General features: G+C 71.2%; 40 protein-coding genes (1 of these 40 cut by a window edge). 26 read left to right on the forward strand and 14 right to left on the reverse strand.

Features of this window, described 5'->3' with window-relative positions; all coding sequences use genetic code 11:
* From ACSDR0_RS01885 to ACSDR0_RS01895, 3 genes are all read left to right on the forward strand, one after another.
* A protein-coding gene (locus ACSDR0_RS01885) for a DUF6879 family protein (RefSeq protein WP_435286934.1) crosses the window boundary here: on the forward strand, positions 1-224 show its 3' portion. 421 nt of this gene lie to the left of the window's left edge; the window shows 224 of its 645 coding nt (coding positions 422-645); its start codon lies beyond the left edge, outside the window; its stop codon occupies positions 222-224.
* Positions 225-403: 179 nt separating this feature from the next.
* A complete protein-coding gene (locus ACSDR0_RS01890) occupies positions 404-2641 on the forward strand; it encodes an ATP-binding protein (protein ID WP_435286935.1) in 2238 nt (745 codons plus the stop codon).
* Positions 2642-2824: 183 nt separating this feature from the next.
* Positions 2825-5335, forward strand: coding sequence for a DUF4132 domain-containing protein (locus ACSDR0_RS01895; RefSeq protein ID WP_435286936.1), 2511 nt, complete (start codon positions 2825-2827; stop codon positions 5333-5335).
* A 91-nt stretch (positions 5336-5426) separates the two neighbouring features.
* On the opposite strand, the gene ACSDR0_RS01900 is transcribed toward ACSDR0_RS01895, so the two are convergent.
* From ACSDR0_RS01900 to ACSDR0_RS01910, 3 genes are all read right to left on the reverse strand, one after another.
* Complete coding sequence (locus tag ACSDR0_RS01900; RefSeq protein WP_435286937.1) at positions 5427-6581, reverse strand: ARPP-2 domain-containing protein; 1155 nt, start codon at positions 6579-6581, stop codon at positions 5427-5429.
* Positions 6578-7951 carry a hypothetical protein gene (locus ACSDR0_RS01905; protein WP_435286938.1) on the reverse strand — a complete coding sequence of 458 codons (1374 nt, stop codon included), beginning with the start codon at positions 7949-7951 and terminating at the stop codon, positions 6578-6580. The genes ACSDR0_RS01900 and ACSDR0_RS01905 overlap by 4 nt, the downstream gene beginning before the upstream one ends.
* 274 nt (positions 7952-8225) lie before the next feature.
* Positions 8226-8945 (reverse strand): hypothetical protein, encoded by a 720-nt coding sequence (locus ACSDR0_RS01910; protein WP_435286939.1) that lies wholly within the window; start codon positions 8943-8945, stop codon positions 8226-8228.
* Between the two features lie 358 nt (positions 8946-9303).
* Here ACSDR0_RS01910 and ACSDR0_RS01915 point away from each other — a divergent pair, with 358 nt between their 5' ends.
* Positions 9304-9657: a hypothetical protein gene (locus ACSDR0_RS01915; protein WP_435286940.1), complete on the forward strand. Its 354-nt coding sequence runs from the start codon at positions 9304-9306 to the stop codon at positions 9655-9657.
* Positions 9658-9733: 76 nt separating this feature from the next.
* Here the strand turns inward: ACSDR0_RS01915 and ACSDR0_RS01920 are convergent, their stop codons facing one another.
* Complete coding sequence (locus tag ACSDR0_RS01920; protein WP_435286941.1) at positions 9734-10435, reverse strand: DUF998 domain-containing protein; 702 nt, start codon at positions 10433-10435, stop codon at positions 9734-9736.
* Positions 10436-10557: 122 nt separating this feature from the next.
* Here ACSDR0_RS01920 and ACSDR0_RS01925 point away from each other — a divergent pair, with 122 nt between their 5' ends.
* From ACSDR0_RS01925 to ACSDR0_RS01945, 5 genes are all read left to right on the forward strand, one after another.
* On the forward strand, positions 10558-11217 hold the full coding sequence (locus ACSDR0_RS01925; protein WP_435286942.1) for a TetR/AcrR family transcriptional regulator C-terminal domain-containing protein: 660 nt from the start codon (positions 10558-10560) through the stop codon (positions 11215-11217).
* 233 nt (positions 11218-11450) lie between these two features.
* On the forward strand, positions 11451-12353 hold the full coding sequence (locus ACSDR0_RS01930; protein WP_435286943.1) for a hypothetical protein: 903 nt from the start codon (positions 11451-11453) through the stop codon (positions 12351-12353).
* Positions 12350-13048, forward strand: a complete 699-nt coding sequence (locus tag ACSDR0_RS01935; protein ID WP_435286944.1) for a hypothetical protein — start codon at positions 12350-12352, stop codon at positions 13046-13048. Before ACSDR0_RS01930 ends, ACSDR0_RS01935 begins: the two co-directional genes overlap by 4 nt.
* Positions 13049-13252: 204 nt before the next feature.
* Positions 13253-13906, forward strand: a complete 654-nt coding sequence (locus tag ACSDR0_RS01940) for an HD domain-containing protein (protein ID WP_435286945.1) — start codon at positions 13253-13255, stop codon at positions 13904-13906.
* Positions 13894-14904 (forward strand): GlxA family transcriptional regulator, encoded by a 1011-nt coding sequence (locus ACSDR0_RS01945; RefSeq protein ID WP_435286946.1) that lies wholly within the window; start codon positions 13894-13896, stop codon positions 14902-14904. The genes ACSDR0_RS01940 and ACSDR0_RS01945 overlap by 13 nt, the downstream gene beginning before the upstream one ends.
* Before the next feature lie 317 nt (positions 14905-15221).
* Here ACSDR0_RS01945 and ACSDR0_RS01950 read toward each other — a convergent pair whose 3' ends face one another.
* From ACSDR0_RS01950 to ACSDR0_RS01960, 3 genes are all read right to left on the reverse strand, one after another.
* Positions 15222-15407, reverse strand: a complete 186-nt coding sequence (locus ACSDR0_RS01950; protein WP_435286947.1) for a hypothetical protein — start codon at positions 15405-15407, stop codon at positions 15222-15224.
* Entirely contained in the window at positions 15404-16369 is a 966-nt protein-coding gene (locus ACSDR0_RS01955; RefSeq protein WP_435286948.1) for a class I SAM-dependent methyltransferase, read from the reverse strand. Before ACSDR0_RS01955 ends, ACSDR0_RS01950 begins: the two co-directional genes overlap by 4 nt.
* Positions 16370-16457: 88 nt before the next feature.
* A complete protein-coding gene (locus ACSDR0_RS01960) occupies positions 16458-17714 on the reverse strand; it encodes a cytochrome P450 (protein WP_435286949.1) in 1257 nt (418 codons plus the stop codon).
* Between the two features lie 311 nt (positions 17715-18025).
* Between ACSDR0_RS01960 and ACSDR0_RS01965 the strand changes: the two genes are divergently transcribed.
* The 10 genes from ACSDR0_RS01965 (at position 18026) to ACSDR0_RS02010 (ending at position 27640) form a co-directional block, all read left to right on the forward strand.
* The gene (locus tag ACSDR0_RS01965) at positions 18026-18409 is read left to right on the forward strand and encodes a hypothetical protein (RefSeq protein ID WP_435286950.1); all 384 of its coding nucleotides are present in this window, start codon (positions 18026-18028) and stop codon (positions 18407-18409) included.
* A 90-nt stretch (positions 18410-18499) separates the two neighbouring features.
* On the forward strand, positions 18500-19453 hold the full coding sequence (locus tag ACSDR0_RS01970) for an ABC transporter ATP-binding protein (RefSeq protein WP_435286951.1): 954 nt from the start codon (positions 18500-18502) through the stop codon (positions 19451-19453).
* A complete protein-coding gene (locus ACSDR0_RS01975; protein ID WP_435286952.1) occupies positions 19450-20289 on the forward strand; it encodes an ABC transporter permease in 840 nt (279 codons plus the stop codon). The genes ACSDR0_RS01970 and ACSDR0_RS01975 overlap by 4 nt, the downstream gene beginning before the upstream one ends.
* A gap of 111 nt (positions 20290-20400) precedes the next feature.
* Positions 20401-21654, forward strand: coding sequence for a cytochrome P450 (locus ACSDR0_RS01980; RefSeq protein WP_435286953.1), 1254 nt, complete (start codon positions 20401-20403; stop codon positions 21652-21654).
* Positions 21644-22846: a flavin monoamine oxidase family protein gene (locus ACSDR0_RS01985; RefSeq protein ID WP_435286954.1), complete on the forward strand. Its 1203-nt coding sequence runs from the start codon at positions 21644-21646 to the stop codon at positions 22844-22846. Before ACSDR0_RS01980 ends, ACSDR0_RS01985 begins: the two co-directional genes overlap by 11 nt.
* The gene (locus ACSDR0_RS01990; RefSeq protein WP_435286955.1) at positions 22846-23760 is read left to right on the forward strand and encodes a Rieske 2Fe-2S domain-containing protein; all 915 of its coding nucleotides are present in this window, start codon (positions 22846-22848) and stop codon (positions 23758-23760) included. The genes ACSDR0_RS01985 and ACSDR0_RS01990 overlap by 1 nt, the downstream gene beginning before the upstream one ends.
* Positions 23757-24551, forward strand: coding sequence for an alpha/beta fold hydrolase (locus ACSDR0_RS01995; protein ID WP_435286956.1), 795 nt, complete (start codon positions 23757-23759; stop codon positions 24549-24551). The genes ACSDR0_RS01990 and ACSDR0_RS01995 overlap by 4 nt, the downstream gene beginning before the upstream one ends.
* Before the next feature lie 47 nt (positions 24552-24598).
* Entirely contained in the window at positions 24599-25471 is an 873-nt protein-coding gene (locus tag ACSDR0_RS02000) for a hypothetical protein (protein WP_435286957.1), read from the forward strand.
* Positions 25405-26118: a VOC family protein gene (locus tag ACSDR0_RS02005; protein ID WP_435286958.1), complete on the forward strand. Its 714-nt coding sequence runs from the start codon at positions 25405-25407 to the stop codon at positions 26116-26118. Before ACSDR0_RS02000 ends, ACSDR0_RS02005 begins: the two co-directional genes overlap by 67 nt.
* 103 nt (positions 26119-26221) lie before the next feature.
* Positions 26222-27640 carry an NAD(P)/FAD-dependent oxidoreductase gene (locus ACSDR0_RS02010; protein WP_435286959.1) on the forward strand — a complete coding sequence of 473 codons (1419 nt, stop codon included), beginning with the start codon at positions 26222-26224 and terminating at the stop codon, positions 27638-27640.
* An 11-nt stretch (positions 27641-27651) separates the two neighbouring features.
* Here the strand turns inward: ACSDR0_RS02010 and ACSDR0_RS02015 are convergent, their stop codons facing one another.
* On the reverse strand, positions 27652-30108 hold the full coding sequence (locus ACSDR0_RS02015) for a helix-turn-helix transcriptional regulator (protein WP_435286960.1): 2457 nt from the start codon (positions 30106-30108) through the stop codon (positions 27652-27654).
* 232 nt (positions 30109-30340) lie between these two features.
* Here ACSDR0_RS02015 and ACSDR0_RS02020 point away from each other — a divergent pair, with 232 nt between their 5' ends.
* The 5 genes from ACSDR0_RS02020 to ACSDR0_RS02040 all read left to right on the forward strand — a co-directional run bounded on the left by ACSDR0_RS02020 (position 30341) and on the right by ACSDR0_RS02040 (position 40078).
* Positions 30341-32584, forward strand: a complete 2244-nt coding sequence (locus tag ACSDR0_RS02020) for a TOMM precursor leader peptide-binding protein (RefSeq protein ID WP_435286961.1) — start codon at positions 30341-30343, stop codon at positions 32582-32584.
* Between the two features lie 14 nt (positions 32585-32598).
* Positions 32599-33960, forward strand: coding sequence for a SagB family peptide dehydrogenase (locus tag ACSDR0_RS02025; protein WP_435286962.1), 1362 nt, complete (start codon positions 32599-32601; stop codon positions 33958-33960).
* Between the two features lie 102 nt (positions 33961-34062).
* On the forward strand, positions 34063-34875 hold the full coding sequence (locus tag ACSDR0_RS02030; RefSeq protein ID WP_435286963.1) for an HlyD family efflux transporter periplasmic adaptor subunit: 813 nt from the start codon (positions 34063-34065) through the stop codon (positions 34873-34875).
* A 15-nt stretch (positions 34876-34890) separates the two neighbouring features.
* Complete coding sequence (locus tag ACSDR0_RS02035; protein WP_435286964.1) at positions 34891-37125, forward strand: NHLP family bacteriocin export ABC transporter peptidase/permease/ATPase subunit; 2235 nt, start codon at positions 34891-34893, stop codon at positions 37123-37125.
* A 61-nt stretch (positions 37126-37186) separates the two neighbouring features.
* Entirely contained in the window at positions 37187-40078 is a 2892-nt protein-coding gene (locus ACSDR0_RS02040; protein WP_435286965.1) for an NHLP bacteriocin export ABC transporter permease/ATPase subunit, read from the forward strand.
* 240 nt (positions 40079-40318) lie between these two features.
* Here the strand turns inward: ACSDR0_RS02040 and ACSDR0_RS02045 are convergent, their stop codons facing one another.
* The 3 genes from ACSDR0_RS02045 to fusA form a co-directional block, all read right to left on the reverse strand.
* Positions 40319-40945: a hypothetical protein gene (locus tag ACSDR0_RS02045; RefSeq protein WP_435286966.1), complete on the reverse strand. Its 627-nt coding sequence runs from the start codon at positions 40943-40945 to the stop codon at positions 40319-40321.
* Between the two features lie 16 nt (positions 40946-40961).
* Positions 40962-41360 carry a DUF4259 domain-containing protein gene (locus ACSDR0_RS02050; protein WP_435286967.1) on the reverse strand — a complete coding sequence of 133 codons (399 nt, stop codon included), beginning with the start codon at positions 41358-41360 and terminating at the stop codon, positions 40962-40964.
* A 347-nt stretch (positions 41361-41707) separates the two neighbouring features.
* A complete protein-coding gene (fusA, locus tag ACSDR0_RS02055) occupies positions 41708-43813 on the reverse strand; it encodes an elongation factor G (protein ID WP_435286968.1) in 2106 nt (701 codons plus the stop codon).
* Between the two features lie 764 nt (positions 43814-44577).
* Between fusA and ACSDR0_RS02060 the strand changes: the two genes are divergently transcribed.
* The gene (locus tag ACSDR0_RS02060) at positions 44578-45705 is read left to right on the forward strand and encodes a pectinesterase family protein (protein ID WP_435286969.1); all 1128 of its coding nucleotides are present in this window, start codon (positions 44578-44580) and stop codon (positions 45703-45705) included.
* Between the two features lie 30 nt (positions 45706-45735).
* On the opposite strand, the gene ACSDR0_RS02065 is transcribed toward ACSDR0_RS02060, so the two are convergent.
* Together ACSDR0_RS02065 and ACSDR0_RS02070 are read right to left on the reverse strand one after the other, a co-directional pair.
* A complete protein-coding gene (locus tag ACSDR0_RS02065) occupies positions 45736-46674 on the reverse strand; it encodes a hypothetical protein (protein ID WP_435286970.1) in 939 nt (312 codons plus the stop codon).
* Between the two features lie 235 nt (positions 46675-46909).
* Positions 46910-48277, reverse strand: a complete 1368-nt coding sequence (locus tag ACSDR0_RS02070) for a carotenoid oxygenase family protein (protein WP_435286971.1) — start codon at positions 48275-48277, stop codon at positions 46910-46912.
* A 398-nt stretch (positions 48278-48675) separates the two neighbouring features.
* Here ACSDR0_RS02070 and ACSDR0_RS02075 point away from each other — a divergent pair, with 398 nt between their 5' ends.
* Complete coding sequence (locus tag ACSDR0_RS02075; RefSeq protein WP_435286972.1) at positions 48676-49329, forward strand: hypothetical protein; 654 nt, start codon at positions 48676-48678, stop codon at positions 49327-49329.
* A 20-nt stretch (positions 49330-49349) separates the two neighbouring features.
* On the opposite strand, the gene ACSDR0_RS02080 is transcribed toward ACSDR0_RS02075, so the two are convergent.
* Positions 49350-50741 (reverse strand): hypothetical protein, encoded by a 1392-nt coding sequence (locus ACSDR0_RS02080; protein WP_435286973.1) that lies wholly within the window; start codon positions 50739-50741, stop codon positions 49350-49352.
* Between the last annotated feature and the right edge of the window lie 80 nt (positions 50742-50821).

Genomic DNA, 50821 nt, shown 5'->3' on the forward strand with positions numbered 1-50821 from the left:
CCGATCCGCTGCCCGAAGTGGTCATCCTCGGCGGCCGGACCCTTTACCACGTTCTCTACACCGCGACCGGTGTCCCGGACGGCGCGGTCCGCTACACCGATCCCAGCTTCATCGAAAGTTGGGAAAAATATATTAAAGACCTATATGAGGTCGGAGAAGATGTGATTTCCTACTTCGACCGCGAGTTGGCCCACCTCCACTCGCCCAGGACGAAGATGGAGTAGGCGTCAAAAAGCCCGGAGAAGGAGAGGAACGCTCCGGCGGTTCGCGTTCCGAACTGTCGGGCTCCTCGCGTGATGTCGTACAGGCCAGGGACGTCAGTGGCGGAGTTCACTTCCACGAGCATGGCAAACCGAGCCGGAGCGACCCCGCCGACCTCACCCCGCGGCAACTACCGGCCGATGTGCGCGGGTTCGTCAACCGCGTCGGCGAGTTCGAAGAGCTGAACACGGTTTTAGTCGGTAAGGACGGCGACCCGCGCGTCATCTCGGTGTACGTGATCGCCGGAACGGCGGGCGTGGGGAAGACATCGCTCGCGCTGCGCTGGGCCCACCAGGTCCAGGATCGCTTTCCCGATGGGCAGCTCTACGTCAATCTCCGTGGCTATGACCCGGGAGAGCCGGTCACCGCCTATGAGGCCCTGCACCGTTTCCTGGTCGCTCTCGGCGTCCGCGCCCGTTCCGTGCCGCAGGACCCCGACGCCGCCGCCGCGCTCTACCGCTCGCGGCTGGCCGGCCGCCGGATGCTCATCGTGCTGGACAACGCGGCGACGGCGAGCCAGGTCCGTCCGCTGCTGCCCGGCAGCGTGGGCTGCCTGATCGTCGTCACCAGCAGGAACCGCCTGTCGAGCCTCGCCGTACACGACGGAGCACACCGGCTGACGCTGGGCACGCTGCCCGAGCCGGAGGCCGTCGCCCTGCTGCGGGCCGTCACCGCCGGATACCGTCCGGAGGACGACGAGGAGAAGCTGACCGAACTGGCCCGGCTGTGCGCCCGGTTGCCGCTCGCCCTGCGCATCGCCGCCGAACGCGCCGTCAGCTACCCGCACATGCGGCTGGACGACCTGATCGCCGACCTGCGTGACGAGTCCGCCCTGTGGGACGCCCTGAGCACGGGGGACGACGAAGAGGCCGGAGCCGTCCGTACGGTGTTCGCGTGGTCCTACCGTGCCCTGCCCGAGCAGGCCGCCCGGCTGTTTTGCTTACTGGGCCTGCATCCAGGTCCCGAGTTCGGACTCCACGCCGCCGCGGCCCTGGCCGGATCGTCCCCCAGCCGGACCCGGCAGCTCCTTGACTCCCTGGTCGGCGCCCATCTCCTGGAACAGACGGCACCCGGCCGTTACCAGTTCCACGACCTGTTACGTGCCTACGCCGCCAACCAGGCACAGCAGGAGGAACCGCCCGAGGAACGCGAGGCCGCGCTGCGCCGGGTGCTGGAGTGGTACCTGCACACCGCCGACGCCGCCCAGAGCTGGATCAATCCCGCCGAAGCCCGGGTGGAACTCGCGCCGCCCGCGGACGGTGTGCATCCGCTGGCCTTCTCCGACTACAACGCCGCCGTGGACTGGTCCGAGCGTGACCACACGAACCTCCTGCGGGCGATCAGGAGCGCCGCCTCGACCGGGCAGGACCGGCTCACCTGGCAGCTGTCGGCCGTCCTGTCGAACGCGCAGGCTCCTTCGGCACCGGTCGCCGACTGGCTGGCCGTGGGCCGCCTGGGGTTGGCGGCGGCGGGACGGCTGGGTGACCGCGTCGCGGAGGGACAGTTGCTCACGGAGCTGGGCATGGGATACACCCGGATCAATCACCTGACCGAGAGCCTCGAATGCCACCGGAACGCGCTGGCGATCTGGCGCGAACTGGGTAACCGGCTCGGCGAGGCGCACTCGCTCAACCTGATCGGGCTGGCGCATCTCCGCACGAGACGGCTGGACGACGCCGCAGGGCACTTCGAGCAGGCCGCCGTCGCCTTCCAGGAGCAGGACTCCGCTCACTGGGAGGCCACCATGCTGTCCAACCTCGCCAGCACCCACTACCACGCGGGCCGCCTCCCGGAGGCCGCGGACGCCGTCCGGCGCGCGCTGGCGGCACACCGATCCCTGGACAACCAGCGAGGTGAGGGCAACGTCCTGCGCCTCATGAGCGAGCTCCAGCGTGAACGGGGAGAGGTGGAGGAAGCCCTGAAGTCGGCTCAGGCCGCACTGGACATCGCCCTTGCCCTCCGCCACAACCGGCTGGAGGGCTTCTGGCTCATCACCCTCGGCAACGCCCAGCAGGCCGGCGGCCGGTTCGCCGACGCACTGGGCTCCTACCACCGCTCCGCCACGCTCCATCGCCGCCTCGGTGACCGCAGCCGGGAGGCATTGGCCTGGCATGGCGTAGGCGAGACCTATCGCCACCTCGACCGTCACGCGGAGGCGGCCGACTTCCACCGCCAGGCCGCCGCGGTCCATCACGAGCTCGGCGACGCCTGGCATGAGGCCCTGGCCCTCGACGGCCTGGGGGCGGCCCTGCTCGACGAGGCCCCGGAGGCCGCTCACCGGCACTGGACGGAGGCACTGAGCCTCCTCGCCGACTACGACGATCCTCGGGCGGTGGCGGTACGCGACCGCATCGAGCTGCGGGTGACGGAGACGAGCTGAGCCGGCCGGAATGGCGGCGCGGTCAGCCAGATCGGCCCGGATAAGAGCTCCGTACCTGATTCCAAAAACCCCGTACCTCTGGCGGGTCCCACCCGCGAACATCTCCGCTCCCCGCGTTGTGGCCGGATTTTGTCGGAGCCGGTTGGTAGTCATGGCGGTACCCCCTACCGCTGGAGACGACCGTTGACCTCTGACATGGGCCTTCTCGGCGAGCTCTCCGCCGAGCAGCTCGGCTGGCTCGGCGACCTCGACCGGACTCGCGCGGACATGTTCGCCCGGCTCGACGAGCTCTACGTTCCGGAACAGTGCTGGCCCGCGCCGACGTTCGCCGAGACGGTCACCGCGGCGCTCGGGCCCGATCTCAGCGACGCGCAGTGGCGCGCGCTGGGAGTGTGGGCGCAGTTGCGGATGAGCGTGTCCCGCGACCACGAACACGACCACCGCCCCAACCCCGCACTGCTGGCCCTGCGGGTCGCCGAGCGGGAACCCGCCTGGACCGGCGACGAGATCGATCTGCTCTGGCGGGCGGCGGTCGAGCCCCTCCAGCACCGTTACAGCTACCAGGCCCCGCTGACCATCCCGTGGGCGGTCACCGGGAAGCTCACCCACGAGGAGCAACGCCGTCACCTCCCCCGGATGCGCCGGATCCAGGAGATCATGACCGGCGCCCCGTGGCACTCCTCCTCGTCGTTCAAGCGCGACCTGGACGTCTTCCTGGCCGGGCACGCCGAGAACGACCCCGTGGCGGTCACCACCTGCCTGGCCGGCGGCGGCGACGGTTTCGCCGTCCTGGTGGCCACCGAGTACGGCTCGCGCCTCGGCGACCCGCGGACGTCTCCCCTGATGCGCCACTGGATGACCGCCACCTCGGCGCGCCCCAGCCCCGCCTGGCTCAGGCAGGCCGCCGTCCTGCTCACGCCGGAGGCCGCCGTGCTCATCCGGGAGGTCCTGGATCGCCTCCCCGCCCACCGGGAGACGACGAACCGGCACAGAAACGGCGACCACACGTGGACCACGACGACATACCTCCACGAGCGCACCGCCACGCTGCTGCGCGGCATGGTGTGGACGTGTGAGCTGATCGACGAGCCGTGGACGGTCCCGCTGCTCGGGGAGGTGGCGCTGGCGGCGGGCATCGGGATCGGCGGTTCTGGACCCAACTCGCGCTGCGAGATGCTCGTCAACGCCGCCCTGCTCGTGCTGGCCGGGCGCGGCGGCCTGGAGGTGGTGGCCCCGCTCGCCCGGATGCAGGCCAAGGTCAGGAAGAAGTCGATCCTGGCGAGGGTGGCGCGGACGCTGGACGCGGTGGCCGCACAGGCCGGGCTGAACCGCGAGCAACTGCTCGACCGGACCGCGCCGGCGTTCGGGCTCGGTCCGGACGGCGTACGGGAGGAGAAGGCGGGTGAGCACGTCATCCGGCTGGCGCTGGACGAGGCGGGCACACCGCAGCTGACCTTTCTCAATCCGGCGGGCAAGCCGGTCAGATCAGCCCCGAAAGCGGTCAAGGAGAGCCACGGCGGGCTGCTCACCGAGTTCAGGAACACGCTCAAGGAGATCCGGAAGACCCTGCCCTCCGAGCGGTTCCGCGTCGAGCGGGCGCTCGCCGAGGACCGGCTCTGGCGCTGGAACCAGGTCGAGGAGTTCTTCCTCGACCATCCCGTCACCGGCGTCCACGGCAGGCGGCTGATCTGGCAGATCCTGCAGGGCCCCGCCGGGATACCGGTCAGGACCGCCGACGGCTGGGAGCTCACCGATCCGATCGGCCGCCGGATCCAGCCTCGTGCCGACACGCCGATGCGGCTCTGGCATCCCATCAGGGAACCCGTCGAGGAGGTTCGCGGCTGGCGCGACCACCTCCTGGAGATCGGGCTGCGGCAACCGTTCAAGCAGGCCTTCCGCGAGGTCTACCTGCTCACCCCGGCCGAGGAGCGATCCGGGACGCTCTCCAACCGCTTCGCCGGACACAGGCTGCGGTACGGCCAGGCCAAGGCGCTGCTGTCCGAACGCGGTTGGACCGGCCTCTCGCTCGGCCACTGGGACGCGGTGGGCGGCTCGGAGCAGGGTGAGGCCGTCAAGGAGGTCCCCGGCTGGCAGGCGCGCTGGGACATGCAGCTGCCCTGGGAGTCCTGGGAGACCGATCGCTACGGCGATCCGGCCGCGTTCTGCCTCAGCGGGCCGATCCGGTTCTATCGCACCGACGAGGAGTCGTCACAGGAGGAGCTCCGCAGACCGGCACCGCTGACCGAGGTGCCGTCGCCGGTGCTGTCGGAGGCCATGCGCGACGCCGACCTCGCCGTGGGCGTCTCCTCCGTCGGCCTCGACCCGCAGGGGCAGGGCGACTACTGGCACTCCTACAACTTCGGCGACCTCACCGAGACCGCCGAGATCCGCCGCGACGCCCTGACCCGCCTGCTCCCTCGCCTGCGTATCGCCGGCCGGGCCGAGCTCACCGACCGCTTCCTGCGGGTCCGCGGTGACCTGCGCACCTACCGGATCCATCTGGGGTCGGGCAACATCCTGATGGAACCCAACGACGCCTACCTGTGCATCGTCCCCGATGTCGCGCCCGACCAGGTCTTCCTGCCGTTCGAGGAGGAGGGCGGCATGCTGTCGGTCATCATCTCCAAGGCGCTCCTGCTGGCCGACGACGCCGCCATCACCGACCCGTCCATCACCCGCCAGATCAAGGGCTGACCCGATGTCCGCCAGGGGACACGGTAGGCTCGCCGGCTCTCGGGGGGGCGTCAGCGACTCCGCGGAACCCTGGGCGGTGCATCCGGTGCGGTCACCGACTACCGCGGCGGACCTGGGCGCGGTAGTGGTCAAGGACGTCCTGGCGAAGGAGGTGACCGAAGCCCGCCGCTTCGATGCGCAGGCCGAGTTCGGGCTCGGTCACGCCGAGCGTGACGGCGGTGTCGGCCACGTTCCAGTTGCCGGCGGCGAGCATGGTCAGCAGATGACCGCGCCGGACCTGGTTCTCCGACAGGCGGAACGTCTTGAGGTACGCGAGCCGACCGGCGCTATCGGTGATGAGCTCGCCGATGTGGTTCTCACGCTGCCGTTCGAAGGGCGGCAGGAAGCGGGACAGGCGATACCCGCCCATCTCGTAGACGCGCTGATAGGTGTAGTCCGCGCCCAGCAGCCCGCCCGCCATGACCTGGTCGTGGAAGGCCGCCCACTCGTCCTGCTGCCGACGGGCCTGCGCGCGCAGGTCGGCGAGCGACCGCACCGTCGCGTCCGCGATGCGGGCGCGGAAATCGGGCACCGGCCCGCCGAACGTCGCGTAGTGGTAGATCAGCTCGCCGTACAGATCGTGTACGAGGGTGGTGTGCAGGGCACGGTAGTCATCGGGATGCGGCACCACGAACACGGCGGCGAGCGCGTCCGCGACGTAGACGAGAATGCCGCACTGGCCGTGGTGGATCTCGAAGACGCGAAGGGCGTCCTCCAGACCTCTGACCGCGGCTCCCACGTACGCCTCCTCGACGCGGGGCGAGAGCCCGCGGCTGATCGCGCGGTGTGACCACTCCTCCCACACGATCTCCGGCCCGCCGAAGTGCAGCGCCAGATAACCTTCGAGCGCCAGGTGCAGGGGCAGGAAGCGCAGCCGGTCCTTGTCGGCTCGGCGAGCCATGCGGCGGTGAAAGCGCAGCGACATCCGGCTGGGCGGGCGGTCAGGCTCCTGCGGCCCCCGGAGCTGGGTTCCGTACGCCGCGGCGGGGGTGCCGTCGCGCGTCCAGCTCGCCACGAACCCGTGCGGAATGTAGGAGAAGTACTCGGTCCGCGAGTCCACCGCGACGACGCCGAACTCCGCGTCGTGGAGCCGGGCGTCGAGCCGCAGGTCCTCGATCGGCTCCTCGCGGACCAGCGGGACGAGCCGTACGCCACCCCACGCCTGGGCGGGGCGGCTGGAGAGCCCGGTGAGAGCGAGATCCGTCATGCGTCCTCCCGCAGGAACCCCTCGACGCGGCGCGCCAGGTGGGCGCGCAGCTCGACGATCCCGGTGCGCCCCTCCGCGAAATGGGCCAGCTCCACCAGGGCGACCAGGTTCTCGGCGTCGCGAATCCCGGCGGTCGGGACGGTGGGCGCCAGCCGCCGTACGTCGAAGTCGGCGGCGTCGTACACCGGATTGAGGTGCACGACGCCGCAGGTGTGGTCCGGGTCGAGCCGGGTGCGCCAGATCCGCAGCACCTCTCCCGCGAGCCCCGGCGGTGAGTTGTCCCATCCGTCGGAGACGATGACGAGGCGCCCGGGTCCACGTTCGAGGCCGTCGAGGATGCGCTCGCCGAGCGGTGTCGCCCCGTACGGATGGACGAGCAGCGCGTCCGAGCGGCCCGACAGCCACAGCGGCGTGTACTCGGAGGCCAGCGCCTCCAGGAGGAAATGGCAGGCGAGCGCGACGGCGAGCGGCCGGCGGCGCTTGTGCCCCGAGCCGTACGCGGAGAAGCTGTCGTCGAGGACGGCGACCACCGCGCCCCATCGCCCGGCCTGATCACCCGCTGTCCGGCGGGCGGCCGCGCGCAGCGCCGTCGTCAGCTCGGCGCGGCGGTGCACGCGATCGGCCGGCGAGAGGGCGAGCACGTACGACGCCAACCGGGTCAATGGCATCGTGGTGAGGTCGGCCCGCACCGCGCCGGCCCCCAGGCCGCGCGCCGACTCCTGCAGGCGCAGCCGCTCCAGCCGGGTGAGCCGGGGCGCGATGCGCTCCAGGAAGGCGGCGCGTGCGATGCGGTGTTTCGCCGCGAACCCCTCCGCGACCGTGTAGGGCAGCTGGTACAGCGCGGCCTGCTCGTAGTGGGCCCGCCGCCAGGTCTCCAGGATCGGCGTGGCGTAGGCGACCGGCCGGTGCGGGGTGAACAGGAACGGCCCCAGCTCCCCGCCCGGCCTCAGGTGGGCATGGCGGACGGCGTCCTTGACGGCGCCGCGGTACTTCACCGCGTCGAACGCGAGGTCGGGACGGGCGGCCAGCCAGTCGCGCATGATCGCCCTGGTCCGCCGGTTGTTGACCTTGGCCCGGCGCAGCTCGCGGAACAGCCCGTACACCCGGGGCGGCGGCAGCAGGGCCAGCCTCCGGGCGATCAGACGCCCCTCGGCCCGACGCTGCCCCGGGTCCGCCTCCCCCGTCGTGGCCAGCAGGTTTCGAGCGATCAGTACGGCGTTGTGGTCGTTGACGTCCAGGGCGAGGGTGGCCGCGTACAGGTCGCGATAGTTGCCCAGCAGGTAGCGGTGCAGGAAGTCCAGCGAGAGGCTCTGCTCGTCCGCGTCGGAGTGGAACTCGCGCTGGCCGGTGGAGGTGATCGCCGCGTTCACGAACAGCAGGACGTCCTCGGCGGCGATCAGATCCGCAACGGTCTCGATGTGAGCTTCGATCGCCGCCTCCGGGGTGATGTACGAGGTCGGCCGGGGAATGGGAGCACGAGCTGCGAATCATCGCTTCAAAGGCGGGTCCCGGAAGTCGCGCCGGAGTCCCGCGGCCGACCCCGGAAGAGTAACACCGATATATCGCCTTCTTCTGCCTTATTTCCCGTCGCTGTGGGAGCTGAGACCGGGAAAAGCATCCGCACCGTCATCAGGAACGAACGCGTCATCGGAACTGTCGTGTCTGCGCGGCGAGCACCGCGGCTCGAACCTCCGCGGGCAGTTCGACCACTACCACCTCCACGGCGAAGTTCCTCAAAGCCATCGCCGCCCACGACCTGGCGGCTGTGAAGTGATGCGCGGCGAGCGGGTCGGACAGGCACAGCACCAACCGTGGCGAAACCTCCAGCGTGGAGGCCACGTAGAGAAGCTTCAGCGTGTCGGAGAGCACCTTGTTCTTCTGGGCGGCCTTCGGCCGGCCCTGATGCGCCCACGCCTCCACCAGGATCGACAGGTCATCGCTCACACCGTCGATCTCCACACGCACTCCGTCGGACAGCGAGATCACCCTTGGCGCGAGAACCACACCGAAGCGCTCCCCCACCATCTCCAGCATGACGCGTTCGGCCCGTCGCTGCTCATCGCTGTTTCCCGGCGGAAGGTCCTTGGGCTGTCCTTCCAATTCCGGCTTCGGCCCATCGGCTGAGCACGGCTTCCGCGGACGTGAGGGCGCGACGGAACCAACATGCTCCAGATCGTTGACGATCTTTCCTTCCGGGCCGGTATAGCGTCGCAGACGCCCCGCCTGAGCCAGGCTCCGACACACCTGATTGATCGTTTGGCGAGGGGTGACGTCCAACCGGCGGGCGAGTTCGTCGTCGTCCAGGGGGCGACTCGAGTGCCGCAGCTCCTCCAGGACACGTGTCTCGAGCGTCAGGACGGCCATGAATCGAGTGTCCCTTCAGAAGAGGGGAACCTCTACCCGCCCTGGCATGGAAACACATTGGTATTTGAATTCAGGAGTTATTCAGAGAATTAATTCCCGCTTCTGTGTGCGTGGTGCCCGACGTCTGCCCGTCCTTCAGCCCTCCAGCCATTCATGCTCACCGACCGGGACGACCTCTACGTCCTCGTCGGCAGCGCCCGTATGCCGGTAGGACCAGGCGCGCTCCGACGATGTCGACCTCCGGCGACAAGAGCGTGACCGGTGAGCATGGAACAGGCTCGACTGGCTCACGGCGAGATAGGAAACCCTGCCGTGCGCTGTCCTGGTCCCGTTCCGGTGACCTCTGTACGGTCCTCGCATGGGCGCTACGCGCTGGACCTGGGTCAACGGCCATTACCGGAATCAGAACGGCAAGAGGGTCTGGGTGCGCGGGCATCCACGCCGGTTGTCCGGCGGTCCGGGTGCCGACGAGGTCGGTGCGGGTCTGGTGGCGGTCATCGGGTTCGTCCTCGTGCTCGGAGCCATGATTCCGACGAGCGGCAGCCCACCGCCTGAGCAGCGCGAACCGATACCGGTGGCCTCACTTCCCGCCGACCTTCCCGCTGACCTTCCCGAAACGGAGCCGCCCCCCGAACCGATCGAGAGCGAGCCTCCCCCGGAACCGGTGGAGAGTGAGATTCCCCCAGAACCGACGGGCACCGGCCGGCCATAGATCGCGCGAGTTCGGAAAGCCGTACACCACGGCCGTGGACGTGACCGAGACGCGGGCTTCTCTGTGCCGCGACCGGCTACGGTCTCCGCCCTCTCCATCCGATGCCGGGCCCGGCCAGTGTGTGCGATCCACGCACCCGCACCGCGAGTGCCGCCGCCCACCCCCAGCCCAGGAGCGCGATGGCGCGCAGGAGCAGGCTCAGCGGCCGGGAGTCCTCGCCGTCGTCCGACAGCAGCCCCGCCAGCGCATACAGGGCGGGAAGCGCCACGCCGGTGGCCGCGCAGTAGAGCGCCCATCCGCGCTCTCCCCGTTCGGCGAAGTAACGGGTGAAAACGAAGCATGCCGCGACCAGCGAGACGAACACCAGGCCGAAGGCGGCGCCGTGCAGGACGTAGCTCAGGCCGGGGGCGTCGGGAAGACCCCGCGGCGCGCCGGGCGGGTAGCCCCACGCCGGTTCGAAGCGGAAGACACCGGCCCCGACCAGGCCGGTCCCGTACGCGCCGATCAGCAGCGGCCCCCAGGTCCCGCCGCGGCCCGGCCGCAGCGCCCGCCACAGCCCGGCCGCGAACGCGATGTTCAGCAGCCCGGTGATCACGAAGTTGGTGATCTGGATCCACCCCAGGTCGCCCAGGCTCAGCATGCTGAGCGGTTGCCGCCGTGGATCGAAGTCCGCGCGCGTGTAGTCCTGGATCACGACCACGAGGACGAACAGCGGTCCGGCGACGGCACCGCAGGTCAGCAGCGCTCCGGTCAGCCGCCGTTCTCGTATGGCGGACATGGTTCTCCCCTCTGTGACCGGCGTCCCCGAGGTGTTCGGGACGTCCGGCGCGCGAGCTTTCCTTAGCAGCGCTAAGTGCGCGTCGCCGTCATGCTTCCTTAGCGCTGCTAAGGTGTCAACCGATGGGAGAGAACAAGCGGGGGGCCGGCCTGACCCGGCAGATGATGATCGACACGGCGCTGCGGCTGCTCGACGAGGTCGGCCTGGACGGGCTGACGGTGCGCAGGCTCGCCTCGGAGCTGGGCGTCCAGTCACCCGCCCTGTACTGGCACCTGCGCAACAAGCAGGAGCTGCTCGACGGGATGGCCGACGCGATCGTCCTGACCGCCGGGATGGGCCCGCCCCGCGACGGCGAATCCTGGCAGGACTGGCTCGCCCGCCGGGCCCGCGCGTACCGCGCCTCCCTGCTCGCCCACCGCGACGGCGCCCGCCTCGTCGCCAACGCCGCGAGCCTGAGCCCGGCGACGGTCAGGATGTTCGACGAGGAACTGACCGCCATGGTCGGCCGGGGCTTCACCCCGGCCCTGGCGCTGCGTACGATCACCGCCCTCACCCGCTACGTCAACGGGTGCGTCCTCCAGGAGCAGACCGAACGCCAGGCGTCGTCGGGCACGCCCGCGGACCGGCTCGCAGCGCTGGCCGCACTGCTCGACGGAGGCATGGAGGCCACCTTGATCGCGGCGTTCCTGGAGAGCGGCGGCTCGTTCGGCGAGGACGCCTTCGAACACGGCCTCCAGGCCCTGATCGACGGCACGGCCACCGCCCTGACTCGCACGGCCTGAGCCCCCACCACGGCCGGAGGCCCTCCGCACGCACCGATGTCGTCAGGGGAAACCGATCCCCATGACCGCGAACCGGTGACCCCACCCACTCGCCACCTCACCTCGTCCGCCGGTACGCACGCCCTGTGCAAAAATGATCATGGCTTCCAGAACCATGAATCGGTCCATCCGGATTGCCGAAAAGGTGCTCGGCACCGCCGAGGACACCATCGAGGAGAGGATGTCGGTTGTCCGTGACGGACTCGGAGCTCGCCGGCGAGCTTCGCGAGCTCGCCGATCATCCTCATCTGGCGGCCCGCCGGGACCAGCTGAACGACCTCGCGGACGCGATCACCGATCCCGGAGGAGCCGGACGCTGGTGCGAGATCGACCTGTTCGCCGCCTTCGCCCCCGACGACAGCATCCTCGTGGACGACGAACCGTCGGAGACCACCTCCCCTCCGGGGAAACGGCGGTGGCGCCGGGGGCTCGGCGTCGCCGTCGGTCCGGCCCTCGCCTTCGTGCCGGTCCTCATCACCTGGCTCGGGTTGATGACGGCCACGGGCGCCTACGGGGACGTCCTCGACGACGGCGGGCCGGAGGCGGCTCGACGGCCCTTCCTGGAGATGTGGCAGCAGGGCTTCGACGGCAGGCTGCCCCAGGTGTTCGAGTTCGACAACATCGCGCTCTGCACCCTCGTCTCCATTCTCTGCCTCATCTTCTGGACCGTGTACGAGAACATCGCGCGAAACCGCAGGGAGGACGCCTCGGAGCGGGCGCTCCGTGCCCTTCGCGTCCGGCTTCGCGGGGCGCTGACCCAGGCGAGCCTCGTACTCGGCCAGGTACGGCTCTCCTCTCCGGAGCGGTTCGGGGCCGAACTCAGCAAGACGGCGGCCGACATCGGTTTCGTCGGGACCACGGCGCGCAAGGTACACACCGAGCTGGTCGAGGCGCTCACCCTGACCCTGGAGGCCACCCGGAAGAGCACGGACGCGCTGGCCGGCAGCGCGATCGACGTACGCGACGCCGTCGAACTCCTGGGCGGGCACCTGGCGGCCATCAACAACACCTGTGACGACATCGCCGCGGCCGTGGCACGGACCTCGACCATGATCAAGGCCTTGGACGCCTCCCAGAGAATCCGGACCCCGCGATGACGGCCCGGCGAAGGACCTCCGCCTCGCCCCTGATGGCCGGTTGGCTCTCCGCCAACCTGCTGCTCGGGCTCATGATCATCATGCTGGGAACGCAGGCGCCGCTCCCCTCTCCCGCTTCGCCCGCTTCGCCCGCCGAAGCCGTGGCGGACACCACGCGACTTCGGCCGGACACCGTCCGGTCCCTCACGGAGACCACCCGGCCTCCGGCGGAAAAGCCCCAGACCGAAAAGCCCCCGGCGGAGGAGTCCTCACGGAAGGAGCGGAAGAAAACCGAGAAGTCCCCGGCAGAGGAAAGTCCCGCCCGCTTCCGGCTCCTTCCCTCCCCCTGCACGGATCTCGTCGGAGGCGTCCGGGCGGAACCGACCACTCTCTCGTTCCGGGTCGCCCCCGGCACCGGTGACGGCGTGCTGGCCGCGCAGGTACGTCAGGAGCTGCGCGGACACGGGGGCCGCCTGGCCGGACGGCGCGCCGGCATGGTCCTGACCTTCGGCACCGGCGACGGCGCCGGGGAGGGCGTCCGCCTGGCCACGCGGGTCAACGCCGCCATCCGCGAGGCGTACCCCCGCGTCTTCGGAACAGCCGTGACCCGCAACTTCCACGACCTCGCCGCCCCGAACGGGTCGATCTCCATGGAGATCTACTTCGTGACCCACGGCTGCTCCCCCGCTCCCACCGACTCGAGAAGCACCAGGTAGGCCCGGCGCTCGCCGCCGTGGACCCTACCTAAGAATCTCCTGCGAAGCCCTCTTCCCCGCCCGGCACGGGGTCGCCCCGTCGCGGATTCCGGTCGATGTCCGTATCTGTGGGTTGTAGGGCCCTACGGTCATGGCGCCGTGATTGGGCGGTTCGTAGATTGGAGGTGCCGCCGGAGGGGCCGGTGGGCAGTGTGAGCAGGGGTGATGGCGATGATCGGCGACTTCTCCGCAGCGGCCGGGATACGGGTGCCGGACTCGACGCTGGCGAGGGAGGCGACCGCGCTGGTACGCGACAGCGTGAGCGAGCTGATCTACGACCATTCGCGCCGGGTGTACTTCTTCGGCGCCCTGCAGGGGCGCGACCGGAATCTGGGCTTCGACCCCGAGTTGCTCTACGTCGCGGCCATGTTCCACGACCTGGGCCTGGGCGAGCCCTTCCACGGCAGCGGGCGGCGTTTCGAGGTCGACAGTGCCGACGAGGCCCGCCGTTTCCTGCGGGAGCGCCAGGTGCCCGAGGACGGCGTCCGCCGGGTGTGGACCGCGATCGCCCTGCACACCACCCCGGGCGTCCCCGAGTTCATGGAGCCTGAGGTGGCACTGGTGACGGCGGGGGTGGAGTACGACGTGCTGGGCATCGGCTACCACGACATCAGTGAGGCCGACCGTGCGGCGGTCGTGGCCCTGCACCCGCGCCCCGGCTTCAAGCGGCGCATCCTCGACGCCTTCACCGAGGGGGTCCGGCACAAGCCGCAGACCACGTTCGGCAACGTGAAGGCCGACGTGCTCGCCCACTATGTTCCCGGTTTCGTGCGCGGGGACTTCGTGCGCACCATCCTGGACTCCCCGTGGGCCGAGTAGCCTCGCGCCGGCGGGCGGAGCACGTGGTCGCGGTGACGGCCTTCGACGGCGTGCAACTGCTGGACGTCACCGGTCCCGCCGAGGTCCTCACCACGGCCAACGGCTTCGGCGCCCGTTACGCGGTACGGATCGTCTCCCCGTCCGGCGCGGACGTGCGCACCTCCTCCGGGGTGCGGATCGGGGTGGACGGAGCCCTGGAGAGCCTGCCCGCACGGCTGGGCACGGTCATCGTCCCCGGCCGCCACGACTGGCGGCGGGCCGTGGCCGACCAGGACCTGCTCGCCCTGGTCACGGAGCTCGCCCGCCGCTCGGCGCGGGTCACCTCGGTGTGCGCCGGGGCCTTCGTGCTGGCGCAGACGGGCGTGCTCGACGGACGGCGCGCCGCCACCCACTGGCGGCTCGCCGCGCAGCTGGCGGCCGCCTATCCCCGGGTGAGGGTCGAGGCGGACCCGGTGTTCGTCAGGGACGGCCACGTCGTCACCTCCGCCGGCGTCACCGCGGGCATCGACCTGGCGCTGTCCCTGGTCGAGGCCGACCACGGGGCCGGTCTCGCGCGCGACGTCGCCCGCGAACTGGTCGTCTTCATGGCCCGCCCCGGAGGGCAGTCCCAGTTCAGCGCCCGCCTGGCCCCGTGCGAGACGGCACACCCGGTGCTGCGGCTCGTGATGGACGGTGTCGTGGCCGACCCGGCCGCCCCGTACAGCCTGGAGTCCCTGGCCCGTGAGGCCGGTGTCAGTGCCCGCCACCTCAGCAGGCTCTTCCGCCGCGAGACGGGGACGACCTTGGGGCACTACCTCGAATCGGTACGGCTGGAGGCGGCCCGGACCCTTCTCGAAGCGGGGAACAACCCCGTGGAGAAGGTGGCCGAGGAGTCCGGCTTCGGGTCCGCGGAGACCATGCGCCGCGTCTTCCAGCACACCCTGGGCATCGCCCCGACCACCTACCGGGCACGCTTTCGCACCACCACCACCGCCACCGTCCAGTCCACCTCGTCATGAGCGTCCGCCATGGTCGGGACGGCAGCGCGACCCCGTTCCCGTGTGCCCGTCCGCGGCCCACCTGATCAGGCGTTCGCGGGCGGTCCTGAACGGCCCGAACTCAGCGGGCGGGTCCCGCCGGGGCGAGCCGCGATGGCCTCAAGGGTTCGGCGGTGGTCCGTCCACCGTCGTCCACGGACCGGATCGGCCGGCGTCAGCGGCTCGATCCGGTCCCGCATCGCATCAGTGATCACCGACCGGACGGACACATCCGATCAACCGACCACCCCGTCGAAGAGACATGCTCTAGTTGTACTCAACCTTTGTGGTCAGTACATCTAGTAGCGGGGTTTGCGGCTCAGGGCGACACCGGCCACCAGGAAGACGCCGCCGATCACCCCGGCGCCTATCGCTCCGGGGGTGTTGGCGGGGGTGCTGCTGGCCTGGAAGACAGCGGTGACGATGCCCATCACGCCGCTGATGTAGCAGAAGATCGTGATGAAGATCTTGACGTTGGTGCTCACTGGATTCCTTCGGTGGTGTGACGGCCGTCGGACGGCGCGTCGGGGGCGGTACCGGCTGCGGTGAACCCGAGGAGCATCACCCAGGCGTTGGGGTCTGCGCGGAACCGGTTCCAGCGGTCGGCGGCGAGGGCGAACTCTCGAAGCGACAGCACGCCGGCCGTGAGGAGCGGCTGCAGCCGTCCCGGACCGAGGTGGGGGGCAAAGTCATCCGTTGGCCGGGTGTCGTTGGTCGTGGCGAACGGGCGAAGGGCGACCTCCGTGAAGCCGGCGTCGCGTAACAGGCGGGTGAGGCGGCGGCCGATCGTACGGTCGCCGCCGGCGGCTTGCTGGGTCGCCGCCATCTTGGCGTGGATCCCGGCCAGTTCCGGGTAGGCGGGCTCGGCCAGACCCCAGCAGGAGGCGTCCACCTCGGTGACCAGGATGCGGCCACCGGGGCGGAGGATCCTGCGGGCCTCCGCGAGGGCCGGTGCGGGGTCGGGGAGATGCTGAAGGACGTACCGGAGAAGTACGTATCCCGCGCTCGCCGTTTCCAGCGGCAGGTCGGCGGCATCGGCGACGATCAGTTCGGCACCGGCGCCCTCGGCGTGAGCGAGCAGGTCCGGGTCGATGTCCACGGCGACGAGTGACAGGTCGGGCATGGCCCGGCGCAGCCGCCTGGTGATCGCGCCCGACCCCGCGCCGACCTCCACCAGCGGGCCGCCCGGCGCGGTCAGGCCCAGCTCGCGCAGCAGGCTCAGTTCCTCGTCGAACGAGAGCGCCGCCTGGGCCTCCAGCCGGGCCAGCTCGCCCGCCATCCCGCCCGCCGTGGTGGCGGCGGGGTTGTACGAACCGGCGTTCGGCGCCGAGGGGGCCGGGGTGGCGGGATCTCGCGGGGTGGGAACCGGCCGCGCGGTGCCGTGGTCGGTGTCGTGGTGGTCGGTGACGGTCGCCGTGAGGTACGGGGGTATGGGGGTGGTCGTCATCGGGAGCTCACGATCGTGTGCGTGACGTGCTGCGGGCGGTGGTCATCGAGGGGTCACGACCATGTGCGTGCCGTACTTCCCAGGGTCGTCATCGGGAGCTCACGATCATGCGCATGCCGTGTTTCGGCCGGAGCGTCACCAGGGCCTCCGGCTCCACCGGGAAGCCGGGTTCCAGCGTGAGCCGTACCGACTGGGACAGCATCGCCAGGACCAGCGTCGCCTCGATCAGTGCCAGGTGCTGGCCGATGCAGATGCGCTCGCCGCCGCCGAACGGCAGGTACAGGTGGCTCGGGAGGTCGGCACCGTCGAAGCGGTCGGGTACGTACGCATCGGGGCGGTCCCAGTAGCGGGGGTCGCGGTGCAGGACCCACTGGCTGACGCAGACGAGCGTGCCAGGTAGTACCGGGTGGCCGTCGAGCTCGTCGTGGCCGGTCGCGCGGCGGGAGATCAGCCAGACCGGGGGGTACAGGCGCATCGCCTCCTGCACGGCCCGGCGGCACAGCGGCAGGTCGGGCAGGTCCTCGGCCGTGGGCCGGCGGGTGCCAAGGACCCGGTCGACCTCGGCGCGGATCCGTTCGGCCTCCTCCGGGTGACGGTCCAGAAGGTAGAGGGTCCAGGTCAGGGCCTTGGCGGTGGTTTCGTGACCGGCCATGATCAGGGTGAGGACCTGGTCGCGGAGGTCGGTGTCCGTGAGGGAGCCGAGCATGGTGTCGAGCAGGGTGGCGGTGGTCCGGGGAGAGGCGCGGCGGGAGGCGATGACCGTACGCGTGATCATGTCGAGGAGGGCGCGGGCGCGTACGTAGCCCTGCCGCCTGCGGACCGTGTCGGCCGGGTCGGGATCGGGGTCGGGTACGTAGTGGCCGATGAAGCGGTTGACGTCGTCCACCGCCCGGCCGAACCCGTCGCCCGCCGCGCCGAGGTCCACGTCGAGCACCGCGCGGGTCAGGATCGACAGGGTGAGCGAGGTGAGGTGGTGGTCGACCTGCTGGGGGGCGCCGGTCTCCGCCGGGCCACGCCAGCGCGCCAGCAGGGCGGCGGTCTCGTCGGTGATGATCTCGTCGAAGGAGGCGACCTCGCTGCGGCGGAAGGCCGGGGCGCACAGCCTGCGCTGACGTGACCATTCCGCGCCGGTGCTGGTGAGCAGGCCGTTTCCGAGCAGGGGGCGCAGCATGTGGTCGTCCGGCGTGTTCTCCTTCGTGTAGTTGCCGACGTTGTCCTTGAGGATGTGCCGGGCGAGATCCGGGCGGTGCGCCATGAAGACGGTCTCGCCGTTCGCGTGATGGCCGGTGACGTCGCCGTAGCGACGGGCCAGGCCGGTCACGAACCCCAGCGGATCGCTACGCATGCCTCCCATGTCCACCGGGCCGGACGGACCCGGGGGAAACCGCGTGCCGGTAGTGGTCACCGACACCTCCGTTCAACGCGCCTAAGTATCTCCATTACGTATTCACGGGCACCGGATATACGTATTGAGTATTATTGATGATTCCATCCGTACTGTGGGATGCTGCCAATGTAACACCGCATCGGAGAAGGTATCAATACTTACATGAATGGCGAATAACTTAAGTCTTGGTATGCGCCGCCCGGCATGCGAGAGTCCATTTCAGTTGCCAACGCAGAAAGCAGCGGCAAACACCCGAGAGGGAGAATCGCATGGCACTCGAGCCGCAGGAGCGCGCGGAATTCATCAACGCCTACACCCGCACGCTCATCACCGCCTGGTCGGACGAGGAGTACGCGGCCCGGCTGAACGCGAACCCGCGTGCCGCGCTGGCCGAGTCCGGGCTGGTGGTCCCGGAGGACGCCGAGATCGTCATCGTCCGGCACATCCCCGAGGGGCACGAGGAGGGCAACCTGGACGTCCAGGTCGGCCTGTGGGAGGTGGGCCTGGCGACCGGGCAGTTCGAGTTCCACATCCCTGAGACGCCGGTGGTCGACGCCGCCGAGCTCAGCGAGGGCGACCTGTCCGACATCTCGGCCGGCGCCGAGGCGGATGCCTGCTACTACTGCTGCTGCCCCTGCTGCTGCTGCACCTGATTTACGGCGACATTTCCGCCGTCGTTCACGGCGGCATTTTGAAAGTCGCCATGCCGTTCCCGTTCTCGTCTCCATCGGAGGATTAAGTCGATGGCTTCCGCCGCCGCGGAAAACGATCCGGTCGCCGTCACCGGCCTGAACAAGCGTTACGGAGAGCACGTGGTGCTCACAGATCTGAGCCTGCGGGTGCACCGAGGCGAGGTGTTCGCCTTGCTCGGGCCGAACGGCGCGGGGAAGACCACGACCGTCGAAATACTGACGGGAGTACGGCGGCGGAGCGGTGGAGACGTGAAGGTCCTCGGCCAGGATCCGGCCAGGGACCCGCGGGAATGGCGGGCGCGCATCGGGGTGGTCGGCCAGTCCACCGGCGCCTATCCCGATCTCACGGTGGGTGAGGTGGTGAGACAGTTCGCCGCCATGTACCCCAGGCCGCTGCCGCCCACGCAGGTGCTCGACATGGTCGGCCTGGGAACGTACGAGAAGAAGAGGACCACGGAACTCTCCGGCGGCCAGCAGCGCCGCCTGGACGTGGCGGTCGGCGTGATCGGCGACCCCGAACTGATCTTCCTTGACGAGCCCACCACCGGGCTCGACCCGGTCGCCCGCCGCGAGGCGTGGGAGCTGGTGCGGTTCTTCTCCGGGCGCGGCCGCACCACGGTGCTGACGACCCACTATCTGGACGAGGCCGAGACGCTGGCCACGCGGGTGGGGGTGATCGCGGGCGGGCGGCTGGTGGCCTGCGGGCCACCGGGCGAGCTGGGCGGGCGGGAGACGACCCCGGCCACCGTGTCGTTCCGGCGTTCCGAGTCGCTGGCCGGCCGGGACCTGCCCGACCTGCCTCGCGGGGCGGTGCTCGAACCGGGACCGGCCGGCGCGGGCGACCCGGTCACCGTGCTGACCTCGGAGCCGACCCGGCTGGTGAGCCTGCTGGGGGCCTGGGCCGGGGCCGAGCTGCCCGAGCTGACCGTGCACCGGCTCACCCTGGAAGAGATCTATATCAACCTCATCGACCGGCACCGGGAACAGCCGGAGGAGAACACGTGAGCGTCACGGAATCCGTTCGCGCGCCCGGCCGCGGGCTGCTGCCCGACCTGTGGCGGGCCAGTGCCGCCCGGTCGTCGGTCGAGCTGAAGTCGTTCTTCCGCAACAGGCAGTCGCTGGTCTTCACCCTGTTCTTCCCGGTGATCCTGCTGGTGGTGTTCGGCGCGATCTTCACCGGCAAGGTGCAGGGCACCGAGACCGATTTCCGGCAGGTTTTCATGGCGGGCATCGTGGCCGCCGGTGTGATAAGCACCGCCTTCTCCGGGCTCGCCATCAACATCGCGATCGAGCGGGACACCGGGCTCATCAGCAGGCTGGCGATGACGCCGATGCCCAAGTCCGCCTACTTCATCGGCAAGCTGGTGAAGGTCGTGGTGACCACCGTGGTGGAGATGGCGCTGCTGCTGAGCATCGCGGTGACCGCGTTCGGACTGCCCCTCCCCAGCACCGCGCAGCGCTGGTTCACCCTCGCCTGGGTGCTGACGCTGGGCACCGTCACGTGCGCGCTGACCGGGATCGCCTACAGCGCGGCGATCCCGAACAGCCGTTCCGCCGCGGCGATCGTGACGCCGGTGTTCATGGTGCTGCAGTTCATCTCCGGAGTCTTCTACCCCTTCCACCAGCTTCCCGCGTGGATGCAGACCACGGCCGCGCTGTTCCCCGTGAAGTGGATGGCGCAGGGGTTCCGCTCGGTGTTCCTGCCGGACGGCTTCACCGTCGTGGAACCGGCGGGTGGCTGGGAGCTCGGCCGCGTCGCGCTGGTCCTCGGGCTGTGGGCGGCCGGCGGCCTGCTGCTGACCGCGTTGACGTTCGGCTGGCGCAACGCGCGCGTGCGGTGATCGTGCGGACGATCGATCGTACGGGCGCCTGATCGGACAAACGGTTGATCATGCAGGTGCCTGATCGGGAAAGTCGCCCATCAGGCAAGCGACAGCAAGGGAAACTGACGCGTGACGGCAGGCACTCAGATCCGGCTCCCCGCCCACCTGTCCCACCCCTTCTCCCCTCCGGGAAGGGCCGACCCCTATCCGGCCTACGACTGGCTGCGTTCCCACGCTCCCGTCCATCACGACCGGATGTCGCGGCTGTGGCTGGTGACCGGGCACGCCGACTGCGCCGCCGTACTGCGTGACCGGGGGTTCTCGGCGAGCGCCGGGCAGCAGGGGCGGGCGCGCGGCGAGGACTTGCCGCCGTCGATGCTCACCACGGACCCGCCGGACCACACGCGGCTGCGCGCGCCGGGACTGCTGCTACTCGGACCGGCGGCGATCGCGTCGGTGGCCGAGGGGATCGCCGCCGACGTGGACGACCTTCTCGAACGGCTGGCGGGCGAGACCGTGGTCGACGCGGTCAAGGAGATCGGGAGCCCGCTGGCCACCTCGGTCTTCCTGCGGCTGTTCGGGCTGGCGGAGCGTGACAGGAAGGTCTTCGCGCAGCTCGCCCAGGCGGCCTCGATCAATCTGGATCCGCTGGCCGGACCGCAGGTGGCGGCGCTGGGCAGGTCGGCGATGGCGGAGCTGAGCCGGTTCCTGGACGGGCACTGCGCGGTCGCCTCCCCCAGCCCGCTGGCCCGGCTCGCCGCCGACGACCGGCTGACCCGGCCGGAGATGCTCGGGGTGCTCGGGCTGGCCGTGGTGGGCGGGTGGCAGCCGCTGGCCGAGGCGATCGGCAACGCGCTGTACTGGCTGCTGCCTCGCCCGGAGGCACTGGCCACGCTGCGCGAGGGCGGGGACGAGCTGGCGCGCACGGCGATGGACGAGTTGCTGCGGCTGGAGGCGCCGATCCCGTTCACGGCCAGGGTCGCGGTCGAGAACGTGACGCTGCCCGGCGGGGAGGTGCCCCGGGGGGCCCGGGTGCTGGCGGTCGTGGCCGCCGCCAACCGGGATCCGGCCGTTTTCGACAGGCCCGGGGAGCTGATGCTCGACCGGACGCCCAACCCGCACCTGGCCTTCGGCGGGGGACCGCACTTCTGCCTGGCGGCGCAGCTCGTCCGGCAGACCGGGGCGGTGCTGCTGTCCCGGCTGGCCCGGCGGTTCCCGGCCGCGTCGCTGGCCGACGCGGAACCCGCCTGGGCCGCCACCCTGATCCCCCGGCGACTGCGCTCCCTCCCGGTGAACCTGGGCGACCTCCCGGCGGACCTGGGCGACCTCCCGGCGGACAGCGGCGACCTTCCCGTGAACCCGGGAGGCGGGGATGCGTACTGAGGTCCTGGTGATCGGCGCGGGGGTCAGCGGGCTGACCTGCGCCGCCCGCCTGGCCGAGGCCGGGGTACGTACCGTGGTGGTCGAGGCCAGGTCACGGGTGGGCGGCCGGATACGGACGTTCCGTCCCGCGGACGGCGGGCCCTCGCTGGAGCTGGGCGCGCAGGTCGTCCACGGCGACCGGAACCCCGTGCACGAGATCGTGGACACCGAGACGGCGCCGAGGCCGACCGCGGCCCGGGTGATCAGCGGGCGGGTGGGCCGTCCCATGGGGGCGCTGGCCCGCACGCCGAATCCGCCGTGGGCGCTGGAGGCCAGGCTGAACGCCGAGGGCGCCGGGGCCGGTGAGTCGGTGAACGACTGGCTCGGGGACAGGGGCGGACCGTACCCGGTGGCGAGCGAGTGGTTCCGCCAGATCTGGGCCGCCGACCCGGAACGGCTCAGCGCCCGGGGCGTGGCCGCGGCCCAGCGGGGGGACACCGCCGGGCGGGGGGAGTTCGTGGTGTCCGGCGGGTTCGACCTGCTGCCGCGACGGCTGGCCGAGGGGCTCGACGTGCACACCGGCTGCCCCGTCCAGGTGCTCGGCTGGTCTCCGGGACGGGTCGGCGCGCAGACGCCGGCCGGGATCATGGAGGCCGAGCGGGTGGTGGTGACCGTGCCGCCCTCCGTCGTGACCCACGGCACGCTCACCATCAAGGACCTGCCCGACCATAAGGCCGAGGCCGCGCGGGACCTGGCCGGCGGGGACGGCTGCTGCGTCGTCGCGACCCTGTCCGTCCCCGCGCCGGAGACGGCGTCGGTGTTCGACGCGGACGGGGCCGGCGGTTTCGTGAGCTGCCGGGAGGGCCGCCCCGAGGCGCTGATCGTGGCCAGGGACGCGGCGGCCGCCCGCGTGCGCGCCGCCACCGGTCCCGGACTGTCGGCCCTCCTCGCGGTGGCCCTGCCCTGGGCCGCGCGGGCCCGAGTGGTGGACACCAAGGTCGCCGACTGGGGGGCCGACCCGTGGAGCGGGGGCGCGTTCACCGCGCCGCTGCTCGGCGCCGAACGGGCTCCCGAGGTCTGGGCCGAGCCGGTCGCGGACACGCTTTTCTTCGCGGGCGAGGCCACGGTCTCGGGGACGCGACTGCCGTGGGTTCAGGGGGCGATCGCCAGCGGGGCGATCGCCGCCGACCGGCTCCTGGAGGCGATGGGCTGATGACGTCAGATGTGAGACATTCGGGAACACCTCATTCCGGCTGGTATCTCCCGGCCTTCACCTCGGAGCTGGAAGCCGAGGTGACCCCCCTGGAGGTCGGTACCCGGCGGCTGGTGGCCGTACGGGACGAGACGGGGATCCGCGTCTTCGACGCCGACTGCCCGCACCGGGGCGCGCATCTCGGCTACGGGGGGCGGCTCTCGGGCGGCTGCCTGGTCTGCCCGTTCCACGGCCGCCGAATCGCGCTGGGCGAGGCCACCGGGCGGCCGTCGGTGCGCGAGCACCATGTGATCGTCTCCGGTGAGGCCGTGTTCGTCCGGCTCTCGGACGGCCCGGACGACGACCGGGGGCTCACCAGGGCGCTCAAGGAGCTGGAGACGACCCACCCGCTCACGGCGGCCGTGGTCAGGCCGGTGGCCGCCGATCCGGCGCTGATCGTGGAGAACGCCTTCGACATCGACCACTTCACCGAGGTGCACAAGGTGCCTCGGCTGCGCGGGATGGCGCACCGGGACGGGGACGAGGGCGAGCTGGTCATCGAGGGCGAGTTCGTCATGGGGGCCAAGCCGGGAAGCACCTCCGGGGAGCAGGTCACCCGGGCGCGGTTCCTGGCCCGCGCCTACAGTCCCGGCGTGGTCGTCACCCGCTTCGGGCCGCCGGGATGGGAGCAGGTCATCGTCACCGCCGCCGTGCCGTACGAGAGGGGCGGATGCGTGGCGCGGGTGGCGATCGGGGTGCGCCCGGAGCAGCGGGAGGAGCTGCCGCTGCTCATCCACGGCAGCGAGCGCGCGCTGGCCGAGGACGCGGTGATCTGGGAGCGGCTGAACCCGCGGGCGGTGCCCCGCTTCGACAGCAGGGACGCGGCCGTGGTGGCCTACCGGGAGTTCTGCGCGACCTTCGGGGAACCGGCGTGAACGGACTGCGGGTCGTCAGGTCGGGGACGGGCCCGGCGGTGCTGTGGGTGCACGGCTACACCATGGACCTCACGCTGTGGAGGCCGCTGTGGGAGCTGCTGCCCGGCTGGCGGCACATCGGCGTGGATCTTCCTGGTCACGGGGGCTCCGAACCGCTGCGCCCCAGTACGACTCTGCCGTCGCTGGCGTTACGGCTGGCCGAAATCGCCGCGGCCGAGCGGGCGGACCGGGTGGTGGGACTCTCTTTCGGTTCCAGCGTCGCGCTGCAGATGGCCCTGGAGGCGCCCGAGGTGGTGCGGCGCCTGGTGCTCGCGGCGCCGACGCTCGGCGGCGCGCCGCCCGACCCGGCGGCCCGGCGGCGCTACATGGAGCTCATGATGGTGCGCAGGGCGGGCGGCGGGCGGGAGCAGATGGCCGAGTTGTGGATGAGCTCCCCACCGGACATCTTCCGCGGCACCGAGGCGCACCCCGAGCTGCGGGCCCGGCTGCGCGCGGTGATCGGCGGGCACTCCTGGGCCGAGCTGGACACGGGGGCGATGGCCGCCCTCAGCGCGCACCGGCACCCGCCCGAGGACCTGACCCGGATCGAGGCCACGACCATGGTGGTCATCGGCGACTCGGACATGCCCACCTTCGTGGCCAACGCCGAGACATTGCGGCGTACGGTCCCCCGATGCCAAATTCGGACAATCCCTAACTCGGGGCATCTTCCCCTGCTAGAACAGCCGGAAATGTCAGCAAAAGTGGTATTTGCGGGACTGAAATTATCTGAGAGAGTGGACCGGATTTGAGGCTGCTGTACGAGCGTTTACAGTTCGACACCCGTAAGGGGGGATAGTTGCCCCTGCTGTTGAATTTCTTCGGCATGACCATCGTGGTCCTCACCGAGCTCAGCCTCGGCGACGTGACATTCCTGTTCGGCCACCACCTCGTGGAGGCCGGCGAACCACAGCTGGTCGTGAAGCTTCTCACCGGCAAGTCCTCGGGCGGGGAGCTGCTGGTCCACCGTTCCGACGGGATGTTGCTGCAGCGCCGCGTGTTCCGCGGATGGAGCACCATGCCACCCCCTCTTCCCCCGTTCGCCGTGCTCGACCATCTCTTCCTGGTGATGCGCGCCGTCGTCATGGCCAAGGACGACGCGACGGTCGCGCTGATCGGCAGCTCCTGCTCGCCCAGCGCCGGTGTGGCGACCGCGCTGGCCGGGCGGTCCTGGCGGCCGGTGTCGGGACAGCTCCTCGTGGTCGACCGGGCCACCGGCCACACGCTTCCCTTCCAGGTCCCGCTGGACCTGCGCGGCAGCGCCCTGGAGTCGGCCAGGACCGGCGGCCTGATCGGCCCGGAGTCGGCCCCCGGCAGCTGGCGGCGGGCCCAGCCGACGCTGGCAGGGGAGTCCGTCCTGGTCCGCCCGGAACTGCTCGGCCCCATCGTCCCCGTCACCGCCAGGCTCGCCCCGCCCACCCTGGTCAGGCTCTGCCAGGGAGACGGCGACCGCTGCAGGCTGGAGCCCTGGGCCTTCCAGCCGCACGTATGGCCGCCGAACACCTCGGACCTGGCCGACGCGCCCCGCTACCGGCTGCTCATGCCGGAGTTCGGTGGCGCGGAGGAGGCCGCGGCACTCATCGACGACATGATCCAGGAGACACCATGCCCCGGCGGACCGCGTACGGCCCGGGAACACCTTGCTGGGTTGACCACGTCACCGTCGACCTGACCGGCGCGAAACAGTTCTACGGCGGCCTGTTCGGCTGGGAGTTCACCAGGGAGAACGATCGCGGCTACCACCTGATCACGCTGCGTGGAGAGATCATCGGCGGCCTCGGGCCCGGCCCGACGGGCATGGCGCCCGGCTCGTCGTGGAACGTCTACCTGGCGTCCAAGGACCTCGACCACACCCGGACGGAGGTCGGCCGCCTGGGCGGCCGTGTCGTGATGGGCCCGGTGCCCGCGGGCGAGGACGGCCGCCTCTGCCTGGCCGTCGACCCCTCGGGCGCTGCCGTCGGTTTCTGGGAGGGCGGCAGGGACGAGGGCGTGGTCCTGGTGGACGAGCCCGGCGCGCTGCGCGCCTGCGAGCTGCACACCGCCCGCCCGGGCGCGGCGGAGGAGTTCTACCGGGGCCTGTACGGCGACGTGCCCCTGGTGATCCGCCCCTCGTCCAGGACCGGCTGGGTGCCGTTCTTCGGCGTCTCCGAGATCCAGGACACCGGTGCTACCGAGGACGCCGGGAACACCGGGAGCGAGGGGAAGGCCGGAAGCGCGGGAACCGCCGCGGCGGCGCCGGCCGCCGGGGCCCGTCCGCTGGGGTCAAACCTGTTCGCCGATCCCCTGGGCGCGATCTTCGGCCTCACCAGCGGAAATTAATCCAGAAATGCGTATCACAATGAGCATAAATACGTATTAACAAGATTCCCACACTCTTGCGATGATTCCAGAGTGAGCAATTCTCGCATGGGAGGGGTATTTCATGGCGCCTGATGTGGTCGTGATAGGCGGAGGCCCGGCGGGAGCGATCTCGTCGGCGCTGCTGGCCCGGGCCGGTGCCCGGGTCCGCCTGCTGGAACGGGACTTCTTCCCCCGGTACCACATCGGCGAGTCGATCTCCTCTTCCTGCCGGGCCATCATCGACCTCGTCGGCGCCCGGGAGAAGATCGAGGCCCGCGGCTACCAGGTCAAGGAGGGCCTGCTGCTCCGCTGGGGCGCGGAGCGCGACTGGACGATCAACTGGCCGGACCTCTTCGGCGACCAGGTGCGCTCCTGGCAGGTGGAGCGCGCCGACTTCGACGACGTCCTGCTCAAGCACGCCGCCGCACAGGGCGTCGAGGTGGTCCACGGCGCGCAGGTGAAGAAGGTCCTCTTCGACGACGACCGCGCCGTGGGCGTGGAGTGGGCGCGCGACGGGCGTCTCCGGGAGTCCCCGGCCGACTTCGTGGTGGACGCCTCAGGGCGCGCCGGCGTGCTCTCCTCCCAGCACTTCCGCAACCGGCGGCCGCACGACGTCTTCCGCAACGTCGCCATCTGGGGCTACTACCGGGGTGGCGCCCTGCTCCCGAACACCCCCCGGGGCGGCATCAACGTCATCTCCTCCCTCAACGGCTGGTACTGGGTCATCCCGCTCAGCGGCGACGTCTACAGCGTGGGTTTCGTCACCCACCAGGACCACTTCCTGGCCCGCAGGCCCGAGTTCCCCTCGCAGAAGGCGATGTTCCTCGCCCTGGTCGCGGAGTCGGAGACGGTGACGGAGCTGGTGGCGGGCGGCCACTTCGAGGGCGAGGCCCGCGTCGAGCGGGACTTCTCCTACTCGGCCGACAGCTTCTGCGGCCCCGGCTACTTCCTGGCGGGCGACTCCGCCTGCTTCCTCGACCCGCTGCTCTCCACCGGCGTGCACCTGGCCATGTACAGCGGCATGCTGGCGGCGGCGAGCATCCTGTCAACGCACGCGGGAGAGGTCACCGAGAGCGAGGCGCTGGGATTCCACGAGTCCCACTACCGCAACGCCTACGGCCGGATGTTCTCCATGGTCGCCGGATTCTACGAGCAGTACCGGGGCAGGAACAGCTACTTCTGGCTGGCCCAGCGCCTGGCCAGGGGCCAGTACCCGGAGCTGATGAGAAAGCGCGGCGGCGACGCCCCGGCACCCGCCGACGGCGCCTTCGCCTCGATCACCTCGGGCCTGACCGACCTGGACGACGCCACCCGCATCGGCGGCGCGGCCCCGCTGGACGCGATGGTGCTCGCCGGCGAGCTGGTCGCCGGGAAGGCCGGCGGACCGGCCGCGAGCACGGACCTCGGCGGCCCCGCCGACGCGACCAGGCTGTATCTGGTCACCGAGCCGAGGCTGGGCATCGGGAGGGCCGCCGAAGTCGAACCGGTGGCCCCTCGCTGATCGAAAACCGGTCAGAATCCGAGGGCGGTGGACAGCTGGTGCCGCCCTCGGATGCCCAGTTTGCGGTAGATGCGGCCCAGGTGGGTGTCGATGGTGCGCTTGCTCAGGCAGAGCCGCTCGGCGACCTCCATGCTGCTCATGCCCTGCCGTACGAGCTCGACGACCCGCTGTTCGGCGGGGGTGAGCACGATCCGGGCCTGTGAGGGCGGCGCGTCCGGCGCGTCGTGGTCCCGGCTCCCCGACGGTTCGGCGGCGATCGTACGAGCCGCGGAGTGCTCACCCAGCGCGGTGTACGCCCTGGCCGCGTGGGCGCGCCAGGGCAGGCAGGCGGGGTTGGTGATGCCGCGGGCGGAGAGCCGGTGCCCGCAGTCGAGGAACAGGCTCAGCGCGGTGACGTGGTCGTCCGCCGCCGCCGCGATCAGCCCCTGGACCTCCAGGACCATGCTCTTGACGAGGGGGTGGGCGTCCGCGGGGGTCGTCATCTCGCGCATCAGCGTCACGGCGTCCTCCGTGCGGTCCAGCCGGATCAGGGCCCGCGCGCCGCAGGCGCGGGCCGCCGTGGCCAGCACCCGCGCGCCGATCAGCTCGGCCCCATCCCGCGCGTCGAGCGCGTCCCGCAGGCTGTCGGCGGACTCGCCCCGCCGGTGACCGACGTCCGACCGCAGGAGCAGCCCGAGCGCGTACAGGTCCGGCTGGTCCCAGGTGCGGGCGTCCTGCAGGATCCTGGTGCACACGTCCAGCGCCTCCTCGGGCCGTCCCGTCCAGCCGAACGCCAGCGCGGCGCCCACCAGGCCGGTCCCGACCGGCCGGTCCCTGCGGGAGCGTTCCCTGGTGGCCCGCGCCGCCAGCCGCCTGGCGGTGTCCGGATACCGCCCGCCCGCCGCGACCATCGCCGCCAGCGCGCCGGAGAACTCCTTCGCCGCCGCGTCCTGCGCGCCCGACACGGCCATCCGCAACGACCTGCGCAACCCGGTGCGGTACCCCGACAGCACGCCCTGTGCGGTCAGCCGCAGCAGCGGCCCCCTCGGCGGGTCCGCCACGGCCGCCAGCTCGTGGGCCGCGGTGACGAACGGCCTGACGCCCACCGTGCTGGCGGCCAGCGCGGGGCTGACCAGGTTCAGCAGCGACCTGGCCCGCCGGGTGGGGTCCGGCGCGGTGGTGGCCAGCGCCTCGGCGTGCCGGACGCAGGCGTCCAGGTCGTGGCGGAGCTCGACCATGCCGAGTTGCAACGTCAGCTCGTGGATGGTGGCGGGGTCGTCGGAGCAGGCGAGCGCGCGGCGCAGGTAGCGGGTCGCGTCGTCGTACTCGCGGGCCGCGACCGCCTCGGTGGCCGCCCTGCGCAGCACCGGGACCCCCCAGTCGGAGTCGGTGAGCATCAGGTGCTCGGCGGTCTGCGCGGCCGGCGCGCCCAGCCTGTCCAGCAGCGCGGCCCCGCGCTCGTGCAGGCCGAGCCTGGTCTGGTTGTCGATGCGCGACAGCACGGCCGCGCGGATCAGGGGGGTGCGGAACCGTACGGGCGGCCCCTCCGTGATGAGACCCGCCTGGACGAGGGCCCGGCGGGCCTGCCGGATCTGCGGCTCGCCCTGGCTCAGCAGGATCGCCGCCACGGTGATGTCGGTGTCGGGTCCCATGACGGCGAGCTGGGTGAGCAGCTCCGAGGCCACCGGGTCGTGGTCGTGCAGCCATTCGAGCACGGTGTCGGACAGGGCCGCCGTGCCGATCTCCAGCACCTGGTCGGCGTCGGGCTCGCCAGGACTGATCCTGGCCTGCCGCATCCGACTGGTCAGCTCGCGCAGCACCAGCGGGTTTCCCTGCGACAGCGTGTGGCAGAGCGCGGCCAGCTCCACGTCGGGCGGCGCGCCCAGCGCCTCCGCGACGAAGTCGGCCGTGCAGGTCGCGCAGAACGGTCTGAGCTGGACGAACCGCGCGTACGGCAGCTTGCCCAGATCCGCGGCCGGCCCGGCCGGGGTGCTGCCGGGCAGCGTGGCGACCATCATCACCGGCAGGTCGTCCAGGCGGCGCGCGATGTAGGAGAACCATCGCAGCGACGGCGTGTCGGCGAAGGACAGATCGTCGATCACGATCACCACCGGATGGTCCGCGACCAGGTCCCTGGTGATGTGGAACAGGTTGAGCAGCAGGTCGTGGGTGGCCGCGCCATCGCCGCCCGAGGCCCGGTCGAACTGCCTGCGGGTCCGCTCACCGGAGGAGAGCACCGGGTCGAAGAGCTGGCGGACCATGCCGTAGGCGAAATGACTTTCGCTCGGATGGCAGCGTGCCCGCAGTACCCGGCTACGTGGTGGAAGCATCTCGGTAATGGCGCCGAGCAGGGAGCTCTTGCCCGTCCCGTTTTCCCCAAGAATTGACGCGACGGTCGGCTTTCCTGACCGGAGCTCGTCAATAGCCTCCCGGAATACAGTCAGTTCTCGGTCCCGGTGAAGAAGTGGAGCCATGCCCCATCGTCCCATTCTTCCGATACGGATCTCAACGGGTTCCCTACCCGTCTTTCGCGGCGATCCGGTTGTGAGGCCGATTGCCGCCGCCGTCGGCCGCGACGATACTGAGGCGGCCGCGGCCGCACCTTAAGTATCGCCCGGACGATGCGTACAATTTTTTGCGCATTCACCATCCGGCCCCCCTCGTGTTTAAATCCGCAATGAAGAGGGTGTCGAGAGCTTGATATAAAAAAGGCGGATGGCGATGGAGAGTCCACGGCTGAAGGCTCATTTCCATGTCGAGGTCGTGGGCGGATCCAGGGTCTTCCTGTTCGCGGAGGGAAAGGACTTCCTCGTGCCGGGGAAGGCCGCCGCGGCGGTGCTGCCCTACCTCGACGGTCGCAGGACCGTGAGCGAGATCGTCCAGGAGTTGTCCGGCAGCGTCCCGTTCACCACGGTGCTGACCACGCTGCGCCGCTACGAGGCGGCGGGGCACCTCGCGGAGGGCCGGCCGGACCTGCCGGAGAAGGTGCTGGCGTACTGGGACGCGCTGGGCATCGACCCGGCGGCCGTCACGAAGGGCACGCCGGTCACCGTCTCGGCCGCCGAGGGGGTGGACGCCACCCCGGTCGTGAACGCCCTGATCGAGCTGGGACTGAAGGTGGGCACCGGCGCGATCGGCGAGGTGCCCGCCGAGGGGGTGTCGGTCGTACTCGTCGACGACTACCTCGACCCGGCCCTGGAAGGCCGCAACGCGCTGCAGCTGGCCTCCGGCCTGCCCTGGCTGCTGGCCAAGCCGGGCGGCGTCAGCCCGTGGCTCGGCCCCTTCCTCGATCCCGACCACACGGGCTGCTGGTCGTGCCTGGCGCAGCGGCTCAGCGGCAACCGCCAGCTGGAGCGCTACCTCGCCGGCAAGCGAGGCGAGCGGACGCCGCTGCACCCGGTGCGCGCGCAGATCGCGGCGGGGCCGCTGGCGCTGGCCGGGATGCTGGCGGCCGAGGTCGCCAGGATCGTGGCGACCGGTGAGCCGGGCGCGCTCTGCGGCCAGATGGTCGCCCTCGACCTGGCGACCATGGAGACCAGCAGGCACGTGCTGGTCCGCCAGCCGCAGTGCCCGTCGTGCGGCACGCCGCCCGACGACGACCCCAAGATCGTGCTCACCCCGCGGCAGGCCAACCACGTCACCGACGGCGGTTACCGGGTCGACCAGCCGCAGGAGACGTTCGCCCGGCTGGAGCGGCACATCAGCCCGCACCTCGGCGCGATCACCAAGCTGATCTCGATCGGCGGCGATCCCACCGGCCTCACCTTCAGCTACGCCGCCGGCCACAACTTCGCCATGGTCAACGACAGCATGGACCTGCTCCGCCGCAACCTGCGCGGCCAGAGCGGCGGCAAGGGGCGCTCGGAGATCCAGGCGAAGGTCAGCGCGGTCTGCGAGGCGATCGAACGGTACTCGGGGGTCTGGCGGGGGGACGAGCCGGTCATCCGGGCCGCGTACGCCGACCTGGACCCGGCGACGGCCGTGCACCCGGACCGGATGCTGCTCTTCTCCGACGAGCAGCGGGCCGGGCGCACGGAGTGGAACGCCGACCCGGCGCACCGGCTGCAGCAGGTGCCCGACTCGTTCCCGGAGACCGTGCCGTTCGACTGGTCACGGGCCTGGTCGCTGACCCGGGACGAGGAACGGCTGGTCCCGGCCGCCTACGCCTGGTACGGCCACCCCGACCTCTACGGCCACTTCTTCTGCATCGCCGACTCCAACGGCAGCGCCGCGGGCAACACCCTGGAGGAGGCCATCCTGCAGGGCATCTGCGAGCTGGTCGAACGCGACTCGGTGGCGCTGTGGTGGTACAACCGGCTGCGCCGCCCCGCCTTCGACCTCGACTCGCTGGACGACCCCTACGTCGGCGAGCTGCGGGACTTCTACGACGGCATGGACCGTGACCTGTGGATGCTCGACCTCACCACCGACGTGGGCATCCCGGTGTACGCCGCGGTCTCCCGGCGCCGCCACGAGGTCGAGGACATCATGGTCGGCTTCGGCAGCCACCCCGACCCGCGCATCGCGGCGTTCCGCGCGCTCACCGAGCTCAACCAGTTCCTGCCCAGTGTGGAACGGCGTGACGAGGAGGGAAACACGCTCTACCGCGTGGACGACCCGGAGATGCTGGCCTGGTGCAAGGGGGCCAGGCTCGACGGGGAGCCCTGGCTGCTGCCGGACCCGGATCAGCCGCCCGTCACCGTCGGCCCGCCCGCCCCCACCGACCTGGCCGAGTGCGTACGCCGGTGCGTGAACTCGATCGAGGCGGCCGGCTCCGAGGTGATCGTCCTCGACCAGACCCGCCCCGACCTGGAGCTGAACGTCGTCAAGGTGATGGCGCCCGGCCTGCGGCACTTCTGGCGCCGCCTGGCCCCCGGCCGCCTCTACGACGCGCCGGTACGGCTCGGCTGGCTCGACCGCCCGACCCCCCAGGACGAGATCAACTCCTGGAACGTGTTCTTCTGAGACGGACGGTCCCCATGAACCCCATCATCGTCTCCCGGCTCCGCCGGGGCGCGTCGTTCTCCGGCGAGCGGATCCAGCTCGCCACCACGGTCCTCGAACTGAGAAACCTGTCGCAGGGACAGGGCACGGCACTGAAGATGCTCGCCGAGGGCGACCACGACGACACCACCCTCGCCGCCGCGGTGACCACCGCGGACGGCGAGGCGGGGCTGCTGCGCTGGCACATGCTGTTCCGCGGGCTGAACAACTCCGGGATGGTCGAGCACGCCGTCCAGGTGGACGGCGCCGTCACGGCCAGGCTCTGTCCCGTAGGCCGGGGCTCAACGCTGCTCGCGGCGGCTCCGGCCGGACCCGTACGGCTGTCGCGCTTCGCCGAGGCGCGGGTGGTGGACGGCACGCCGACCCTCCGGGCGCCCGGCCGCCACCTGGCCGTCGAGCTGACGCCGGAGGCCGCCGGGCTGCTCGGCGAGCTGGCGACCTGGAACACCGGGACGCCCGCCCCGCTGCTGCGGCTGCTGGCCACGGCCGGCCTGCTCGCCCCCGGCGGCCCGGACGAGGACCCGGAGGTGACCGAGCGCTCCCACGCGCAGTGGCACCCCGGCGACCTGGCCTTCCACTCCCGTACCCGCCTCCCGGCCACGGCCGCCGGGTACGGCGGGACCTATCCCCTCGGCGATCGCTTCCCCCCGGAGCCGGTCTCCCCGCCGCCCTCGGGCATCCGGACGGTCGCGCTGCCGGTGCCCGACCTGGACGAGATCGCGGCCAGGGAGCCGTCGTTCACCGAGGTGCTCGAACGGCGCACCTCGATCCGCGCCCACGACCAGGAGGCACCGATCACCCTCGCCCAGCTCGGCGAGCTGCTCTACCGGAGCCTGCGCAGGCGGGGCACCATGACGGGCAGCGACGGCCAGCGGCTGGCCAGCCGGCCGTACCCGAGCGGCGGGGCCGTCCACGAGCTGGAGGTCTACCCGCTGGTCTCCGCGTGCGAGGGACTGCCGGCCGGGCTGTGGCACTACGCGACCGACCGGCACGAGCTGGAACTCGTCGCCGAACCGGGCAAGGCCACCGGCGCGCTGGTCAGGGAGGCGCGGAACGCCGCCATGATGGAGGCGGACCCGCAGGTGGTGCTGCTGGTGGCGGCCCGGTTCGGCCGGGTGATGTGGAAGTACGAGACCGTCGCCTACCCGCTGGTGCTCAAGCACGTGGGCGTGCTCTACCAGACCCTCTACCTGGTGGCCACCGCGATGGACCTGGCCGTGTGCGGCCTGGGCGGCGGGGACGCCGCGGCCTTCGCCACCGCCTCGGGACGCGACCCGCTCCTGGAGGGCACCGTCGGGGAACTCGTCCTCGGCTCCCGGCCCCGGACGGGGGAGTAGACCGCGATGAGATTCCGCTCCCGGCCTCGTCCCCGCCACCGGACAGAGGGGCAGAGCCCGATGAGATTCCGCTCCCGGCCCCGGACAGAGGGGTAGAGCCCGATGAGATTCCGCTACCAGGCGCTGCAACGGATGCGCGAACCCGACGAGCTGGACTCCCCCACCCTGCTGGCCACCCCCCGGGGCTGGATCGCGGTCTTCGTCGTGATGATCGTGATGACGGGCGGGCTGGTCTGGGCGTTCGCCTCCGAGCTGCGCATCTCGGTCGCCGCCCCGGGTGTCCTCACCCACCCGGGCGGCACCGCCCGCATCCAGAGCCACTACTCCGGCCTGGCCCGCCGCGTGCTGGTCCGCCCCGGCGACCGGGTGATCGTCGGCCAGTCCGTCGCGGAGCTGCAGGAGGCCGACGGCAAGACCCGGGAGGTGGCGAGCCCGTTCACCGGCCAGGTGGTCGGCACCACGATCAACGACGGCCAGGTCGTCGCCGTCGGCACCACGGTCGCCACGGTCGAGCGGACCGACCTGCCCGACGACCGCCTGGTCGCCATGGTGTTCGTACCCGCCGACCGGGCCGCGTGGATCACCCCCGGCCGCCCGGTCGACCTGGAGGTGTCCACCGCGCCCGCCGCGGCCTTCGGGCTGCTGCGCGGCACGGTCACCTCGGTCAGCCGCTATCCCCTGACCGGTGAGGCGCTGGCCGGGCTGGTGGGCGGCGAGCTGGCCGCCAAGAGGTACGCCGCCGTCCAGGCACCCCTGATGATCATCGTGGACCTGATCCCCAAACCGGGCACGCACTCGGGGTACACCTGGTCGACCGCGCAGGGCCCGCCCGTGCGCCTCGACTCCCAGGTGACCGTGTCGGCCTCCATCCATCTGGGCGAGCAGACGCCGTTCGACCTGGTGCTCGGGCGCTGAGCGGAGGAGGTACCGATGACGAACACGACAGTGAAACCCGCCAGACCCGCGTCCAAGAAACAGCCGCAGGCCCCGCGCCCCCGGAGGAACAACCGCCACCGGGTACCGACCGTGATCCAGATGGAGGCGGTCGAGTGCGGCGCCGCCGCGCTGGCGATGGTCCTGGGCCACTACGGCAAGCACGTCCCGCTCGAGGACCTGCGCGGCCGGTGCGGGGTGTCCAGGGATGGGTCCAAGGCGTCCTCGATGCTCGCGGCGGCGCGCTCCTACGGAATGATCGCCAAGGGCTTCCAGGTCGAGGCCGAGCTGCTGCGCGACCAGACCGGACCGGTGATCATCTTCTGGGCGTTCCAGCACTTCATCGTGGTCGAGGGGCTGGTGACCCGGTTCGGCCGCACCATGGTCGCGGTCAACGACCCGTCGTCGGGCCCCCGGTTGATGGAGTGGTCGGAGTTCGACTCCGGCTTCACCGGCATCATGCTGACCTTCGAGCCGGGGCCCGACTTCAAGCCGGGTGGCGAGCGCGCCAAGCTCAGCAAGGCACTGCTCCAGTGGCGGCTGCCGTCCGGGCGCGCCCTGCCGCTGGTGCTGCTGGCCAGCGTGCTGCTGCTCCTGCCCGGCATCGCGGGGCCCGCCTACTACCGGGTGTTCATCGACCGGGTGCTGAGCGGCAACTCCCCCGGCGTCCTGCCACCGCTGCTGATCGTCATGGCGTTCACCGCGGCGGCCGTCTTCGTGCTGACCTCGGTGCAGCAGTACTACCTGTTACGTCTGGAGATCAGGGTCGGACTGGTCGGCTCCGCCCGCTTCTTCCGGCACCTGCTGCGGCTGCCCATCGAGTTCTTCCTGCAGCGCCGCCCGGCCGAGGTCGCCAAGCGGATCTCCACCAACGACACCGTGGCCGAGATCCTCTCCCGCGACCTCGCGCTGACCGTGATCAACATGGCGCTGGTGGTGTTCTACGCCGCCCTGCTGGTCCGCTACGACGTGCTGCTCGGCGTCATCGGCGTCGGCATGGCGGCGCTGAACATCCTGGTGCTGCGCTGGGTCGCCCGGGCGCGCAAGGACGCGGTCACCGCGCTCCGTACCGACCGCGGCAACCTCACCGGCACCACCTTCGCCACGCTCAGCATGATCGAGACGGTCAAGGCCACCGGCGCGGAGCCCGATGCCTTCACCCGCTGGGCGGGCTTCCTGGCCAAGGTCGTCTCCGCGCAGCAGCGGCTCGGCGTGCCCACCGCGGTGCTGGTCGTCGTCCCGCCCCTGCTGGCCACCGTGAACACCGGCCTGATGCTGCTGATCGGCGGGCTGCGGGTGGTGGAGGGCGTGCTCAGCGTCGGCATCCTGATCTCCTTCCAGACCCTGCTGGCCGCGCTCAGCAGGCCGGTCACCCAGCTCACCAACCTCGGCGGCCGGCTGCAGGATCTCAGCGCCGACGCCAAGCGCATCCACGACGTGGAACGGCACCCGATCGCCCGCTGCTTCGAGCGCACCGGCGACGAGACGGAACTCGGCACCCGCATGGAGGGCCACCTCGAACTGCGCGACGTCACCTTCGGGTACGGCCCGCTCACCGACCCCATCATCAAGGACCTCTCGCTGAGCATGACACCGGGCAGCCGGGTCGCGATCGTGGGCGGCTCCGGCAGCGGGAAATCCACCCTGGGCCGCCTGCTGACCGGCCTGTACGAACCGCGCTCCGGCCAGATCCTGCTCGACGGCCACCCGCTGGACGAGATCCCGCGCGCCGTGCTCGCCAGCTCGATGGCCTACGTCGACCAGGACATCGTGCTGTTCGCCGGGACCGTACGCGACAACCTGACCCTGTGGGACGAGGCCGTCTCCGACGAGGTGGTGCTCGCCGCGCTGCGCGACGCCGCCGTCTACGACGCCGTGCTGGCCCGCCCCGGCGGGATCAACTCGTTCGTCCGCGAGGACGGCCGCAACTTCAGCGGCGGCCAGCGGCAGCGGCTCGAACTGGCCCGCGCCCTGGCAGCGGAACCGACCCTGCTCATCCTCGACGAGGCCACCAGCGCCCTGGACCCGGAGACGGAACGCGTCATCATGGACAACCTGCGCCGCCGCGGCTGCGCCTGCCTGCTGATGGCCCACCGGCTGTCCACCATCCGCGACGCCGACGAGATCATCGTCCTGGATCGCGGCCGGGTCGCCGAGCGCGGCAGCCACGAGGAGCTGCTCGCCGCCGACGGCATCTACACGCGGCTGTTCAACACCGGAGGAGGGCTGTGAACCTGAACGTGTCGGCGAAAGCAGCCGAAAAAGCCGGGCTGTTCAACACCGGAGGAGGACTGTGAACCCCGCCGCGGTCGCCGCGCTCGCCGGGGTCGCCACCCCGATGGACCTCGGCACCGACCGATTCATGATCCTCGACAACCCCGGGCGGATGCTGCTGGTCGAGTCGGGCACGGTGGACCTGTTCGCGGTCCGGACCGCCGACGGCGAGCTGGACGGGCGCTGGAACTTCCTGGGCCGGGCCGAGGCTGGCACGATACTGGCCTGCGGAGTGCCGCCGGGCCCGCGCCACGTGATCGTGGCCCGCCCGGTGCCCGGCGCCGTGCTGGCCGACGTCCTGGTCGCGATGCTGCACGACCTGCCCTCCGAGACCGTCGCCTGGCTGGTCAAGGGGCTCGGCCGCGGCATCGAGCTGCTGGCCGAGGCGCTGCCCGCCACCCTGCCGCCCCGCCAGTTCGTCCCGCTGCCCGTCAACGGGACCGCCGAGCTGGACGCGGGCCGTACCATGCGGTCGGTCGACGGCGTGCGCTGCGTGCGCGTCGAGGAGGGCGAGGTGGGGGTCGGCAACAGCGACGGCCTGATGCTGGGCGCGGGCAGCGACATCTGCCTGACCGAGCGGGACTGGCTCATCGCCCGCACCAGGACCCGGCTGCGGACCCGCTCGCTGCACTCGGTCTTCGACGAGGGCCTGCTCTGCGAGTTCCTGGCCGCCCACGCCGTCCGCCTGCTCGCCACCGTCGACGAACGCCTCGAACGCCAGCGCGAGGAGGAACGCGCCGCGCTGGCCGGCCTGCGCGAGCGCGAGAGCACCGTGCTGACGCAGGCCGTACGGAGCTTCGACGCCGTACTGCGCGACACCGAGGTCCAGGTCAAGCTGGCCGACGTGGCGAACGACCCGCCCGCCCTGGCCGCGGCCCGGCTGGTCGCGGCGCACCTGGGCTTCGAGGTCCGGCCGCCGGTACGGCACGGCGGCCAGGACCGCCCGATGGGCGACCTGCAGGCGATCGCGCTGGCCTCCGGCGTACGGACCCGGATGGTCCGGCTGGACGGCCCGTGGTGGAAGCAAGACCTGGGGCCCATGGTGGGCAGCACCTCCGCGGGCCGTCCCGTGGCGCTGCTGACCATGGGCCACAGCTACGTCATGGTGGACGACGGCGTGCTCACCCCGGTCACCGCGGCCGTCGCCCACGGCCTGGAGAAGCGGGCACACGTGCTGTACCGGCCGCTGCCCGCCTCGGTCAAGACCGTCGGCGCGCTGCTTCGCCTGGGACTCCTCGACGGCGGCAACCACCGTGACCTGCTGCGGTTCGCCGCCATGGGGGTGCTGGTCGCCCTGCTCGGGCTGCTCGTCCCGATCATGACGGGCAAGGTGCTCGGCGTGTTCACCGTCCGGGCCGAACTCGACCTCATCGTCCAGGGCTCCCTGCTGGTGATCGGCTCCGGGTTCGTGATCGCGGCCCTGTCGGTGGTGCAGAACATCGCGGTGCTCCGGGTCGAGAGCCGCACCACCTCGGCCCTGCAGTCGGGCCTGTGGACCCGGCTGCTCTCCCTGCCCGCCGGCTTCTTCGCCCGCTACTCGACCGGCGAGCTGGGCACCACGGTGCTGGGCATCAGCTCGGCGCAGGAGATGCTCTCCGGGATGCTGACCACGGCCACGCTGGGCCTGCTCACCGGATCGGCCAACCTCGTCCTGGTCTACTTCTACGACGTGCGCCTGGCCCTGGTCGCCACGGCGCTCATGCTGTTCGGGCTCGGGTTCGCCATCGTCGCGGGGCGGATGCAGCTCCGCTGGCAGCGGCAGTCCTACGAGCACGAGCGGACCATGTCGGCCCGGGTCTTCCAGATGCTCACCGCGATGCCGAAGCTGCGGGCCGCCGCCGCCGAGGAACGGGCGTTCGCCGAGTGGACGCGCGAGGTCACCAGGGGCCGCTCGCTGACCGCCTCGGCCCGCCGCATCCAGAACGCGGTGACCACGTTCAACGCCGGATTCCCGCTGGTCTGCACGGCGGTCGTGTTCGCGGTAGTGGCCGGGCCGATGGCGGGCCAGATCCCGGTCGCCACCTTCCTGCCGTTCTTCACCGCGCTCAGCCTGCTGCTGGCCTCCAGCCTCCAGTTCACCGCCGCAGCCGTCACCGCGATGGGCGTCGTGCCGATGCTGGAGAACCTTCGGCCGATCCTGGAGGCCCGGCCGGAGACCGACGGTACCAAGGCCGACCCCGGTGACCTGTCGGGACGGCTCGCGCTCAGCAGGGTGTCGTTCCGCTACGGCCAGGACGGGCCGCTCACCCTCGACGGCGTCGCCCTCTCGATCGAGCCCGGCGAGTTCGTGGCCCTGGTCGGCCCCTCGGGCAGCGGCAAGTCCACGGTGCTGCGACTGCTGCTCGGCTTCGAGACCCCGCTGTCGGGCACCGTCCTCTACGACGGCCAGGACCTCGCCGAACTCGACGTCTCCGCGGTACGCCGCCAGTGCGGGGTGGTGCTCCAGAACGGCGCGCTGCAGGCGGGCAGCATCCAGGCCAACATCGTCGGCAGCAGCATCCACACCGTGGACGACGCCTGGGCGGCGGCCGAGATGGCCGGGCTCGCCGACGACATCAGGGCGATGCCGATGGGCATGCACACGGTGCTCTCCGAGGGCACCAGCACGCTCTCCGGCGGGCAGCGGCAGCGCCTCATGATCGCCCGTGCGCTGGTCGCCCGGCCCCGCATCGTGTTCTTCGACGAGGCCACCAGCGCACTGGACAACCCCTCCCAAAGCCGCGTCGCCGAGAGCACCCGCCGCCTCAACGCCACCCGGGTGGTGATCGCCCACCGTCTCTCCACGGTGGTGGCCGCCGACCGCATCGTGGTCATGGACGAGGGGCGGATCGTCCAGCAGGGCACCTACGACGACCTCCTCGCCGACCGGGACGGGCTCTTCGCCCGCCTGGCCACCCGCCAGCTCTCCTGACCGCGGGCGCACCGGGCCGCCCGCCGACCCTGCTGACCGGCGGGCGCACCCGGGAACCGGCCACCCGCCGGCTCTCCTGACCGGAGGAGGCGCCCGGAACCCGGCCACCCGCCGGGCCTCGCGGCCGACGGACGCGCCCGGAACCCGGCCGTCCTCCGGGGCTCCCGACCGGAGGACGGCGCCGGAGAGGACGTACGGGCAGGTGTCGTCGGGTGTCCTCGGCACCTTGCCCGAACGCGGTCAGAGCACCAGCGCGAGCACCGCCCACGCCACGCCCGCTCCGGCCGCCGCGCCCGCGACGGCCTGGGCGGGCGTGTGGTGGGAGACGCGTACCCGGGCCCACCCGATCAGGCCGACGAGGGCCGCGCCCACCGCGAGCGTCGCGGCGGCGGGCAGCACGTGCGCCAGCACGACCGCCGCCCCGGCGGCCACCCCCGTATGGAAGGAGATCTTCCACTTCAGAGTGATCGAGCCCAGGACCAGGACCCAGCCGAGCATCACCGCCGCCGTCGCCGTCACGATGGCCGGCGCGTCCAGCAGGACGAGCAGCACCAGGCCGGCCACCACGGTGACCAGGCCGACGAGCATCGGCCCCGTGCGGGATCTCCGGTCGACCAGGTGCATCGAGTCCAGGCGGCCCCGCCGCACCCCGACCGCGATCACCCCCACGGGCACGCCCGCGCACAGTGCCGCCGCCAGCAGACCCCACAGCGCGCCCGCCCATCCGTGGGCGAGCAGCCCGGCCACGGGCGGCAGCGCGATCACGACGTACTGGGGAGCGGCCACCTCGGTCACCGCCCAGGCGAGGCCCCCGCGTTTCCCTCCGGCACCCGCGCCCTGCCTCGGCGCTTCCCGCTGATCGGCCACGCTGCTCCTCAGAAGGTCAGGCCAGGGCCCGGCGATAGGGGGTGAGGGCCGTGAGCCATGCGTCCAGGGATCCGGAGTCCTCCCACAGTTCGTACAGCTCGTTGTCGTCGGGGCGGGTCGCCCTGTCGATGGTGGCGCGGGCGAGGTCGCGGAGTTCGGCGGACGGCTCGAAGGGGTTGTGCTCCAGCCACCGGGCGGCGACGGCGTCCGGCTCGGCGCCGATCACGCGGGCGCCGACCAGGCAGGCCACCGCCACGGCCCCGCTCATCTCCGGCCCCTCCACGTATTCGCCGTCGTCGAGGATCTCCCGCATCGCCGTGGCGAGCAGGTCCGCCATACCCTTGGCGCCGTCGAGGTTTCCCAGATGGTCGAGAGCCCCGTCGTTGTCGAACGGCCCCATGTCCCACGCGCCCATATCGGTCTCCCGCCTGCCCTTTTGATCGGTTGACCGGATGGTAGGGGCCGCCTGCGACATTTCACCGTCCCTGCCGGTCGATCATCGGTGGAGTGAGGCAGCATAGCCCGGCATGCCGTACCGCGGCTTTGAGCCTGTTCGGGGGTCTCCAACGCGGAAGCGGCTGGGATTTCCTGCGCGGGAGCGGCTGGAGATCTCCCCGCGTAGAAGCGGTCAGGGGTCTCCGGCCTGGGAGTGGCCGGGGATCCCCGGCCCAGGAGCGGTTGGGGAAATCCCGCGCGGGAGTGGTCGCGGCGGGAGGGCGGCCGATTGATGGCCCCGCCCGCGGGCGGGGCCATCACCGGCTTCTACCGAGGCGGCGTCCCGTCGGACACCGCGCCCGGCACCGGGGCGTAACCGGTGGCCCGGGTGGTGAAGGTCCCCCGGCCCTGGGTCCGGCTCCGCAGCCGGGTCGCGTAGCCGAACAACTCGGCCAGCGGCACGGTCGCGGTGATCACCACCGTTCCCGCCCGCGCGGTCGAGCCCGAGACCCGGCCGCGCCGTGCCGACAGATCGCCCAGCACCCCGCCCGCGGCGTCGTCGGGCACGGTGGCCGTGACCTCGACCACCGGTTCCAGCAGCACCATCGCGCTGGCCCGCAGCGCCTCCCGCAGCGCGAACCGGCCGGCCGTGCGGAACGCCATCTCCGAGGAGTCCTTGGGATGGGTGGCCCCGTCGGTCAGCGTGACCCGCAGGCCGGTCACCGGATGCCCTCCGAGGGGCCCCTCGGCCAGAGCGTCCCGGCAACCGGCCTCCACCGCCCGGACGTACTCCCTCGGCACCCGCCCGCCGACGACGGTCGAGCGGAACGCGAAGCCCGCCTCACCGGCGTCGCCACCGGCGGCGTCCGGGACGGTCTCCAGCGGCTCCACGTCGAGGACGACGTGGGCGAACTGACCGGCACCGCCGTCCTGCTTGACGTGCCGGTACAGCAAGCCGGACACCCCGCGCCCGACCGTCTCCCGGTAGGCCACCTGCGGCCGCCCGACGCCCACGTCCAGGCCGTGGGTACGACGGATCCTCTCCACCGCGACCTCCAGGTGCAGCTCGCCCATCCCCGACAGCAGCGTCTGACCGGTCTCGGGGTCGGTCCGGACCGCCAGCGAGGGATCCTCCTCGACCAGCCGCGCCAACGCCGACGCCAACCGGCCGGCGTCGACGCTCCTGCGGGCCTCGACCGCGACGGAGACCACCGGATCGGCCACGGCCGGCGGTTCGAGGACCAGCGGCGCCTCGGGTGCGCACAGGGTGGCCCCGGTACGGGCCGCCTTCAGCCCGACCACCGCGACGATGTCCCCGGCCACCGCCAGGTCCACCTCCGTGTTCCGGTCGGCCTGTACCCGCAGGATCCGGCCGATCCGCTCGGTACGCCGTACGCCCGCGTCCAGCACCGTGTCCCCCTTCCGGATCGTCCCCGAGTAAACGCGCAGGTAGGCCAGCCGCCCGGTGGCGGTCGAGTTCACCTTGAACACCAGCCCGGCGAACGGCGCCGCCGGGTCGGCGGCCCGCTCCCGCACCGCGCCGTCCTGGATGCCGCGCACCGCGGGCACGTCCAGCGGCGAGGGCAGGTAGGCCACGACGGCGTCCAGCAGCGGCTCGATCCCGCGATCGCGGTAGGCCGAGCCGCACAGCACCACCACGCCCTCACCCGTACGGGTCAGGTCGCGCAGCGCGGCGGCGAGGGTCTGCGCGGAGATCTCCGACTCCGCGCAGAACTCCTCCAGCGCGATCGGGTGCAGTTCGGCCACCGCCTCCTCGAGCAGCCGGCGGCGCCGGTGCGCCTCCTCCCGCAGGGCGTCCGGCACCGGCCCCTCCTCGAACGTGTCGCGGCCGCCGGCCCAGACCAGCGAGCGCATGCGCAGCAGGTCCACCACCCCGGTGAACCCGTCCTCCCGCCCGATCGGCAGCTGGACCACCAGCGGGACCACGCGCAACCGCTCGCGGATCGACGCGACCGCCGCGTCGAGGTCGGCACCGGCGCGGTCGAGCTTGTTGACGAAGGCGATCCGCGGCACCCCGTGCCGGTCGGCCTGCCGCCAGACCGACTCGCTCTGCGGTTCGACGCCCGCGACGGCGTCGAACACCGCGATCGCGCCGTCGAGCACCCGCAGCGAGCGCTCCACCTCGTCGGAGAAGTCGACGTGGCCGGGGGTGTCGATCAGATGGATCCGGTGGCCGTCCCAGGCGCAGCTCACCGCCGCGGCGAAGATGGTGATCCCACGGTCACGCTCCTGGGAGTCGAAGTCGGTGACGGTCGTCCCGTCGTGCACCTCGCCACGCTTGTAGGTGGCGCCGGTGACGTACAGGATCCGTTCGGTGACGGTGGTCTTGCCCGCGTCGACGTGAGCGAGGATGCCCAGGTTGCGGACGCCGGTCAGCGAGTCGGTGATATGACGGTGCAGGTCGGTGCGCATGGCCCACGGCCCTTCGGAATGATCCGGACAGGACGGCGCGATTCCGGACGAGGCGACCCGAGGTCAGGTCGCGAAGAGACCCCTGACGCGGCACGACCACATGGGGACATGCCCCATCGGACGGGCAGGGGTCAGACGTTCGTCACGGTAGGTCGGTGCCGGCCGCGCGGCCTGCACCGGGCACCAACGAAGACACCAGGATCACGTCGTAGCGTGACGGGGGAATGACCACGGCGGCGCGATGGCGCACGGCATGCTCCCCTCACTGGTCATGGCGCGCGCCGCGGTGTCGCGGCAGCGCGTGATCAGTGGCGAGTGTACTGAGACCGGCATGGGCGGGAAACCGGTTTTTCCCTCCGGCGGCGCCCCGGACTCGACAGGCTCGATCCGGTTCGACGTGACTCAACCCGGCTTTGACAGGCTCAATCCGGTTCGACGTGACTCGACCCGGCTTCGACCGGCTCAATCCGGTTCACCGTGACTAGACCCGGCTTCGACCGGCCGGATGTTCGCCGTCGGCGCGACGGCTTCCGCAGGTCCGACGCCCGGTTCTCTGAAAGTTTCATGCCCCACGCGGTGGATGCCGCGCCCGGGGTCGTTCCTCCCGAAGCGATGCCGGTCGTCACACGCGCACAAACAAACCAATCCCGATATTTCACTATTGGCGGCAAATTTCCGCTATTGACATCACTGTCTGATTTATTTAACTTCCGGATGTTCTTGTAAGGGGAACTTCTCACATATGTGAACACGGGAGTGTGGTCATGTCGCCCGAGAGTCCACTGTTCGGCCGGCGCCGGACGCTGGCCGGAGCCGCCGCCGCGGCCCTCGGCCTCGCGCTCGTCCCCGCCGTCGGAACGCCGGCCGGCGCCGCCACCCGGCACCCCTTCGGGCCGTACGGATCACCGCGGCGCAGGCGGGACGAGCGCACGCTGTACGTCGACTCCCAGGGCCGGGGCGACCACACGACCGTCCAGGCGGCCGTCAACGCGACACCGGACGCTCCCGAGCGGGGCTGGACCCTGGTGATCGCGGCCGGGACCTACCGCGAGACGGTCCTGGTGACCCAGGCCAAGACCGGCCTGGCCTTCGTCGGCGCCACCCGTGACGCCCGTGACGTCGTCATCGTCTTCGACAACGCCGCCGGGACGGCCAGGCCCGGCGGCGGCACGTACGGGACGAGTGGCAGCGCCACCACCACGATCCAGGCCGACGGGTTCACGGCGACGCGCGTGACCTTCGCCAACGACTGGCTGCGCGCCGACCACCCGGAGATCACCGCGACGCAGGCCGTCGCCGTGAAGGTCATGGGCGACCGTTCCGCCTTCGAGGCGTGCCGCTTCCTCGGCCATCAGGACACGCTGTACGCCGACACCCTCAGCCTGGCCTCCTTCGCCCGGCAGTACTACCGGCGCTGTTACGTCGAAGGTGACGTCGACTTCGTCTTCGGCCGCGCGACCGCGGTCTTCGACCGGTGCGAGCTGCACACCCTGGCACGCGACGTGGCGTTTCGGCCCTACGGTTTCGTGTTCGCGCCGAGCACCGCCGTCGCGAACCCGCACGGCTACCTGGCGACCAGGTGCCGCGTCACCGGCGAGTCTCCCGACGGCGCCTACGGCCTCGCCCGCCCCTGGCGGCCGAGCAGCGACCCGACCGCCGTCCCGATGCTGACCGTGCGCGAGACCTGGATCGGCCCCGTGATCGACACCACCGCGCCGTACGTGAACATGAGCTCCGGCTATCCCTGGCAGGAGGCCAGGTTCGGCGAGTACCGCAATTCCGGTCCCGGAGCGGCGATCCCCGTTCCGGAGAACAGGCCGCAGCTGACCTCCGAGCAGGCGGCCGAGCGGACCGTCCGCACCCACCTCGGCGACTGGAGACCGCCGAGATAGGCCGGTACGGCCCGCACGATGGGCGCGAGATCAGTAGCCGATCCAGCCGAAGGAGATCGGGCGGTCGGCCACACCGTGGTAGCCGGTCGTGACGTTCTCGTTGACGCCCCACCAGTGCCCCTGCGGGCGGTTCGCCGCGTCGGTGCGGATGAAGATCCAGCCGCGCCCCACCCCCGGGTACTCGGTCGCGCCGACCGCACGGGAGTCGCGGAAGTTCTGGTACGGCGAGCTCGCCGAGGTGACCGCCACCCCGTGCGGGTTGCTGGTGGTGTCGACCACCGGGACCGCCCACTCCACGGTGGAGGTGTTGCCGTCCCTGTTGTGCGGGACGGGGTCGCCGGCCACGATCATCACGTGGCCGGTGGAGTCACCGGTGCCGGGAGACGCGCTGTTGTACTTGATCGCGATGATCACCCCGGCCCCGATCTCGGTGAGCTGGTCCAGGCCGGAGTTGGCGCTGGTGGTGAAGTACTCGGCGCCGTTGGTGAAGGTGTCGTGATACTGCGCCGCCGTCGGGCTGATCGACCCGAAGTTGTCGGTCAGGTACTGGTCGGTGGCCCCGGGCAACACCCGCTTGATCACCTTCGTCACGAAGCTGGCGCACTTGCTCCGGTTGAAGTAGGTGGTCGGCGAACCGGGCGTGCCCCACACCACGGACGTGCTCTGGCTGCCGGTGAGGTAGGTGTTGTAGGAGGCCTGCCCCGGCCAGCTCATGCTGTTGAGGTTGTCGGCGATCTCGGCCGCCGCCTGGTAGGTGGTGACGTCCATGGCCGCCGCCGACGCCCCCGATGCGCCTGCCGACGACGCCGACGCGGTGGCCGGCACTCCCGCCACCCCCGCCAGGACCAGTGCGGCGGCCCCCGCCGCGGTGGCCGCGCGCAGCGGCCCGCGCCCGCCGCGGCGGGTGATGGTGTCCCGGGTCGTCCCCCCGTGGCCGCCGGACGCGGCCATGACCGTTCTCGTACGCATTGCGATGTCTCTTTCCCGATCGTGGGCGTCGCGCGTCGGCGCCGCCCTGTCTGTGGTCTCGTGCCGCCGCCCCGGATCCACCCCCGTGGACAGCCCCGGTGACGGGCACCCGGCAGAACCTACGCGGGAACAGAAGAACGTTCTGCACGATGAGCCACAGAGCGAATGTGCCGTTCTCCCTGGACCGGCACGCTTTCGCGGGGGTACTCCATCCGCCACCGACCGGCCTCGCCCGTCACAGGTCGGGAAGCCAGCTCCCATGGAAGCCGAGCGGCACCCGCACCGGCAGGTGGACCCGTGCTACGGGCTCGCCGGTGAAGTCCCGCGCGGAGAGGATCACCAGGTCCGCCGCGTCGCGGTCCGGGTCATGGACGTAGGCCAGGACGTAGCCGTCGTCCTCGCCGGGCCCCGCGGCGGCGAAGACGCCCTCGCCCACGGTGGCGCCGCGTCCGAAACGGTGCACCTCGGCGACGCCCCGGTCGTAGTCGTGCTTGATCAGCGCGTTGTCGAACGCCTCGTCGGGGAGCGGCCCGTCCACCGGAGGCATGGCGACCTCGTTCATCTCCCCGATGACGGCGGCGTAGCCGTACCGGTGGCGGCGCGACAGGACGCCCTCGTTGACGCGGGGGAACTCCTGCGGGCGGTCGTCGATCGTCCGCCGGCGCATCGTCCCCGCCACCGGGTCGATCGTCCAGCGTTCCAGCACGGCCGGTTCGGCGGTGTTGGTGCGGACGTCCATCCGCGGATACCTGACGAGGTCGAGGACCACGGTGGAGCCCTCGTCGTAGGCGTTGAGGGTGTGGGCGACGTAGCACGGCTCGATGTCGATCCACCGGACCATGCCCCCGTCCCTCCCGTCGCGCGGCATGACCCCGACCCGCGTCCGATGCGCCTCGTTCCAGAGGTAGGGCACTTTCTCCCCGGCCTGCGCCGCTTCCATGCTGAACGTCACCGGCTGGTCGATCAGTACGACGTACCGTTCGGTGAGCGCGAAGTCGTGCATCATCGGGGCGTCCGGGACGGGGATCCTGGTGGTTCGGATCGTCGTACCGGTCCCGTCGATCACCAGGTGCCGGACGTGGTCCCACAGCGGGAAGTACGTGACGGCGTGCAGCTCGCCGCTGACCGGGTCGAGCTTGGTGTGCGCGGTGAACGCGCCGTCGAGGGTCCCGCCGAAGTCGTACGGCCCGACGGTGCCGAGCTCGTCGTCCAGCTCGTACGGCTGCGGCCCCGCCTCGATCAGTGCGAGCGTACGGCCGGCGTGCCGGATCACGTGCGTGTTCGGGGCGAAGTCCATGGCCGGGTCGAGGGCACCGGTCAGGCCGGGGCGGCGCGGCTCCCCGAGCTGGTCGGTCACCCCGGCCGAGCGCACCCACCGGTTGCGGTACCACTCGGCGCGGCCGTCACGGAGCCGGATACCGTGGATCATGCCCTCGCCGAGCATCCAGTGGTGGGCCACCGGATCCTCGATGTTCAACGGGTTGGGCCCGTTGCGCAGCAACCGCCCGTTGAGCTCCGCCGGAATGCGCCCGGACACGGGCAGGTCGTACGCGGTGACCTCTTCCTTCACCGGCGCGAAGGGGCCTTCCAGATAAGGATTCATGACGAACGTCCTTTGGTGGGATTGATGTGACCGACCTTCGCCGAGACGGCTCACGGCCCGCGTACCGGCCGCTGACGGGGGGCGACCACCTTCCCGTCAGCCGCCGGACGCGCCCAGCACGGACCGCGTCACCGGCCTGGCACCCTCGGCGGCCTTCTTCAGGCTTGTGAGCGTGGACCTGGCAGCGGCATCGGGCAGGACGAGTCCCGTTCTCTTGACGAGAGGATGGACAGGGGGTGCCTCATGCTCCGGCGGGCTCCCGCACACCGTCCGGGGACGCGTCCAGGTAAAAGCGCATGTTTTTTCTAACGGCTTTTACCGGGATCCCCTTTCCTTTTCTTCCTATCTTCGAACGCGGTGCCAAAATCGGCACCCCTGCGAGATGAAAAGGATTTGACATGCCCACCGACATCGATCCCGGTAAGGGACCTCACACGATGCGAGGGAACAGGACAACGCGCAGAGCACTCCACCTCTCCCTGCTGGCCGGCCTCGCGTCCGCCGCGGTCGTCGCCATCCCCTCCGCCGGCCACGCCGCCGCCGGAGCCGAGGTCCGGGTCAACCAGAACGTCATCAGTCACATCGCCGGAGCGGGAGAGGCCAACCGCGTCCGCTTCTACAAGAGCGGCACCAAGATCATGGTGCATGACGCGGTGCCCATCAGCGCGGGAGACGGCTGCACGCAGGTGGACACCACCAGGGTGAGCTGCACCTCGGACGGGGTCGGAGCGATCGTCGCGCTGCTCGGCGACGGCAGCGACTCCATCGTGATCGACGTTCCCCTGTCGAGCTACGTCGACGGTGGCACCGGCTCCGACGCCTACTACGGGGGCACGGCCCCGGCCACGAGCCGGGTCTTCTACCTCGGCGGAGAGGGCACCGACTGGGTCAGCTACCAGCTCACCTCACAGCCCGTGAGCGTGACCCTGGACTCCCAGAACAACGACGGCCGCATCGGGCTCGACCAGGACAACATCCAGCCCAGCGTGGAGAACGTGATCCTGAACCAGGCCGTCACGACCGAAGGGATCCCGGCCGTACCGGCCGAATGAGAAACACACCGGCGAGCCGGTCACGGCTTGGTCCGCGCGCGGTGGACGACGACGTCGTCCCCGCGCCCCGGGTACGCCATGATCAGCAGCCGCTGACCGGCGTACCTGTCGCCCTTCCATGGGAGCCAGGCGTGGTGAACGCGGATCCGGTAGTCGCCCCTGCCGCGGACGGCGAGATCGGGCAGGTCGGATCTGTCCATCGGGTCTCTGAGCTTGATCTCACCACCCGGGCTGTCGTAGCCGACCTCGACGACGTGGTGCCATCCCCCGGTCTCCACGGGCGGGCGGCGGGTGTACGTCTCGGTCGTGACGCAACTCGCCAGGTCGGGGTGGACCCTGATCATCAGATGGCCGGGGAGCGCCGCCACCAGCCCGTTCTCCTGCGTGAGGTCGAGCAGGCCGTCCGCGAAGGGATCACCTGCGTCCTCGGTCTCCTCGTACACCTCCAGGATCCCGCGTTCCGCCCACAGCGGTTCCCGGTGCCTCGACAGCGACACCGGTCTGATCAGGGGGTGGTGCCGGGGCGCCTCATCGCATTTGCGCTGCTCCTCGACCGCCCGCTCCAACGTCTCGCGTTCCTCCGCGTCACTTCCCGCCTTGACGTCCGCGGCGGCGGGCGGGCAGATCCCAGCGAGGGTGGCGTCCAGGGTACGCATGTCGACGCCGGGCTCGGACGGCGCGCAGTCGCCCGCCGTGGTCACCGGGCCGCGCGCCTGGTCGACCACCGGGAGCAGGCAGAGCACCGCGACCGACGCGAGGCACGCCGCGACCACCCGGTACGGCGAGCGCCGGGCCTGGCCCCGCCCGTACAGGGAGATCAGGATGAGCGCGGACGCGACGAAGGCCGCGCTGTGCCACAGCGGCGAGACACCGAAGGCGAAGGCGCCGCCTTCCTCGACGGGGTGGAACATCCAGTCGGGATACGTCCGCGAGCCCACGAACAGGAAGGCGAATCCGTTGTTGTTCGACAGCTCGGCGGCGGTGTAGGACCCGGTTTCCCGGGTCGTGGCCGCGGTGACGACCCCGACCACGGCGGCGACGAGCAGGACGCACACCGTCACCCACACGAAGCGGTGGGTTCTTCGTGTCACCGCGACCAGGACGAGGAGACCGAGGCCACCGACCCCGACGAGGAGGTCGAAGCACAACCACAACTGCGTCAGGTGCGCGCGGACGGCGGACTCGACCACCCCTCTCGGCCCGATCCAGAACGGCATGCCGTGAACGAGGTTGGCGGCCACCGGGAACAGCGGCAGCACGACCGCGGTGACGGGCAGCGGCCACCCTCCTAACGGCACCTTGACCGGAACCGGCCTTGCCCGCCGTACGTCCTCCGCGCACGGGCCGGCGAGATCGTGGGAGGACCGGGCCAGCCACACGGGCAGGAAGACGTTGGACAGGACGTAAGCCACCCTGGCTCGAAAATCGGTGCGTTAGTGGGCAGGCGGCAGCGAACCCTGGCCGGTGATGTCGGGGCAGGGCTTGCGGGGTG

This window comes from Streptosporangium sp. G11 (genome assembly GCF_051192615.1).
In the GTDB taxonomy this organism is placed as follows: Bacteria; Actinomycetota; Actinomycetes; order Streptosporangiales; family Streptosporangiaceae; genus Streptosporangium.

Excerpts from the sequence above, each read along its gene's own strand:
- ACSDR0_RS01900 (WP_435286937.1), bottom strand. The coding sequence starts at position 6,581 with ATGACGGATCTCGCTCTCACCGGGCTCTCCAGCCGCCCCGCCCAGGCG.
- ACSDR0_RS01910 (WP_435286939.1), bottom strand. The coding sequence starts at position 8,945 with ATGGCCGTCCTGACGCTCGAGACACGTGTCCTGGAGGAGCTGCGGCAC.
- ACSDR0_RS01915 (WP_435286940.1), top strand. The coding sequence starts at position 9,304 with ATGGGCGCTACGCGCTGGACCTGGGTCAACGGCCATTACCGGAATCAG.
- ACSDR0_RS01920 (WP_435286941.1), bottom strand. The coding sequence starts at position 10,435 with ATGTCCGCCATACGAGAACGGCGGCTGACCGGAGCGCTGCTGACCTGC.
- ACSDR0_RS01925 (WP_435286942.1), top strand. The coding sequence starts at position 10,558 with ATGGGAGAGAACAAGCGGGGGGCCGGCCTGACCCGGCAGATGATGATC.
- ACSDR0_RS01935 (WP_435286944.1), top strand. The coding sequence starts at position 12,350 with ATGACGGCCCGGCGAAGGACCTCCGCCTCGCCCCTGATGGCCGGTTGG.
- ACSDR0_RS01940 (WP_435286945.1), top strand. The coding sequence starts at position 13,253 with ATGGCGATGATCGGCGACTTCTCCGCAGCGGCCGGGATACGGGTGCCG.
- ACSDR0_RS01955 (WP_435286948.1), bottom strand. The coding sequence starts at position 16,369 with ATGACGACCACCCCCATACCCCCGTACCTCACGGCGACCGTCACCGAC.
- ACSDR0_RS01960 (WP_435286949.1), bottom strand. The coding sequence starts at position 17,714 with ATGCGTAGCGATCCGCTGGGGTTCGTGACCGGCCTGGCCCGTCGCTAC.
- ACSDR0_RS01965 (WP_435286950.1), top strand. The coding sequence starts at position 18,026 with ATGGCACTCGAGCCGCAGGAGCGCGCGGAATTCATCAACGCCTACACC.
- ACSDR0_RS01970 (WP_435286951.1), top strand. The coding sequence starts at position 18,500 with ATGGCTTCCGCCGCCGCGGAAAACGATCCGGTCGCCGTCACCGGCCTG.
- ACSDR0_RS01985 (WP_435286954.1), top strand. The coding sequence starts at position 21,644 with ATGCGTACTGAGGTCCTGGTGATCGGCGCGGGGGTCAGCGGGCTGACC.
- ACSDR0_RS01990 (WP_435286955.1), top strand. The coding sequence starts at position 22,846 with ATGACGTCAGATGTGAGACATTCGGGAACACCTCATTCCGGCTGGTAT.
- ACSDR0_RS02005 (WP_435286958.1), top strand. The coding sequence starts at position 25,405 with ATGCCCCGGCGGACCGCGTACGGCCCGGGAACACCTTGCTGGGTTGAC.
- ACSDR0_RS02010 (WP_435286959.1), top strand. The coding sequence starts at position 26,222 with ATGGCGCCTGATGTGGTCGTGATAGGCGGAGGCCCGGCGGGAGCGATC.
- ACSDR0_RS02015 (WP_435286960.1), bottom strand. The coding sequence starts at position 30,108 with ATGGGACGATGGGGCATGGCTCCACTTCTTCACCGGGACCGAGAACTG.
- ACSDR0_RS02020 (WP_435286961.1), top strand. The coding sequence starts at position 30,341 with ATGGAGAGTCCACGGCTGAAGGCTCATTTCCATGTCGAGGTCGTGGGC.
- ACSDR0_RS02025 (WP_435286962.1), top strand. The coding sequence starts at position 32,599 with ATGAACCCCATCATCGTCTCCCGGCTCCGCCGGGGCGCGTCGTTCTCC.
- ACSDR0_RS02030 (WP_435286963.1), top strand. The coding sequence starts at position 34,063 with ATGAGATTCCGCTACCAGGCGCTGCAACGGATGCGCGAACCCGACGAG.
- ACSDR0_RS02035 (WP_435286964.1), top strand. The coding sequence starts at position 34,891 with ATGACGAACACGACAGTGAAACCCGCCAGACCCGCGTCCAAGAAACAG.
- ACSDR0_RS02050 (WP_435286967.1), bottom strand. The coding sequence starts at position 41,360 with ATGGGCGCGTGGGACATGGGGCCGTTCGACAACGACGGGGCTCTCGAC.
- fusA (WP_435286968.1), bottom strand. The coding sequence starts at position 43,813 with ATGCGCACCGACCTGCACCGTCATATCACCGACTCGCTGACCGGCGTC.
- ACSDR0_RS02060 (WP_435286969.1), top strand. The coding sequence starts at position 44,578 with ATGTCGCCCGAGAGTCCACTGTTCGGCCGGCGCCGGACGCTGGCCGGA.
- ACSDR0_RS02065 (WP_435286970.1), bottom strand. The coding sequence starts at position 46,674 with ATGCGTACGAGAACGGTCATGGCCGCGTCCGGCGGCCACGGGGGGACG.
- ACSDR0_RS02070 (WP_435286971.1), bottom strand. The coding sequence starts at position 48,277 with ATGAATCCTTATCTGGAAGGCCCCTTCGCGCCGGTGAAGGAAGAGGTC.
- ACSDR0_RS02075 (WP_435286972.1), top strand. The coding sequence starts at position 48,676 with ATGCCCACCGACATCGATCCCGGTAAGGGACCTCACACGATGCGAGGG.